The sequence below is a fragment of the Paenibacillus favisporus genome, assembly GCF_040545415.1.
Classification (GTDB): Bacteria; Bacillota; Bacilli; order Paenibacillales; family Paenibacillaceae; genus Paenibacillus_AQ; species Paenibacillus_AQ favisporus.
The window spans coordinates 572950-629386 of record NZ_JBEPLV010000001.1; the positions used below are offsets into that span (position 1 = coordinate 572950).

The 56437-nt window shown below is 53.0% G+C and carries 66 protein-coding genes, 1 riboswitch and 1 other annotated feature (2 of these 68 running past the window's edge); of the genes, 63 read left to right on the forward strand and 3 right to left on the reverse strand.

The window, feature by feature from the left end; genetic code table 11:
* The 26 genes from spoIIAA to ABID47_RS02865 form a co-directional block, all read left to right on the forward strand.
* Window positions 1-349, forward strand: the 3' portion of a protein-coding gene (spoIIAA, locus tag ABID47_RS02740; RefSeq protein WP_076170047.1) for an anti-sigma F factor antagonist. 5 nt of this gene lie to the left of the window's left edge; 349 of the gene's 354 nt are visible here — the last part of the coding sequence; its start codon lies off the left edge, out of view; it ends in the stop codon at window positions 347-349.
* On the forward strand, window positions 346-807 hold the full coding sequence (spoIIAB, locus tag ABID47_RS02745; RefSeq protein WP_354494854.1) for an anti-sigma F factor: 462 nt from the start codon (window positions 346-348) through the stop codon (window positions 805-807). The genes spoIIAA and spoIIAB overlap by 4 nt, the downstream gene beginning before the upstream one ends.
* Before the next feature lie 11 nt (window positions 808-818).
* Window positions 819-1574, forward strand: a complete 756-nt coding sequence (gene sigF, locus ABID47_RS02750) for an RNA polymerase sporulation sigma factor SigF (RefSeq protein WP_089548075.1) — start codon at window positions 819-821, stop codon at window positions 1572-1574.
* Window positions 1575-1695: 121 nt separating this feature from the next.
* Window positions 1696-2337, forward strand: a complete 642-nt coding sequence (locus tag ABID47_RS02755) for a stage V sporulation protein AA (protein ID WP_116229667.1) — start codon at window positions 1696-1698, stop codon at window positions 2335-2337.
* Complete coding sequence (locus ABID47_RS02760; protein ID WP_285855050.1) at window positions 2334-2756, forward strand: stage V sporulation protein AB; 423 nt, start codon at window positions 2334-2336, stop codon at window positions 2754-2756. The genes ABID47_RS02755 and ABID47_RS02760 overlap by 4 nt, the downstream gene beginning before the upstream one ends.
* A gap of 73 nt (window positions 2757-2829) precedes the next feature.
* Window positions 2830-4533, forward strand: a complete 1704-nt coding sequence (locus ABID47_RS02765; protein WP_435530596.1) for a spore germination protein — start codon at window positions 2830-2832, stop codon at window positions 4531-4533.
* A gap of 116 nt (window positions 4534-4649) precedes the next feature.
* Window positions 4650-5981, forward strand: coding sequence for a diaminopimelate decarboxylase (gene lysA, locus ABID47_RS02770; RefSeq protein WP_116231602.1), 1332 nt, complete (start codon window positions 4650-4652; stop codon window positions 5979-5981).
* 224 nt (window positions 5982-6205) lie between these two features.
* Window positions 6206-6637: a peptidylprolyl isomerase gene (locus tag ABID47_RS02775; protein WP_354494859.1), complete on the forward strand. Its 432-nt coding sequence runs from the start codon at window positions 6206-6208 to the stop codon at window positions 6635-6637.
* A gap of 184 nt (window positions 6638-6821) precedes the next feature.
* Window positions 6822-6993: riboswitch (FMN riboswitch) on the forward strand.
* Window positions 6994-7407: 414 nt separating this feature from the next.
* The gene (ribD, locus tag ABID47_RS02780; RefSeq protein ID WP_354494861.1) at window positions 7408-8517 is read left to right on the forward strand and encodes a bifunctional diaminohydroxyphosphoribosylaminopyrimidine deaminase/5-amino-6-(5-phosphoribosylamino)uracil reductase RibD; all 1110 of its coding nucleotides are present in this window, start codon (window positions 7408-7410) and stop codon (window positions 8515-8517) included.
* A gap of 102 nt (window positions 8518-8619) precedes the next feature.
* Entirely contained in the window at window positions 8620-9285 is a 666-nt protein-coding gene (locus ABID47_RS02785) for a riboflavin synthase (protein ID WP_354494862.1), read from the forward strand.
* A gap of 56 nt (window positions 9286-9341) precedes the next feature.
* Window positions 9342-10583 carry a bifunctional 3,4-dihydroxy-2-butanone-4-phosphate synthase/GTP cyclohydrolase II gene (locus ABID47_RS02790; protein ID WP_354494864.1) on the forward strand — a complete coding sequence of 414 codons (1242 nt, stop codon included), beginning with the start codon at window positions 9342-9344 and terminating at the stop codon, window positions 10581-10583.
* 20 nt (window positions 10584-10603) lie between these two features.
* Complete coding sequence (ribH, locus tag ABID47_RS02795; RefSeq protein ID WP_089548072.1) at window positions 10604-11071, forward strand: 6,7-dimethyl-8-ribityllumazine synthase; 468 nt, start codon at window positions 10604-10606, stop codon at window positions 11069-11071.
* Between the two features lie 124 nt (window positions 11072-11195).
* On the forward strand, window positions 11196-11990 hold the full coding sequence (locus ABID47_RS02800; protein WP_354494865.1) for a segregation and condensation protein A: 795 nt from the start codon (window positions 11196-11198) through the stop codon (window positions 11988-11990).
* Entirely contained in the window at window positions 11959-12558 is a 600-nt protein-coding gene (scpB, locus tag ABID47_RS02805; protein WP_105444744.1) for an SMC-Scp complex subunit ScpB, read from the forward strand. Before ABID47_RS02800 ends, scpB begins: the two co-directional genes overlap by 32 nt.
* A 141-nt stretch (window positions 12559-12699) precedes the next feature.
* Window positions 12700-13383: a DUF2953 domain-containing protein gene (locus ABID47_RS02810; protein ID WP_354494866.1), complete on the forward strand. Its 684-nt coding sequence runs from the start codon at window positions 12700-12702 to the stop codon at window positions 13381-13383.
* Window positions 13384-13504: 121 nt separating this feature from the next.
* Window positions 13505-13978 carry a GerW family sporulation protein gene (gene ytfJ / locus ABID47_RS02815; RefSeq protein WP_105444660.1) on the forward strand — a complete coding sequence of 158 codons (474 nt, stop codon included), beginning with the start codon at window positions 13505-13507 and terminating at the stop codon, window positions 13976-13978.
* Between the two features lie 158 nt (window positions 13979-14136).
* Window positions 14137-15327, forward strand: a complete 1191-nt coding sequence (locus ABID47_RS02820) for a D-alanyl-D-alanine carboxypeptidase family protein (protein WP_354494867.1) — start codon at window positions 14137-14139, stop codon at window positions 15325-15327.
* A gap of 35 nt (window positions 15328-15362) precedes the next feature.
* Window positions 15363-16010 (forward strand): nucleoside recognition domain-containing protein, encoded by a 648-nt coding sequence (locus tag ABID47_RS02825; protein ID WP_354494868.1) that lies wholly within the window; start codon window positions 15363-15365, stop codon window positions 16008-16010.
* A gap of 9 nt (window positions 16011-16019) precedes the next feature.
* Complete coding sequence (locus ABID47_RS02830) at window positions 16020-16553, forward strand: spore maturation protein (protein ID WP_105444663.1); 534 nt, start codon at window positions 16020-16022, stop codon at window positions 16551-16553.
* Window positions 16554-16633: 80 nt separating this feature from the next.
* The gene (locus ABID47_RS02835; RefSeq protein WP_076170062.1) at window positions 16634-16975 is read left to right on the forward strand and encodes a peptidoglycan recognition protein family protein; all 342 of its coding nucleotides are present in this window, start codon (window positions 16634-16636) and stop codon (window positions 16973-16975) included.
* A 21-nt stretch (window positions 16976-16996) separates the two neighbouring features.
* On the forward strand, window positions 16997-17737 hold the full coding sequence (locus ABID47_RS02840) for a pseudouridine synthase (RefSeq protein WP_354494869.1): 741 nt from the start codon (window positions 16997-16999) through the stop codon (window positions 17735-17737).
* Window positions 17738-17865: 128 nt separating this feature from the next.
* Window positions 17866-18390, forward strand: a complete 525-nt coding sequence (resA, locus tag ABID47_RS02845; RefSeq protein WP_076170064.1) for a thiol-disulfide oxidoreductase ResA — start codon at window positions 17866-17868, stop codon at window positions 18388-18390.
* Window positions 18390-20081, forward strand: a complete 1692-nt coding sequence (gene resB / locus ABID47_RS02850; RefSeq protein ID WP_354494870.1) for a cytochrome c biogenesis protein ResB — start codon at window positions 18390-18392, stop codon at window positions 20079-20081. Before resA ends, resB begins: the two co-directional genes overlap by 1 nt.
* Window positions 20078-21340: a cytochrome c biogenesis protein CcsA gene (gene ccsA, locus ABID47_RS02855; protein WP_354494871.1), complete on the forward strand. Its 1263-nt coding sequence runs from the start codon at window positions 20078-20080 to the stop codon at window positions 21338-21340. The genes resB and ccsA overlap by 4 nt, the downstream gene beginning before the upstream one ends.
* A 181-nt stretch (window positions 21341-21521) precedes the next feature.
* Entirely contained in the window at window positions 21522-22238 is a 717-nt protein-coding gene (locus ABID47_RS02860; protein ID WP_076170066.1) for a response regulator transcription factor, read from the forward strand.
* Between the two features lies 1 nt (window position 22239).
* On the forward strand, window positions 22240-23673 hold the full coding sequence (locus ABID47_RS02865) for an ATP-binding protein (RefSeq protein WP_105444665.1): 1434 nt from the start codon (window positions 22240-22242) through the stop codon (window positions 23671-23673).
* Window positions 23674-23838: 165 nt separating this feature from the next.
* On the opposite strand, the gene serA is transcribed toward ABID47_RS02865, so the two are convergent.
* Complete coding sequence (gene serA, locus ABID47_RS02870; protein ID WP_076170068.1) at window positions 23839-25434, reverse strand: phosphoglycerate dehydrogenase; 1596 nt, start codon at window positions 25432-25434, stop codon at window positions 23839-23841.
* 242 nt (window positions 25435-25676) lie between these two features.
* Window positions 25677-25911 (reverse strand) — a binding site (T-box leader).
* A 247-nt stretch (window positions 25912-26158) separates the two neighbouring features.
* On the opposite strand from serA, the gene ABID47_RS02875 reads away from it, so the two are divergent.
* The 3 genes from ABID47_RS02875 to ABID47_RS02885 are packed head-to-tail and all read left to right on the forward strand — an operon-like array spanning window position 26159 to window position 28040.
* On the forward strand, window positions 26159-26752 hold the full coding sequence (locus tag ABID47_RS02875) for a CPBP family intramembrane glutamic endopeptidase (protein WP_076170069.1): 594 nt from the start codon (window positions 26159-26161) through the stop codon (window positions 26750-26752).
* The gene (locus ABID47_RS02880) at window positions 26749-27189 is read left to right on the forward strand and encodes a hypothetical protein (RefSeq protein ID WP_354494872.1); all 441 of its coding nucleotides are present in this window, start codon (window positions 26749-26751) and stop codon (window positions 27187-27189) included. The genes ABID47_RS02875 and ABID47_RS02880 overlap by 4 nt, the downstream gene beginning before the upstream one ends.
* The gene (locus tag ABID47_RS02885) at window positions 27183-28040 is read left to right on the forward strand and encodes a metallophosphoesterase (protein WP_354494873.1); all 858 of its coding nucleotides are present in this window, start codon (window positions 27183-27185) and stop codon (window positions 28038-28040) included. The genes ABID47_RS02880 and ABID47_RS02885 overlap by 7 nt, the downstream gene beginning before the upstream one ends.
* 45 nt (window positions 28041-28085) lie before the next feature.
* Here ABID47_RS02885 and ABID47_RS02890 read toward each other — a convergent pair whose 3' ends face one another.
* Window positions 28086-29021 carry a polysaccharide deacetylase family protein gene (locus tag ABID47_RS02890; RefSeq protein ID WP_354494874.1) on the reverse strand — a complete coding sequence of 312 codons (936 nt, stop codon included), beginning with the start codon at window positions 29019-29021 and terminating at the stop codon, window positions 28086-28088.
* Window positions 29022-29116: 95 nt separating this feature from the next.
* On the opposite strand from ABID47_RS02890, the gene ABID47_RS02895 reads away from it, so the two are divergent.
* From ABID47_RS02895 to ABID47_RS03010, 24 genes are all read left to right on the forward strand, one after another.
* Complete coding sequence (locus ABID47_RS02895) at window positions 29117-29425, forward strand: hypothetical protein (protein ID WP_354494875.1); 309 nt, start codon at window positions 29117-29119, stop codon at window positions 29423-29425.
* A gap of 186 nt (window positions 29426-29611) precedes the next feature.
* Window positions 29612-30226, forward strand: a complete 615-nt coding sequence (locus ABID47_RS02900; protein WP_076170074.1) for a genetic competence negative regulator — start codon at window positions 29612-29614, stop codon at window positions 30224-30226.
* Window positions 30227-30352: 126 nt separating this feature from the next.
* Window positions 30353-31048 (forward strand): glutamic-type intramembrane protease PrsW, encoded by a 696-nt coding sequence (prsW, locus tag ABID47_RS02905; protein WP_076170075.1) that lies wholly within the window; start codon window positions 30353-30355, stop codon window positions 31046-31048.
* A gap of 78 nt (window positions 31049-31126) precedes the next feature.
* Window positions 31127-31276, forward strand: a complete 150-nt coding sequence (locus ABID47_RS02910) for a hypothetical protein (RefSeq protein WP_163879344.1) — start codon at window positions 31127-31129, stop codon at window positions 31274-31276.
* Window positions 31277-31360: 84 nt separating this feature from the next.
* Window positions 31361-32722: a germination protein YpeB gene (ypeB, locus tag ABID47_RS02915; RefSeq protein ID WP_354494876.1), complete on the forward strand. Its 1362-nt coding sequence runs from the start codon at window positions 31361-31363 to the stop codon at window positions 32720-32722.
* Window positions 32723-32870: 148 nt separating this feature from the next.
* Window positions 32871-33524, forward strand: a complete 654-nt coding sequence (locus ABID47_RS02920; RefSeq protein WP_186320208.1) for a flagellar brake protein — start codon at window positions 32871-32873, stop codon at window positions 33522-33524.
* A 69-nt stretch (window positions 33525-33593) separates the two neighbouring features.
* A complete protein-coding gene (locus ABID47_RS02925) occupies window positions 33594-33815 on the forward strand; it encodes a hypothetical protein (RefSeq protein ID WP_147306251.1) in 222 nt (73 codons plus the stop codon).
* A 106-nt stretch (window positions 33816-33921) separates the two neighbouring features.
* Window positions 33922-34626: a (d)CMP kinase gene (gene cmk / locus ABID47_RS02930; RefSeq protein ID WP_076170078.1), complete on the forward strand. Its 705-nt coding sequence runs from the start codon at window positions 33922-33924 to the stop codon at window positions 34624-34626.
* Window positions 34623-35219 carry a lysophospholipid acyltransferase family protein gene (locus ABID47_RS02935; RefSeq protein WP_397343897.1) on the forward strand — a complete coding sequence of 199 codons (597 nt, stop codon included), beginning with the start codon at window positions 34623-34625 and terminating at the stop codon, window positions 35217-35219. Before cmk ends, ABID47_RS02935 begins: the two co-directional genes overlap by 4 nt.
* Window positions 35220-35342: 123 nt before the next feature.
* Window positions 35343-36572: a 30S ribosomal protein S1 gene (rpsA, locus tag ABID47_RS02940; protein WP_076170079.1), complete on the forward strand. Its 1230-nt coding sequence runs from the start codon at window positions 35343-35345 to the stop codon at window positions 36570-36572.
* Window positions 36573-36825: 253 nt separating this feature from the next.
* Entirely contained in the window at window positions 36826-38148 is a 1323-nt protein-coding gene (gene der, locus ABID47_RS02945) for a ribosome biogenesis GTPase Der (protein WP_089548060.1), read from the forward strand.
* Between the two features lie 11 nt (window positions 38149-38159).
* Window positions 38160-38783 (forward strand): glycerol-3-phosphate 1-O-acyltransferase PlsY, encoded by a 624-nt coding sequence (gene plsY / locus ABID47_RS02950; RefSeq protein ID WP_076170081.1) that lies wholly within the window; start codon window positions 38160-38162, stop codon window positions 38781-38783.
* On the forward strand, window positions 38773-39813 hold the full coding sequence (locus ABID47_RS02955; RefSeq protein ID WP_076170082.1) for an NAD(P)H-dependent glycerol-3-phosphate dehydrogenase: 1041 nt from the start codon (window positions 38773-38775) through the stop codon (window positions 39811-39813). Before plsY ends, ABID47_RS02955 begins: the two co-directional genes overlap by 11 nt.
* A gap of 70 nt (window positions 39814-39883) precedes the next feature.
* Entirely contained in the window at window positions 39884-40159 is a 276-nt protein-coding gene (locus ABID47_RS02960) for a stage VI sporulation protein F (protein WP_076170083.1), read from the forward strand.
* Between the two features lie 224 nt (window positions 40160-40383).
* The gene (locus ABID47_RS02965; protein ID WP_076170084.1) at window positions 40384-40563 is read left to right on the forward strand and encodes a DUF2768 family protein; all 180 of its coding nucleotides are present in this window, start codon (window positions 40384-40386) and stop codon (window positions 40561-40563) included.
* Between the two features lie 23 nt (window positions 40564-40586).
* Window positions 40587-40889 carry a 2Fe-2S iron-sulfur cluster-binding protein gene (locus ABID47_RS02970; protein WP_145131972.1) on the forward strand — a complete coding sequence of 101 codons (303 nt, stop codon included), beginning with the start codon at window positions 40587-40589 and terminating at the stop codon, window positions 40887-40889.
* A gap of 27 nt (window positions 40890-40916) precedes the next feature.
* Window positions 40917-41558: a nucleotidyltransferase family protein gene (locus ABID47_RS02975; RefSeq protein ID WP_354494877.1), complete on the forward strand. Its 642-nt coding sequence runs from the start codon at window positions 40917-40919 to the stop codon at window positions 41556-41558.
* Window positions 41555-41914, forward strand: coding sequence for a 2Fe-2S iron-sulfur cluster-binding protein (locus ABID47_RS02980; protein WP_089548058.1), 360 nt, complete (start codon window positions 41555-41557; stop codon window positions 41912-41914). The genes ABID47_RS02975 and ABID47_RS02980 overlap by 4 nt, the downstream gene beginning before the upstream one ends.
* 78 nt (window positions 41915-41992) lie before the next feature.
* Window positions 41993-42754 (forward strand): DUF3939 domain-containing protein, encoded by a 762-nt coding sequence (locus ABID47_RS02985; protein WP_244867185.1) that lies wholly within the window; start codon window positions 41993-41995, stop codon window positions 42752-42754.
* Window positions 42755-43225: 471 nt separating this feature from the next.
* Window positions 43226-44704 (forward strand): stage IV sporulation protein A, encoded by a 1479-nt coding sequence (spoIVA, locus tag ABID47_RS02990; RefSeq protein WP_076170087.1) that lies wholly within the window; start codon window positions 43226-43228, stop codon window positions 44702-44704.
* 285 nt (window positions 44705-44989) lie between these two features.
* Entirely contained in the window at window positions 44990-46066 is a 1077-nt protein-coding gene (locus tag ABID47_RS02995; RefSeq protein WP_354494878.1) for a sugar ABC transporter substrate-binding protein, read from the forward strand.
* A 278-nt stretch (window positions 46067-46344) separates the two neighbouring features.
* Complete coding sequence (locus tag ABID47_RS03000; protein ID WP_354495695.1) at window positions 46345-47841, forward strand: sugar ABC transporter ATP-binding protein; 1497 nt, start codon at window positions 46345-46347, stop codon at window positions 47839-47841.
* Window positions 47831-48817, forward strand: coding sequence for an ABC transporter permease (locus ABID47_RS03005; RefSeq protein WP_105444680.1), 987 nt, complete (start codon window positions 47831-47833; stop codon window positions 48815-48817). The genes ABID47_RS03000 and ABID47_RS03005 overlap by 11 nt, the downstream gene beginning before the upstream one ends.
* Window positions 48818-48987: 170 nt before the next feature.
* Window positions 48988-49260 (forward strand): HU family DNA-binding protein, encoded by a 273-nt coding sequence (locus tag ABID47_RS03010; RefSeq protein ID WP_076170090.1) that lies wholly within the window; start codon window positions 48988-48990, stop codon window positions 49258-49260.
* A 45-nt stretch (window positions 49261-49305) separates the two neighbouring features.
* On the opposite strand, the gene ABID47_RS03015 is transcribed toward ABID47_RS03010, so the two are convergent.
* Window positions 49306-49482, reverse strand: coding sequence for a hypothetical protein (locus ABID47_RS03015; protein WP_163879334.1), 177 nt, complete (start codon window positions 49480-49482; stop codon window positions 49306-49308).
* Between the two features lie 104 nt (window positions 49483-49586).
* Here ABID47_RS03015 and mtrB point away from each other — a divergent pair, with 104 nt between their 5' ends.
* The 10 genes from mtrB to ABID47_RS03065 all read left to right on the forward strand — a co-directional run.
* Entirely contained in the window at window positions 49587-49820 is a 234-nt protein-coding gene (mtrB, locus tag ABID47_RS03020) for a trp RNA-binding attenuation protein MtrB (protein ID WP_076170091.1), read from the forward strand.
* Window positions 49821-50005: 185 nt separating this feature from the next.
* A complete protein-coding gene (locus ABID47_RS03025) occupies window positions 50006-50557 on the forward strand; it encodes a hypothetical protein (RefSeq protein ID WP_163879332.1) in 552 nt (183 codons plus the stop codon).
* A 124-nt stretch (window positions 50558-50681) separates the two neighbouring features.
* A complete protein-coding gene (locus ABID47_RS03030; RefSeq protein ID WP_105444682.1) occupies window positions 50682-51563 on the forward strand; it encodes a heptaprenyl diphosphate synthase component 1 in 882 nt (293 codons plus the stop codon).
* 8 nt (window positions 51564-51571) lie between these two features.
* Window positions 51572-52306 carry a demethylmenaquinone methyltransferase gene (locus tag ABID47_RS03035; RefSeq protein ID WP_076170190.1) on the forward strand — a complete coding sequence of 245 codons (735 nt, stop codon included), beginning with the start codon at window positions 51572-51574 and terminating at the stop codon, window positions 52304-52306.
* The gene (locus ABID47_RS03040) at window positions 52299-53171 is read left to right on the forward strand and encodes a UbiA-like polyprenyltransferase (RefSeq protein ID WP_076170094.1); all 873 of its coding nucleotides are present in this window, start codon (window positions 52299-52301) and stop codon (window positions 53169-53171) included. Before ABID47_RS03035 ends, ABID47_RS03040 begins: the two co-directional genes overlap by 8 nt.
* Entirely contained in the window at window positions 53168-53821 is a 654-nt protein-coding gene (locus tag ABID47_RS03045; protein WP_076170095.1) for a UbiX family flavin prenyltransferase, read from the forward strand. The genes ABID47_RS03040 and ABID47_RS03045 overlap by 4 nt, the downstream gene beginning before the upstream one ends.
* A 180-nt stretch (window positions 53822-54001) precedes the next feature.
* Window positions 54002-54976, forward strand: a complete 975-nt coding sequence (locus ABID47_RS03050) for a polyprenyl synthetase family protein (RefSeq protein WP_089548051.1) — start codon at window positions 54002-54004, stop codon at window positions 54974-54976.
* A gap of 89 nt (window positions 54977-55065) precedes the next feature.
* On the forward strand, window positions 55066-55509 hold the full coding sequence (gene ndk / locus ABID47_RS03055) for a nucleoside-diphosphate kinase (RefSeq protein ID WP_076170097.1): 444 nt from the start codon (window positions 55066-55068) through the stop codon (window positions 55507-55509).
* Complete coding sequence (locus ABID47_RS03060; protein WP_354494879.1) at window positions 55500-56339, forward strand: CheR family methyltransferase; 840 nt, start codon at window positions 55500-55502, stop codon at window positions 56337-56339. The genes ndk and ABID47_RS03060 overlap by 10 nt, the downstream gene beginning before the upstream one ends.
* Window positions 56340-56420: 81 nt before the next feature.
* Window positions 56421-56437: the start of a hypothetical protein gene (locus ABID47_RS03065; protein WP_167372870.1), read on the forward strand. It continues 148 nt past the right edge of the window; the window shows 17 of its 165 coding nt (coding positions 1-17); it begins with the start codon at window positions 56421-56423; its stop codon lies off the right edge, out of view.

Below are 56437 nucleotides of genomic sequence, written 5' to 3' on the forward strand. Positions count from 1 at the left end.
TCTGCAAGTGGAAATGGAGCATCACCGCAACATCTTGATTGTGCGCTTATCGGGAGAGCTCGATCACCATACGGCTGACCATGTCCGCATGAAAATGGATGAGACGATCCAGCGCGGACTGACAGACCATCTGGTGCTCAGCCTGAAAAATTTACAGTTCATGGACAGCTCAGGTCTGGGTGTGATCCTCGGAAGGTATAAGCTGATCAAGGCCAAGGGCGGCAAAATGGCGGTGTGCGACGTCAATCCTACCGTCTACCGGCTGCTCGATATGTCCGGCTTGTTCAAAATTATGCCCATTTACGATAACGAGGGTCATGCGCTCTCGGGTCTGGAGGTCGTGTCATGAGTAAAGAAAAGGCCAAGGAACGCAATTTCATGACGCTGCAGTTCGCAGCCAAGTCGGAAAACGAATCGTTCGCCCGTGTGACGGTGGCCGCCTTCATTTCACAGCTGGACCCGACCATGGATGAGCTGAGCGACCTGAAAACGGTCGTTTCCGAAGCGGTGACTAACAGCATCATTCACGGGTACGACAGCGATCCCGAGGGGATTGTCACGATCACTGCGGAAATTGTGGGAGATACCGTCACTCTGACCGTGGAGGATCGGGGAAGAGGCATCGAAGACTTGGAGCTTGCCAAGCAGCCCCTGTATACGTCGAAGCCGGAGCTGGAACGGTCGGGCATGGGCTTTACGATCATGGAGAACTTTATGGATGAATTCGAGGTATCCAGCGAGCCCGGTTCCGGAACATCAATCAAGATGAAGAAGAGGATCGAATCTAAGAAAGCTTTGTATAATTAGGGGTTGGGCGCATGGATGCTGATGTGAAGAAAGGTTCGCAGACTTATTTGGATGATGCCGAAGTCAAACGTCTGATCGCACTCAGCCAGACCGGGGACAGCTTGGCCCGCGATACGCTGGTAAACTGCAACATCCGCCTCGTCTGGTCTGTCGTGCAAAGGTTTATGAACCGGGGGTACGAACCCGAGGATCTGTTCCAGATCGGATGCATCGGCCTGCTGAAATCGGTCGACAAATTCGATTTAAGCTATGACGTCAAGTTTTCCACCTATGCCGTTCCGATGATTATCGGCGAGATCCAGCGCTTTCTCCGCGATGACGGAACGCTGAAGGTCAGCCGGTCACTGAAGGAAATGGCCAACAAGGTACGCAAGAAAAGGGACGAGCTGTCGAAGCACCTGGACCGGCTGCCGACCGTCAAGGAAGTGGCCGAGGAGCTTGGGGTAACGCCGGAGGAAGTCGTGTTCGCCCAAGAGGCCAACAAGCCGCCGACCTCGATCCACGAGACCGTGTTCGAAAATGACGGGGATCCCATTACGCTGATGGACCAGATCGCCGACGAATCCCAGGAACGCTGGTTTGATAAACTGGCGCTGAACGAAGCAATCGATGGCCTGTCGGAGCGGGAAAAGCTGATCGTCTATTTAAGGTACTACCGCGACCAGACCCAATCGGAGGTAGCCACCCGGCTCGGGATATCCCAGGTACAGGTTTCGCGCCTCGAGAAAAAAATACTGCAGCTGATCCGCGATCAGATTGCCCAGTGAACAAGGAACCGTCTTCCGTATAGGAAGGCGGTTCCTTTTTTTGGGCAGCGATGCAAATCGGACTAGAAAGTAGACCTTTTTCCTATACTAACGGTAATTCAGCAGCAAAAGGAGTGATTGGATGTCTGATCACGGATTGCCTACGGTCTACCTGCAGCTGCGCAGCCGCGTACCGATTTCCCATGGAAGGGTTGTGACCCTCGGCCACATCGCCCGGATTTTATGCGACCCCGAGTGGGAATCTTCGCTCCGCAGCCTGGAGCTGGTTCATCCCCATAAGTGGGATGGAAATTTGTTGTTAATTGACATGATGCACATCATACCGAAGATCCAGGAGCTCATTCCGGGCGTCCGCATTGAATCGATGGGGAACAAGCACTCCCTGGTGGAAGTGGTAAAAAAGGAGAAGAAACCGTCACTGATCCTATTCATCCTCGTCTGGCTCCTCCTTTTCTTCGGGTCAGCGCTGACGATCATGAATTTCCATGCGGACGTGAACATGCAGGAGGTGCAAATCCGTACGGTGGAAATGGTGACCGGCCGCCGGGACGAGCATCCCTACTTGTTCCAGACGGCTTATTCCTTCGGCATCGGGTTTGGCATGGTTGTTTTCTTCAACCATTTATTCAAAAAGAAATGGAACGAGGAGCCGACCCCGCTGGAAGTGGAAATGTTTCTGTACCAGGAAAATATCGACCAGTACGTCGTTGCCGAGGAATATAAACGGATGAAAACTGAGAGCCGTCAGGGGGATTCGTCTTGATTCTGGTCGGCTGGATCATCCAAATACTGCTCGGGATTGCCGGGGGAATTGCGGTTGGCGGCGGTGTTATTGCGCTGTTCATCGTTCTGGACATGATCCCAAGGCTGGCTCAGCTGACTTCATCCTATAATCGGGTTCACTGGTACGAAGGGGCGATGGTAACGGGGTCGCTGATCGGGACCGTGTTCGACTTTTGGAACTGGAAACTATCCTTGGGACCGCTGGCCAGCCTCTTGATCGGGCTGTTTAACGGGATATTCGTCGGTATGCTGGCCGCCGCGCTCACTGAAGTGCTCAACGTGCTGCCCATTTTGGCCAAAAGGCTGCAGATGACCCGCTACCTGTTCGGTTTTTTGATGGCAATGGTCACGGGAAAAGTGGCGGGTTCCCTGTTTGACTGGTTTGTTTACAGAAAGTAAGGAGGAACGCTTCGTGAGAGATGACAAGGATCAGGAAATCAACGTAGAGGACCCTGCGGGTATTGCAATGATCATGCAGTACGGGGACGAATCGAAAGAGAAGAAGGAAGACGCTTCTCATCCGTCGGAGGAGGGGAAGGAGCCCCGGAGGACGACGGGCCGGCGTGAAGGCGGCGAAGAACAGGCTGAGGGTGAGCATAAGGCAGCGGGTGACGGCGGAGAAGATAAGCGGATGCAGGATAAACGCGACCGGGAAAGGTCCGACACCGTCGAGGAATCCATCATCTATTGGCAGGATAAGGATGAAATTCCGGAAAGCCTGGAGACGACCAAAAACACGCTCAAGGAAGTGGTGGGCCTCGGTTCATCCTTTGACATCGTGTTTCGCGAAATGACCCTCGCCGGCCAGAACACGGGATTGTTCTTCATTAACGGCTTTGCCAAAGACAACATCATGCTGGAAATACTGAAGCGGCTTACCTATTTGTCCGCCGACCAGCTTACTTCGGATGCGCTTAAGTCCTTTTTTGAATTTTACATCCCGCATATTCAGGTCGAGATTGTCGACAAGCTCAGCGCAGCAGTCAATAAAGTACTGATGGGGATGTCCGCATTATTCATCGAGGGAGAACGGGCGTGCATCATTTTAGATACCCGGAATTATCCGGTCCGTAGTCCCGAAGAACCAAGTATTGAACGGGTGGTGCGGGGTGCACGCGACGGGTTCACCGAAACGCTGCTTACCAACATCGCCCTCGTGCGGCGGCGGATCCGCGACCCCGGATTCAAAAGCGAGCTTGTGCAGGTCGGGCGGCGGACGAGGACAGACGTCTGTATTGCCTACATCGACGATATTGTAGACAAGGTCCAGGTGGACTCCATCCGGAAGAAAATCAAAAGTATTGACATCGACGGCCTTCCCCAAGGCGACAAGCAGCTGGAGGAAGTCATTATCAATAAGGGATGGCATCCATATCCGCTGGTCAGATATTCGGAGAGACCGGACGTGGTCGCTTCGCATATCATGGAAGGCAGGGTAGTGGTGTTCGTGGACACCTCGCCGAGCGTGATGGTCATGCCGACTACGTTTTTCGACCTGTGCCAGCATGCCGAAGAGAACAGGCAGACAGCTTTTATGGGGACCTACCTCAGGTGGGTCCGGTTCCTTGGCATATTCGCCTCCATGTTTCTGCTTCCGCTCTGGATGCTGCTTGTGATCGATCCGCACCTGAAGCCACCGGAATTAAATTTCATCGGTCCGCACGATACGGGCAAAATTCCGCTTATCGCCCAGTTTTTGCTGGTCGAGTTCGGCGTCGATCTGCTCCGGTTGGCCGCTGTGCATACGCCGACCCCGCTGGCTTCGGCCATGGGTCTCATCGCGGCGATCCTCGTCGGGGATATCGCGGTGAAAACAGGCTTGTTCGTCAATGAGGTCGTCTTGTACATGGCCGTAGCGGCCATCGGCATGTTCGCCACGCCGAGCTATGAGCTGGGGCTGGCCAACCGGATGGTGAGGCTTGTGCTGCTGGTCGCGGTGGCTATTTTCAAAGTGCAGGGATTCGTCGTCGGGACGACGCTGCTGATCCTGCTGCTGACGCTGCACCGGTCTTACAACTCGTCTTATCTATGGCCGTTTATACCGTTTAATGCAAAGGCTCTGTCTGAAGTGCTGCTGCGCTTCCCGGTACTTGAGAGCAAGAAAAGGCCGTCTTTCAACAAAACGAGGGATAATACGCGGATGGCGAAGAACCCGGACAACCGCGAACAGTCGTAGGAAAACACAAATGTTGTGCAAAAAAATCCATTCATTCTCTTCCCTTGTCTGGTATACTGATGTAAAAGTTCACATGGAATATTTACATTTCCAAGGAAAGCGAAGGGATGCATAATATGTTTCTACATGGTACAAGTAAAATCAATGCGGACGGTCACCTGGAAATCGGTGGCTGTGACGTTACCGAGCTGAAGAAGCAGTATGGTACGCCGCTTTATATCGTCGACGAGGAGCTGGTCCGCACGCGGTGCCGCGAATACGTCGATGCGTTCCGTGCGTCCGGACTGAAATTCCAGGTGGCTTACGCCAGCAAGGCGTTCTGCGTCATGGCCATGTGCCGGATCGCAGAGGAAGAGGACATGTCCCTAGACGTCGTGTCCGACGGCGAATTGTTCACGGCGCTTCAGGCAGGCTTCCCGGCCAAGCGCATCCATTTCCACGGCAACAACAAGACGGTGGAAGAGATGGAAATGGCGATCGACGCCGGCATCGGCTGCTTCGTCGTAGACAATTTTGTTGAGCTGCATGTCCTGGAATCGGTGGCAGCTGAGAAAAACGTAAAGGTCAACATTTTGCTCCGCGTCACACCAGGGGTTGAAGCTCATACGCATGAATATATTTCAACCGGCCAAACCGACTCGAAATTCGGTTTCGACATCGGTAACGGCTCTGCGTTTGAAGCAGTCAAAGCAGCTGCCGCTCAAGAGCATCTGGAGCTTCTTGGCGTCCATTCCCATATCGGGTCGCAGATCTTCGAGGTCGACGGATTTCAGATGGCGGTTCAGCGTGTAGCCGAGTTTGCCAAGAGTGTCAAAGAACAGCTGGGCGTGCAGTTCAAAGTAGTGAACCTCGGCGGAGGCTTTGGCATCCGTTACGTTGAAGGCGATACGCCGCTTGAAGTCAGCCAGTACGTGAAGGCGATTACCGACGCGGTGAAAACGCATTTTGCCGAGTGGGGAAGCGAGCTGCCGGAAATTTGGGTGGAACCGGGCCGCAGCATCGTGGGCGATGCGGGGACAACCTTGTACACCGTCGGCACCAGCAAGGATATTCCGGGTGTGCGCAAGTACGTGGCCGTGGATGGCGGCATGACGGACAACCCGCGCCCGGCGCTGTACGAGTCGAAGTATGAGGCCATGCTGGCCAACCGTGCCAACGACAAGCCGGAAGAAACCGTGTCCATTGCCGGCAAATGCTGCGAGAGCGGCGACATGCTGATTTGGGATGCTGAGCTTCCGAAAGTCAATAACGGTGACCTGCTCGCTGTTTCATGCACAGGGGCCTACAACTATTCCATGGCGAGCAACTACAACCGGATCCGCAAACCGGCGGTCGTGTTCGTGAACCAAGGTCAAAGCGACCTTGTCGTTCGCCGCGAGAGCCTTCAGGATATCATCGGCCACGATGTCATTCCTGAGCGGATCGCAAAGCAGGCTGTGCTTAAGTAAGGAGATGCACTAAGGGGACAGGCGCTGTTCGCCAGCGCCTCTGGTAAATGAATTGGTGCGCAGTATTAAGGATCATCTCTGTATTGGGGAATGCAGAGGGGTCCTTTTGCGCGTTTATAGAACGAGGAGAAATGCGGAATTATTTTGCTTCGCCCGGGATTTCATAGTAAACTAGAAGATGTCTGTTAACACTCAGGAAAGACATGAAAGGAGTCATTGACATAATGGCCAAGCAAGCAAAAATCACTCTTGAAAACGGCGGCGAAGTGCTGCTCGATCTGTTTGAAAAAGACGCTCCGAACACGGTGGCGAACTTTGAAAAATTGGCAAACTCCGGTTTCTACAACGGTCTGGTGTTCCACCGCGTCATTCCGGGATTCGTTGCGCAGGGCGGATGCCCGAACGGCTCCGGTACCGGCGGCCCTGGCTACACGATCAACTGCGAAATCAACCCGAACAAACACGAGCGCGGATCGCTGGCGATGGCACATGCCGGCCGCAACACCGGCGGAAGCCAGTTCTATATCTGCTACCAGCCGCAGCCGCATCTCGACGGACAGCATACCGTATTCGGCAAAGTGACGAAGGGCATGGAATACGTCGACGCGTTCCAAGGCCGCGACGTGATGAAGACGGTCGAAGTATACGAAGCTTAATCTGCGAGTCGCGCACGATTTATCAGCCGCTTTCCCTGTTTCAAAGAGGGACAAGCGGTTTTTTGTTCTGGGCTGGGAAAAGGGGCGTATTGATTTTTTGCGGAGGCAGTGTTAACATTTCCTAGTATAGATGGGGCTTCCACTAGGCAGCCATTCCATCTGGCAATTGTATATTGATATTGGTTATATCCTTCGGGGCAGGGTGAAATTCCCTACCGGCGGTGATGACGCGGCAGCCGATCAGTTTTGGCGCCCGTCTCAGTCCGTGACCCGGACGCTTTGTTTGACGCTGAGCGTACGGTGGACCTGGTGCAAATCCGGGACCGACAGTATAGTCTGGATGGGAGAAGGAGAGAAAGTGTGCACTTCAGTTGGGAGTGCAGCTGTCCAATAAGATGTCACGTGTACGTGGTTGTTTTCACATAGTAGATGGTTGTCCCTGGAGGGACGGCTTCTGTTTACTGATGACTTTACGCTACCGATGACTTATTTGGCTGATCTTGATTTTTGGGATTCTGCAGCCTTATTGGAGTGTATCTGACTTGTCTCTCACAGCCCCGAGGATGGTTTAAGCCATCCCGGGGCTTTTTGCTTTTTTTACAAAGACCTGGGGGCCCCGCTAAATGCCGGTTTAAACAGCGCGGAGACAAAGCAGCGCATGGTAAGGTGATTTACCATGGAAATTCCAACATGCGAAGTATCCGTAAAGCGCCCGAAGCCGAGACTTAGTTTTGAGGGGATGTCCCGATTCCGAACAAGGGGGGAGATGAATGGACGGCATCATCAACGATGAATTTTATATGGCGCTTGCGCTCGATATGGCGGAGCGGGCACAGGGTCAGACCGGAATCAATCCGGTTGTCGGCTGCGTCGTCGTTAAAGACGGGGCTATGGTTGGGCTTGGCACGCATTTACAGCGGGGAACCGCCCATGCGGAAGTACATGCGCTGAACTTGGCGGGTGACCGTGCGGAAGGGAGTACGGTCTACGTAACGCTGGAGCCCTGCAGCCATTACGGAAAAACACCGCCCTGCAGCGAACGCCTCATGCGCGAGAAGGTGAAGCGGGTCATTGTGGCCTGCGAAGATCCCAACCCCCAGGTGGCGGGCAGAGGAATCGAGCTGCTCCGGCGCGGCGGGATTGAGGTAGAAGTTGGGCTGCTCGGTGACAGGTCCCGCCGCTTGAACGAAAAGTTTATCAAGTATATTACGACCGGGCTTCCCTATGTGACGGTCAAGACAGCAAGCACGCTGGACGGGCGCATCGCGGCCGAATCGGGAGACAGTAAATGGATCACGAACGAAGCGGCCCGGGAGCAGGTTCATACGCTCCGCCACCGCCATCAAGGGATTATGGTTGGCGTAAATACGGTGATCGCGGACAATCCGCAGCTGACCACCCGGCTGCAGGGCGCCATCGGTCTGAATCCTGTGCGGATCATCGTCGATTCCTTGCTGCGGATTCCGCTTGAGTCGAAGGTGGTTCGGGATGGAGCTGCGCCGACCGTCATTTTGACGACGGAACGCGCCGATCTGGATAAGGAGGAAGCCCTTAAGAAGATCGGTGTAGAAACGATCCGCTGCGGATCGGGCCCGCAGGTCGATCTTCGCCTGGCGATGCAGGAGCTAGGCAGACGTGAGATCGGCTCGATTCTGGTGGAAGGCGGCGGCCGGCTGAACGGTGCCTTGCTGGAGGCCCGGCTGATCGACCGGATCGTACTCTATTTCGCACCGAAAATCGTTGGAGGTCCGGCGGCCCCCGTCAACTTCTCGCTGCGAGGCGCCGACAAGATGGCGGACGCCGTCCGGCTAGAAGACGTAGAGACCGAAGTGCTCGGGGATAACGTCTGCATCAGCGGAAAGCCGGTTTGGCCGGCATGACATGATCCGGAAAAACGATACTTAACTTTTTTAAGGCTGCACACGGTTAACGATATGAATCGTATGAAATACTTCTTTACAGGACAGAAAGGAGCGGTTGCGATGTTTACCGGTTTGGTTGAAGAGGTCGGCGTCATGCGGGGCGTCTCCAGCAAAGGGGAAGCGATGATCCTCCATATCGAGGCCTCCCGGATTATGGGCGATCTCAAAATCGGGGACAGCGTCTCGGTGAATGGCGTCTGCCTCACGGCTGTCGAGATTGGAGCCCGTTCGTTCGCAGTGGACGTCATGCCGCAAACGTACCGCCACTCCAGCTTGAAATCGCTGGGGGCCGGAAGCCGGGTGAATTTGGAGCGCGCCATGCAGGTGGGTGCCCGCTTCGGTGGACATATCGTGCAGGGACATGCCGACGGGACAGGGACGATCCGGGCGATGGACCGGGATCAGAATGCGGTGCTGATCGAAGTGGAGCCGGAAGAAACTGCTCTGCTCCGCTACATCATCCCGCAAGGATCTATTACCCTGGACGGCATCAGCTTGACGGTGGTCAAGACGAGCGCCACAACATTCACCGTTTCCATTATCCCGCATACGCTTGCGGAGACAAGTCTGGCGGACAAAAAGCCTGGAAGTGTGCTGAATCTGGAATGCGACATTCTTGGAAAATATGTGGACCATTTGCTTCACTACCGAACAGGGGAAGGGAATGGGCGTCCTGAACCTTCGGGAATCAGCCTGGAGCTGCTAGCAGAACACGGATTTGCATGAGGCAGGCAAGAGGACAGACAGGCCAATAAGCCCATGCAGGAATAGGAGGGAAACCCATGAAGGAGGATTTTGTGTTTGACCGCATTGAAGATGCGGTGTCCGACTTGTCGGCAGGCAAGGTCGTTATCGTTGTGGACGACGAGGACCGCGAGAACGAAGGCGATTTTATCGCCCTGGCGGATCAGGCTACGCCTGAAGTTATCAACTTCATGATCACGGAAGGACGCGGACTGGTCTGCATGCCGATTACCGAGGAAAGAGCTGCAGAGCTCGGCTTGAAGCCGATGGTATCGAACAATACGGACCATCACGGCACGGCTTTTACCGTCTCCATCGACCACAAAGAGACGACAACGGGCATCTCCGCCTATGAGCGGTCCCTGACCGCCAAAGCGCTGGCCGACCCGGAAGCGACCGCAGCCGATTTCCGGCGCCCCGGCCACATGTTTCCGCTGATTGCCAAAACCGGCGGCGTGCTCCGGCGTGCTGGCCATACCGAAGCGGCGGTGGATCTCGCCCGTCTCAGCGGAGCGTTCCCGGCCGGAGTGATCTGCGAGATCATCAAAGAGGACGGGACGATGGCACGGCTGCCGGACCTAGTGCAAATCGCCAAGAAACATGGCCTCAAGCTGATCAGCATCAAGGATTTGATCCAGTACCGCAACAATAAGGAAAAGCTCGTTACCCGCGAGGTTTCAGTGCGGATGCCGACGGACTTCGGCGAGTTCCAGGTCGTCGCCTATACGAATGCGGTGGACAATAAAGAACATTTGGCGCTCGTCAAAGGGGACATCGCATCCGGGGAGCCGGTGCTCACCCGCGTCCATTCCGAATGCCTGACAGGGGACGTGTTCCATTCCCATCGCTGCGATTGCGGGCCGCAGTTTGAAGCCGCACTCCGGCAAATCAACGAAGAAGGCCGCGGCGTGCTGCTGTACATGCGCCAGGAAGGACGCGGCATCGGGCTCCTGAACAAGCTGAGAGCCTATAAGCTCCAGGAAGAGGGCCTTGATACGGTCGATGCCAACCTGAAGCTTGGATTCCCCGCGGATCTTCGCGATTACGGCATCGGAGCTCAAATATTGAAGGATCTCGGCATTCGCCAAATTCGGCTGCTGACGAACAATCCGCGTAAAATCAAAGGCCTTGAAGGCTACGGGCTGGAAATCGTCGAGCGCGTGCCGATCCAAATGCAGGCCAATAAGGACAACGAGAACTACTTGCATACGAAGCAAATGAAGCTGGGGCACATGCTGAAATTTGAGCAGCCCGATTCATTGACGACGACTACCGAATAATTACAGGAGGCTGATGAAGCATGGCACATATTTATGAAGGAAATTTGGTATCCGAAGGATTAAAATACGGCATCGTGGTAGGAAGATTCAATGAGTTTATCACCAGCAAGCTGCTGGGCGGCGCACTCGACGGCCTGAAGCGGCACGGCGCCAAGGAAGAAGAAGTGGACGTGGCGTGGGTTCCGGGCGCTTTCGAAATCCCGCTGATTGCTCAGAAGATGGCGGAAAGCGGCAAGTACGACGCCGTCATTACGCTCGGCACGGTTATCCGGGGGTCAACCTCCCATTACGACTACGTGTGCAACGAGGTGGCCAAAGGCGTGGCGGCGATCAACCTGAAAACCGGCGTTCCCACCATTTTCGGCGTCTTGACGACGGAGAACATTGAGCAGGCGGTGGAACGGGCCGGAACGAAGGCCGGAAACAAAGGATATGACGCTGCGGTGGCGGCAATTGAAATGGCCAACTTGACGAAACAGTTAAAATAGTGCTTATTTAATGTAGTACCCTTTTTTCGGGTACTGCATTTTTTATGTCCGCAAAGTGCCTTACGGGCGCATTGGGACACAGCCCCGCTTGGCGGGCGTACTTTAAGTGACGGGAGGATAAGCCGTGAACACCGTATTATACAAGCTGGAGGCGTTTGAAGGACCGCTTGATTTGCTGCTGCACCTGATTGACAAAGCGGAAATCGACATCCAGGATATCCCCGTCAGTGAGATTACCGATCAATATATGGAATATTTGCAAAGCATGCAGGAGCTCGAATTGGATATCACCAGCGAGTTTCTGGTTATGGCGGCCACGCTGCTGTCGATCAAGAGCAAGCTCCTGCTGCCGAAGCCTCCGGTATTTGAAATGGACGAGTTTGACTTTTATGAAGAAGAAGAAATCGATCCGCGGGCGGAGCTCGTGCAGAAGCTGATCGAATACCGCAAATATAAAGGGATTGCCAAGCATTTGCAGGAAAAGGAATTTGAACGGAGCCTGATCTACTCCAAGGAACCTGAGGATTTGACGCCGTGGGTGCCGCGCGTGTCGGACAATCCGGTCAAAGGCCTGCACGCCTCCGATTTGGTCGCGGCTTTTCAGAAGGCGCTGCGCAAGGCGTCGAAGCGGACCAGCTACGCCAAAATCCAGCGGGACGAAATCTCGGTGAAGGATCGCATCCGCGAAGTGGTGAATGCCCTGGAATCCAGCGGGCCCGGCGGTAAGCTATTGTTTTCCAAGCTGCTGCATGATGAGATGGTACGGCATGAAATCGTCGTGACGTTTCTGGCCATTTTGGAGCTGATGAAGATGAAACAAATTATTTGTTATCAGGAAAAGCTGTTCGACGACATTGTGATGGAATGGAAAGGGGGAGGTCTCTCGAATGGACTTTCCGACGTTGAAATCGATTATTGAGGGTCTGCTCTTTTTGGCGGGGGATGAAGGGCTGACGGCCAAGCAGATTGCCGAGGTCGTCGAGCACCGTCCCGAGCTGGTGACAGACGCCCTGGAAGAAATGAAGGAGGATTTTGTCAGGGAGAAAAGGGGGATCCAGGTCGTCCAGATTGCCGGCAGCTATCAGCTGGCTACGCTGCCCGATCACGCCCCGTATTTTGAGCGGCTCGCTTATTCCCCATCCCGATCCTCGCTGTCGCAGGCGGCACTCGAGACGCTGGCCATCGTGGCCTACCGGCAGCCGATTACCCGGGTGGAAATCGAAGAGATCCGCGGCGTCAAATCCGAGCGGGCGATCCAGACGCTGGTCAACAAGGACCTGATCGAGGAGACGGGACGGGCGGAGGCGATCGGACGTCCGATTTTGTACGGTACGACCAAGTCGTTCCTCGATTACTTTGGCCTGCCGAATCTTCAGGCGCTCCCGGAGCCGGCCATTTTTGAAGATACGGATAATCTGGAGGAAGAAACCCAGCTCTTGTTCGAAAAGCTGGACGGAAGACAGCTGACGTTTGACGATGTGCCGTAAAACTGCATAAACAACAAGACCCATCCGGATTCCCCGGGTGGGTCTTTGGCGTTCAAAAAAAGGCTTGTGGCCGAATCTTTTCCATCAGGGAATGCCATACTATGCACAGGAAGATTTATGGACAGACTTGGGGGTTTATACGTGTGGATTGTAGTCGCCATTATTGTTCTCCTGATCATTCTGCTGGTTGCCGTCATAATGTCAAACATTACCATTACATTATGGTACAGCAAGCACAATAAGGATGACAAGGCCGTATTGGACGTCAAGATGCTGTATGGAATCGTAAAGATGCATTATGAGATGCCTTCCCTGGTGTTTGCCAATATGAAAAAGGGCTTCATGCTCCGGCTTGAGAGCAAAAATAGTTTCCGTAACGGCCAAACCGTCGGAAAAGCGCATATTAACAAAAGACGGCTGGACCATTGGGCAGATGAAGTGAGGATTATGCTCCAGTCGACGGCTTCTTTAAAAGAATGGTTTTACCGTACCATGCAGCATGTGAACATCATGAAGCTGGATTGGTCCACCAATTTATCAACCGGCGATGCAGCATGGACTGCGATTGCAACGGGAACCGTGTGGGGGCTCAAAACGACCCTGGTGGGCTGGCTTTCCTTTAAAGTACGCATGCGAAACAATCCAAGGCTCTTTGTCGTTCCGGTGTTTAAGGATGAGCCGCAGTTTGCTACTGAGCTGTCCTGCGTCGCCCGCATATCCTGCGGTTATGCCTTGTATGCCGGCATCATGTTGATGGCCCGAATTCTCAAAGTACCGGGAGGTCCGATCCATTGGTTCCGATTGGCCAAACAGGTTCTTCGGTAGCCATGGCTTACTTTATTTAACGGTACCGGCTGAGCAGACGTGACTACATACTTCAAAGGGATATGGGCAAGCTAACATCTGTGGCTCAGAGCTTAATATCAACACACTAGGAGGAATCAACATGGCAGAGCATCCGATTCAAGGCTTAATGCAGACTGCGATGGAAAACATCAAAGGCATGGTTGATGTCAACACAATCGTCGGCGACCCTGTAGAAACTCCTGACGGCAGCGTCATCCTTCCGATCAGTAAGGTGGGCTTTGGCTTTGCTGCAGGGGGAAGTGATTTTAACGCGGATGATATCAGTAAAAGCGTGAGCGCGGCACCCGGACATGAATCCAAGTCCTTGCCGTTTGGCGGAGGCAGCGGCGGCGGAGTTTCGATTCGTCCGATCGCATTTCTCGTTGTCGGCAAAGCAGGCGTGAATATCGTTCCGCTCGATAATCAAACGCATTTATTCGAGAAATTAATTGATTCCGCACCGTCCATGGTGGATAAAATCACGTCGATGTTCCAAACGAATACGCAAACGGGTGCTGGTGCTGTCAATCCAGCCCAAACGACGACTTCGGAGATCAATCCTTCATTGTTTTAAGCCTGTGCCAATCCCTTCCGTCAGCCGGGAGGGATTTTTTGTGAAGAAAAGATTTCTGAAATAGGGCATCGTTTTTTTCTCGTTTGCACGTTTGGCATACCCGAGTTAGGCCAAGCATATACTTGTACAAGATTTTCCGAACCGAAAGGAAAGATAACATGTGGATCAAGCATAAACGTATATGGAGCTGGATTGCGGTCATCACACTCATCGCCAGCGGCTTTGCCGGTACAAGCCGGGCATCGGCCGCGAAAAATTTACCCGCTCTCGGCACCCACGCTCAGGCCGCAGCCTTGATCGATGTCACTTCAGGCAGGCTGCTGTATTCCAGCCACGGGGACGATGAGCTCCGGATCGCCAGCCTGACGAAAATCATGACCGCCATCGTAGCGATTGAGCATGGCAAGCTGGACAGCGAAGTGAAGGTCAGCAAAAACGCCTTTGGCAAAGAAGGGTCTTCCATCTATCTCAAGCTGGGGGAAGAAATGACCCTGGAAAATATGCTGTACGGGCTGATGCTGCGTTCAGGCAATGACGCGGCCACGGCGATTGCCGAGCACGTCGGCGGTTCTGTGGAAGGGTTTGTATATTTGATGAACGAGAAAGCCCGTATGCTGGGCCTTTCCCATTCGCATTTTATGAATCCGCACGGACTGGACGAGGAAGGCCATTATTCATCGGCCAACGATTTGGCCAAGCTGACGGCATATGCCCTGCATAATCCGGTTTTTAAGGAAATCGTGAAGACGCCGACGAAGAAGGTTCCGAATCCGAATGAATCATGGGACTACAAATGGGATAACAAAAATAAAATGCTCCGCCTTTATGAAGGAGCGGACGGGGTCAAGACCGGCTATACCAAAAAGGCGTTCCGCTGCCTGGTCAGCTCGGCAACCCGCAACGGCCAGCAGCTGGTCGCCGTGACACTGAACGACGGGGACGACTGGAACGACCATGGCAGAATGCTGGATTACGGGTTTGAATACTACCCGCTGAAACAGCTGACCGAAAAAGGGGAGCCGGTACAGGGTCAGGACCTGGTCGTCAGCCAAACGTTCCAGTACCCTTTTGCCGATGGCGAGGAAGCTCAGGTCAACAAGAAGCTGGTGCTCTATCCTGAAGCGGAGGAAGGAGCGCCGGATTTGAGATTCGGGCTAAGAGGGAAAATCGAGGTGTCGCTGAAAGGGGAAAAGATCGGAGAAATTCCGGTCTACAGAAAAGGAAGCGTGCTGCCGGAACGAACGGCGTCCGGAACAGCTGCTGAGCAGACGATGGCACCCGTTCACCAAAGTAATTGGGGACAATGGTTCAGCGTGGTGCTGAAGCGTCTGCTTCAGCCTGGTGCCTGATGTTAACGTAACAACCTGGGGAGAGGGGATACGAGATGATCAATGCGATTTGGCTGGGGCTTATTCTGATTGGATTCGGTTTTGCAGCAGCCCAGGGGAAGATTGAACTGGTCACTTCTGCGGCCTTCGACGGGGCTAAGACCGGGGTGACCGTATGTTTCGGGTTAATCAGCGTGCTGGTCTTCTGGCTCGGGATGATGCGCCTTGCGGAAGATTCGGGCCTGCTGAAAAAAATAGCCCGGCTGCTGAGCCCGATCGTTACCTTTTTATTTCCGGATGTGCCGAAAAACCATCCTGCGATGGGTTACATATTGTCCAATATGAGCGCGAATCTGCTCGGTCTAGGCAACGCAGCTACGCCAATGGGCATCAAGGCGATGCAGGAGCTGCAGACGCTGAATCCCGATAAGACGGCCGCCAGTCCGGCGATGTGCACGCTGCTGGCGCTTAATACGGCCAGCATCACCTTGATTCCGACTACGCTGATCGCGATCCGAATGAACTATCAGTCCGCCAATCCGACCGATATCGTCGGTACCACGCTGATGGCGACCGCCGTGGCCACGTTTGCCGCCATCGTGTTGGACCGCTGGTACCGGCGCAAATTTATGCGCAGCAGGCCGAAGAAGCCGCCGGTGCATGCGGGTCCCGTTTCTTCCTCCCAATCCGAGCTGAAAGGGTGAGCAGGGCGTATGGTGGCGTTCATCAATATGATATCGGCCTGGGCGATCCCGGTACTGATCGCGTTTATTCCCCTTTATGCTTTTACCAAAAAGGTGCCGGTGTACGAATCCTTCGTCGACGGAGCCAAAGAGGGATTTCAAACGGCCATTCAAATCATTCCTAACCTGGTCGGGATGATGGTAGGGATCAGCATTTTCCGGGCCTCAGGGGCCCTTGATTTTTTTGTGGGCTGGACAGGTCCCTTTCTTCAGCATTTGGGCGTTCCGAGTGAAATATTGCCCCTGGGTCTGCTGCGGCCGCTGACAGGAACAGGGTCCCTCGCATTCGCCACCGATCTGATCTCGGTGTACGGCCCGGATTCCATGATCGGACGGATGGCTTCAACGATTCAAGGGAGTACGGATACGACGCTGTACGTGCTCACTGTTTATTTGGGAGCGGTCGGGATCCGCAACGGGCGGTATGCGCTTAAGGTCGGGCTTTTATCGGATGCGGTAGGATTTGCAGCAGCTATTGCCGTCTGCCTGCTGTTCTTCGGATAACCGGCCAGCCGTGTGGAACGGTTTCATGGACACCTCATATACTGTAACAAGCTCAGGCTAGTTTAAATGAGGTGATCCGCATGACATTCGAAGGCTTTATCATTCATCATTCCGTATGCCCTTCCATCAACGGGAAAGGGTATGATTTTTGGATCGGGGAGGATGCCTCGGTCGTTTCTTCCCCTTACGTCACCGATCCATCCCATATCCATATTTGCCTCCAGGGTGATTTCAACCGCGAATACACCCTGTTTCGCGCTGCCGAAAAACAGCAGCTGTTCGTGGCCAGCAAGCTTATTATGGAGCTGGCACGACGCTATAATATTTCCCCCCTCTATTTGTATCCTCACTCCGACACCTGCCCGGGTGCGGATTTTCCATGGAACGAACTTGTGATTTATCCTGTTGATGGTTATCATTAGGGTTGAGGTGACCTATTGAACATGGAGAGATTACAGAAAGTGTTAGCGCAGGCCGGTATCGCTTCGCGCCGTAAGTGCGAAGAATTGATTCTGGCCGGCAAAGTGGAAGTTAACGGGGAAACCGTAACCACGCTGGGGACCAAGGCGGACCCGAATCAAGATATCATCAAGGTGAACGGCAAACCGATCAAGCACGAGCAAAAGATTTACATCGTTTTCAACAAGCCAAAAGGGGTAATTACCAGCGCGTCCGACCCGGAAGGACGAAAAATCGTAACCGATTATTTGAAAGGCATCAAAGAGCGGGTTTATCCGGTCGGCCGTCTGGACTACGATACCGAAGGTCTGCTGCTGCTGACCAATGACGGCGAATTTGCCAATCTGCTGACTCACCCGCGGCATCATGTACCCAAAACGTATCTGGCGACGGTCGAGGGGATCCCGCATGGCAGCGACCTGGACAAGCTCAAAGCCGGTATTCAGCTGGAGGATGGTATGACGGCCCCTGCCGAAGTCGAATATAAAGATATCGACACGGAGAAGAACGAAGCCGTAATCAGCATCACGATCCATGAAGGGCGCAACCGGCAGGTCAGACGCATGTTTGATGCGATCAAGCACCCGGTGATCCGGCTGAAACGCGTAGCGTTCGGCGACCTGCTGCTGCAAAATTTGAAGCGCGGTTTGTACCGCCACCTGACAAAGGATGAAGTACAAAGTTTATTAAATATGGCTAAATCGGGAAATTTAAACAAAAGATAGAACGGAAGGACACATAATTTTCAAATACTCCCGGAGCACCTATGACATTATTTCGCTATAATTGTTCATAGGTTGTTCAAACTCTGCGCTTAAAATATGTGATTTGTCATGGAAAGGGAGCTTTTGGCATGGGTAAATCTAGAAAAAAGGTTCAAATCATTATCCTGCTGTTGATTGTCATTTTGGGCGGTTATGCCATTACGACACAGGTTTCGGGCTCTAATGGCAAACCGACGGAAGGCAGTAAGGCGCCGAACTTTGACTTGCTCGGGCTGGACGGCAAGGTTCATACGCTCGATGAATATAAAGGCAAGGCGCTTGTTGTCAATTTCTGGGGAACCTGGTGCGAACCATGCGTGAAGGAAATGCCCGCTCTGCAGGCCCAGTATGATAAGTGGAAGGATAAGGATGTCGTCATCGTTGGCATCAACGCCGGCGAGGACAAGATGGCCGTGGAAAATTTTGTGAAGCAGGTCCATGTCAGCTTCCCTGTAATGCTGGATCCCGAGAAGGACGCCATTCAATCCTACGGAATATCCCCGCTGCCTACGACGTTTTTTGTCTCGCCTAACGGGAAGATCAATAAGATTCATCTGGGACAGCTGGATTTGCAAACTCTCGATCAGCAAATTGAAGAGTTGGTGAATTCCTGATGATGAAGGAAGTTATTGCATTCAAGAACACCAAGTGCGAGTGCGGGCACCAAAACCCCGTGGGAACGGTGCTCTGCGAGGCTTGCGGAAGGCCATTGGAAGAACAAGACCGCGAGTCCAACGAAGTTCTGGAGATGCGCTATGACGGGATGGCACGACGCTCTCAGCGTGCCAACCCGAATTTCATAGACCGGATCTGGAACTTCTTTTCGTCTGTAAAGATCGCCGTATACATGATTATCCTGACCCTGCTCGGATCGATGCTCGGGACGATTTTCCCCCAGGAAAACACATTTCTGAACATCGATCCCTCCACGTACTACAAGGAAACTTACGGCACGCCCGGATGGATTTATTACAAGCTGGGCCTGTCGCATACGTACGAATCCTGGTGGTTTGTCCTCCTGCTCGTCATGATCGGCGCGTCGCTGGTCATCTGCAGCCTGGACCGGGTGCTGCCATTGTACAAAGCGCTTACCAAACAAAGAATTTTGAAGCATAAGCAGTTCCTGACCCGTCAGCGCGTGGTGTATCAGGGACCGGTAGAGCTGGAGTCCAAGGAATGGGTGGAGCAGGCATCCGTCCACATCAAGAAAAGAGGCTACCGTGTACATACCTTGGATAACGCTTTACTCGCAGAAAAGTACCGCTTCAGCCGCTGGGGACCTTATGTCATCCATATCGGACTGATCATTTTCCTGCTGGCCGTGCTGGCCCGCGGCTTGCCCGGTCTGCACATGGATCAGCATGTCGCTTTTCCAGAAGGCGAAATCAAGCACATTCCGAATACGTCGTATTATTTGAAGAACGAGAAGTTTACGGTTGAATATTACTCGGAACAAGATTTGCCAAAGGAGTTTCAGGGCAAAAACAAGGTGCTTCCAAAACTGTTCAAGACGGAGGCGACCCTGTACGAATGTACGGCCAACTGCAATGATCCGTCCAAACAGCCTACGCTGAAGGCCGTTGACCATCACAATATCGAGGTTAACGACCCGATGGATTACAAAGGCCTGAAGGCCTATCAGTTTGACTACGATTTGACACCGGTCCTCCGTTCGGTCAAGCCTTCCCTGGTGGACAAGAAGACCGGCAAAGATTACGGTACTTTCCAGCTGAAGATCAAGGATCCAGAGCGGAACTACAAGGTAGGGCCATATTCGCTTGAGTTGAAGGAGAAGTACAACGATTTTGGGCTGGACGAGAACGGTCAGCCCGTCACGAAAACTCCGAATCCAAACGCGCCGGCTTTTCTCTTCCTGATTAAAGGGCCGAATTTGCCAGCCGAAGGCGTACATTATTTCTACTTCCCGAAGCAAATCGACAAGGAGCGCTTCCAGCAGGATGCCATAAACACCAAAATGAACGGCGGCAGCGTTCCGCTTGAGCTGGATGTCAAAGGAATGGGAAATGTGGACTTATCGATGTCGACCACCTATTTGAACATCCGGGTGGACAAAGCGATGCCTTTTGTGTGGGTAGGCGCAGCCATCGTCATGCTTGGACTTATACTCGGCTTCTATTGGCAGCACCGCCGGATCTGGCTGCGGATTGACGACGGGAACCTGACCCTCGGTGCGCATACCAACAAGAACTGGTTCGGCATCCGCCGGGAGATTGCGGCAATACTTCGCAAAATGAATCTGGAAGTGGACGAGAAGTCCTTGGATAACGGAGGGAATCACTCATGAGTGGATTGTTAAATTTCAGCAGCAACATGTTCGTCGTCGCATTCTTCCTGTACTGCGCGGCGTTCATCCTGTTCGCGGTCGCCATTATGGGCCGCCGGTGGAGCAACAGGGATCCGGAGTCGCACCGCAGGAAGTGGGGGAATATCGCGTTCGGGGTATCCTCCCTCGGCCTGGTGCTGGAGCTGACGTACTTCTTTACCCGGTGGGCGGGCGGCGGACATATTCCCGTCAGCAACATGTACGAATTCATGTCCTTCCTTTCGATGATGGTCATGGTGGCGTTTACGGTGGTATATCTCATTTACCGCAAAACGATACTCGGCTTGTTCGCCGTTCCGATCACGATCATCATCATGGCATACGCCGCGGTATTTCCGCAGGAGGTGCAGCCGCTGATTCCGTCGCTGCAGTCCTATTGGCTGAAAATCCACGTCACGATGGCGGCGGCCGGAGAGTCGTTCTTCGCGATCGCATTTGCGGCAGGCTTTATGTACCTGCTGCGCACGGTGAATTTCAGCAGCACGGATAAAAAGGACAGACGCCAGCAGCGCTGGGTCGAAATCGTATTTTTCTCGATCATTCTGGTTATCTCGTTTATCATTACGGTCTTTGCATTCCGTGCAGCCGGTTATGAATCCGTGTTCACCCAGACGAAGGCTTCCGGATCGGCCGGGCAAACGACGAGCGTTACGCAGACCGTCGAATACAAGCTGCCGCCGATCGTTGCGCCGTATCACAGCAAGGTCGAAAGCTATCAGCCGTTCCTCGGCATGACGAAGCCGCTGTTCAGCGCTCCGTCCTGGATGAACGGGATCAACGCGGGACGCAAGTTCAACACGATTATTTGGACGGTGATCTCCGGCATTATCCTGTACGGAATCCTCCGGTTGATCGCGCGCAAGCCGCTTGGACGTGCGGCCTCTCCGTTCCTGGACGGGATCGACCCCGATGATTTGGATGAGATCAGCTACCGTGCGATCGCCATCGGGTTTCCGATCTTTACGCTCGGCGCCTTGATCTTTGCGATGATTTGGGCTCAGGTGGCCTGGGGACGCTTCTGGGGATGGGATCCGAAAGAAGTGTGGGCGCTCATCTGCTGGCTGTTTTACAGTGCCTATCTGCATCTCAGATTGTCCCGCGGCTGGCAGGGGCGCCAGTCGTCATGGCTGTCGGTTCTCGGCTTCCTGGTGGTTATGTTTACCCTCGTCGGCGTGAACCTGGTCATTGCCGGACTTCACTCCTATGCGGGCACAAACTGATTCGAATATGACAATTTATATGGATTGAACTAGAGCACATTCTTACTTTAGTTCAATCCATTAAGCACTGAATAATCCGTTTCACATTGCTCGCTTGGATGTTGAAACGGATTTTTGTTAAGATTAGCATGGAGTTATGACAAGTTCTTCACAGAAACATAGAAGGGGTTGAGGTTGTCTTATGTCAGAACATACAAACCGGATCCTGGTCGTGGACGACGAGGAACGGATCCGCCGCTTGCTGAAAATGTATTTGGAGAAGGAAGGCTATGAAGTCGAGGAGGCCGAGGACGGCGAGACCGCGCTCCGTAAAGCTTCCAATCAGGATTATGGCCTGATCATGCTGGACTTGATGCTGCCCGGCATGGACGGCATCGAGGTGTGCAACCGGCTGCGCCAGCTCAAATCGACGCCGGTACTGATGCTGACCGCCAAGGGCGAGGAGATCAACCGGGTTCAAGGCTTTGAAGTCGGCGCGGACGATTATGTCGTTAAGCCCTTCAGCCCGAGGGAAGTCATTTACCGGGTAAAAGCGATTTTGCGGCGCTCTTCGGCAACGGCGTACCTGTCGAAGGAAACGAATTCGAGCAACAACATCGTGTTTCCGCATCTTGTGATTGAGCACGATGCCCATCGGGTGACAGCTAACGGACAAGAGGTCAGCTTGACGCCTAAGGAATACGAGCTGCTGCATTACCTTGCGGTCTCGCCGGACAAGGTTTTTTCCCGGGAAGAATTGCTGAAGGATGTATGGAACTATGAATTTTTCGGTGACCTGCGGACGGTCGACACGCACGTGAAGCGCCTGCGGGAGAAGCTGAACAAGGTATCACCGGAGTCGGCGGCGATGATCACCACCGTCTGGGGCGTAGGCTACAAGCTCGAGGTACCGAAATAACATGAATTTCTGGACCTCTCTTGTCGGGAAGCTCTGGGCGACCATCATCTGCCTGGTCGCATGCATCTTGATTATTCTCGGGTTATTTCTGCTTCCATACATCGATATGAATTATTCGAACTCCGGAGACATCAAGCGGCTGTTTACGTACACGGCGATCATCGGGTTTTCGATGACGACCTTCTTTGCGCTGTTTCTGCTGACGAAGATTACGCAGCCGATGCAGCAGATGATTCAGGCTACCGAAGCGATCCGTAAAGGCGAGTACAACACGCGCCTGTCGATCAATACGAGCGACGAGATCGGGAAGCTGGCGAACACGTTCAATCATATGGCGGCAGAGCTGGAAGACAATATCCGCAACTTGAACCAGGAAAAGGAGCATTTGGCGAGCGTCCTCCGAAGTATGAGCGACGGCGTCATTACGTTCGATACTTCAGGCAAGGTGATCTTGACGAATCCACCGGGACAGAAGCTGATTACCCAATGGAAGGATATCCACTGGAACTTGGACCAGGAGGACGCCGAAGGGGAGGAAGAACAGCAGGTACCCGAGCCTTTGCTGGACCTGTTCGACAATATGCTGGAGGGCAGCGGCGACACGAGCACGAATCTTCACGTCAAGCAGGGCGTCTGGTCGGTTCATATGGCGCCTCTGTATTCGGATAACGACATCCGCGGGGCGGTTGCGGTGCTCCGCAACGTAACCGAGGAAGTGCAGCTGGAGAAAATGCGCCAGGACTTCGTTGCCAACGTGTCGCATGAGATCCGCACGCCGCTGTCCATGATGCAGGGATACAGCGAAGCGCTGCTGGATGGCATGGCGGCGTCGCCGGAGGAGAGCCAGGAACTGATTCAGGTCATTCATGATGAATCCCTTCGAATGGGGCGATTGGTTAAGGATCTGCTTGACATGGCGCGGATGGAAGCGGGGCATGTCGACATGGCCAAAAAGCAGCTGGACCTCAACGAGCTGCTGGAGCGCGTATACCGCAAGTTTACGGTACGGGCCAAGGAGCGGAATATCGAGCTCCTTTATGACCGCAAGACGGAGGATATGGTGCTTGAGGAGGCCGACGAAGACCGTTTGGAGCAGGTGATGACCAACCTGCTGGACAATGCGTTCAGGCACACGCCTGAAGAGAAGAAGATCAGCATCCTTGCCGACCGTGTCCTGTCGGACAACAAGCCGATGATCCGAATCGTGGTGAAGGATGAGGGCGTAGGCATTCCGCCGGAGGATCTGCCGTTTGTGTTTGAACGGTTTTACAAGGCGGACAAGGCACGGGTACGCGGGGAATCGGTCGGAACGGGTCTTGGGCTAGCCATTGTTAAGAACATCGTAGAATCGCACCAGGGCAGCATTCAGGTGGACAGCATCCTGGGCGAAGGAACGGCCTTTACGATGCTGCTGCCTGTCGAAAGCCGTAAATAATGGAAAAAGAACAGGAAACACCTCTGACGGGGTGTTTTTTTGTTGAAGAAAAAAGATTAATCTTGTTCAACGTGGAACATCAGCTTGTTTCCCACCAACAAAAAAACAGCGTAATCTAGGCTCACTTGAACCTGCTTACGCTGTTCTTAATAAAGTATGGACCGATTAGGAAAGGACGATTTCGACGGCACTGTTGAGTTCCGGAATCGTCGTCAGCTCATTCAGCACTTCTTTCTGCACGCCTTTGTCGACGGTCAGAATCATGATGGCTTCGCCGCCGATAATTTTCCGGCCGACCTGCATCGAAGCGATGTTAACGTCGTTCTTGCCGAGCAGCGTTCCGACTTGACCGATAATACCCGGTTTGTCGTTATGGGAAATCAGGATTTGATGACCCTCCGGAGCGATATCGACAGGGAACTTGTTCAGCTGCACGATCCGCTCGCCATAGCCGTTAAGCAGGGTGCCCGCTACCAGACGCTCTTCGTTTTCGGAGGTTTTGAGGGTCACGGTAAGCAGGTTCGTAAAGCCTTTGGATTTAGGAGCCGTGGATACAGCCACGTTGACTTCACGGTTTTTGGCAAGATGCATGCAGTTGACGATATTGACTTCGCTGCCAAGGTGATGGGCAAGCACGCCTTTGACGATATAGCGAGTCAGCGGAAGGGTGTCGATGTCGGACAAATCTCCCGCATAGTCCACATGAATTTCATGGATCGCCTGGTTTTTCGTAATTTGGGCGGCAAAGCTGCCCAGTTTCTCCCCGAGCGAGAAGTAAGGCTGCAGACGGCTCATGATGCTCGGTGCCACCGGCGGCATGTTGACGGCGTTCTTGAACGGCTCATCGCGCAGAATATGCAGCACTTCTTCAGAAACGTCAATGGCTACGTTCTCCTGGGCTTCGATGGTGGAAGCGCCGAGGTGAGGCGTAACGATAATTTTCGGATGGTTCAGGAACGGATGGTCCTGCTGCGGCGGCTCCGATTCAAACACGTCGAATGCGGCGCCGGCAACGATGCCTTCGTCGATCGCTTCAACCAGGGCCATCTCGTCAATGACGCCACCGCGGGCGCAGTTGATGATGCGCATACCCTTTTTCATCACTTCAAATTGCGGACGGGAAATCATATGACGGGTCTCCGGCGTAAGCGGCGTATGCACTGTCATAAAATCGGCATTCCGGATAATATCGTCCACGGTTGCCAGCTTCACTTCGAGCTTCTCGGCGCGTTCCTGGGTCAGGAACGGGTCGAATGCCAGAATGTTCATGCCGAACGCTTTGGCACGTTTGGCCACCTCGCTGCCGATTCGTCCCATACCCAGTACGCCGAGCGTTTTGTTGCGAAGCTCGACGCCAAGGAACGATTTGCGATCCCAGGTTCCGCCGATCGTTTTGGCATAAGCTTGTGGGATGTGACGGGCGAGTGCCATCATCATCGCAAAGGTATGCTCGCAGGTGGTTATCGTATTGCCGTCAGGGGCATTAATAACGATGATGCCTCGTTGGGTTGCCGCTTCGAGGTCGATGTTGTCCACGCCGACGCCGGCGCGGCCGACGACTTTCAGGCGGGTTCCCGCGGCCATAATTTTTTCGGTAACACGCGTTTGGCTGCGAACGAGAAGGGCGTCATAATCCCCGATGATCGCCGCAAGCTCGTCTTCGGAGAGCCCTGTATTTTTCTCTACCGTGACATCAGGTGCATCGACTAACTGCTGGATTCCGAGATCGCTGATCGGATCCGACACTAACACTTTAAACATTGGTTTCCATCCTCCTTAAATATCTAGAACGCTTATATATAAGGACATGTCCGATAGGAACATATCCGTGAAGCCGAAAGTGGAGCCGCTGAGCCTATGGGAGGCAATCAGGCGGACGCCTAAGCTCATTCCGTAAAGCAACGCGGTACTGTGCCAAAGGATGAACGTGCAGCTGGCCGGATTTTTCTCATTATTCTTAGTTGGACAACAAAAAAACTCCCGATCCGCATACTACTTCCGTAGTAAGGGACGAGAGTTATCGTGGTGCCACCCTAATTCACCGCCGTCTTCGCGAACGGCAGCCTCAAGGTCTTCCGATTGGAGACCTGATTGATAACGGAATCATCCGACTGCACCTACTGGATAGTTCAATGCAGTTGCTCTGGAACGCTAAAGATGACTTCTCTGTCACCGGTTTGCACCAACCACCGGCTCTCTGGAGACGATAAAGCCTCTTCTTTCCTTCATCGTGTTTCGCTCAATTAATTTTTCCATAATGTATCACGCCCCTATCAGGCGTGTCAATAGGTAAAAGTGCTTCCCTTGAATGTTCTGCTCTTAATCTGCTATGATTCTAATGCTGGGAGGACTTTTTTAACAAAGTTAAATCGTATATTTCGGGGGTCCCGCAGAACACAAACAGATGTTGGAGTAAAACCTCCACGTTGTGGGATGTTTGCAACCACTCTAGTAACAGAAACTTAATAGACAGGCAGGCCTCATCATGAAAAAAAGGAAATGGAAATTACCCAAAATTCAGCAGGCTAAGCCTGAACAGCTGAATGACCGTCTACTTCTGATCAATCTGTATATCACCCAGGGCCTAACCTTATTGATCGGTCTCGTATGGATTCTGCTGCAGCGAAGAAATCCGCTTGCCTTGTTTCAGCTTCAGCATCCCGGACAAGTTGCGGCATGGGGGCTTGGGCTGGCCGCCGTTATGTTTGCCGTCGATTTCCTCGTCTCCCGGATTACGCCGGAGGAAGTGATGGATGACGGCGGAATCAACAACATGCTGTTCCAGCGCCGTCCCGTATGGCATATTATAGTCATCTCCGCGGTCGTGGCGGTATGCGAGGAGCTGCTGTTCCGTGGAGCCGTACAGCATGCGTTCGGTCCGTATTGGACCAGTATATTATTTGCGGTCATTCACGTCCGGTATTTGAAGCACTGGATTCCAACCGGCTGGGTTTTTTTGAGCAGTTACGGCCTCGGATATATCTACATACATTCCGGAACACTGCTTGCCCCGGTCTTATGCCATTTTATGATTGATTGTGTATCCGGGCTAGTGATTCGATTTCGGAGGGAAGCATGAACAGCGAATTGAGCAGAGTTGAAACGTACAGAAAAAATCGGAAGAAGACCCCGGTAAAAAAGGCGCCTTCAGCCGGTGCCGCTAAACGGACTCCGCCCAAGTCCAAGGCAGCAGAGACGTCTTCAACACGGGCGGCCGGAACGCTGAGACGCGGAAAAACGGCAGGAAAAGCAGGAAAGCGGCCGGCGGCCGCCAGAACTGCTGCAGCCGCTTCCGTCTCGGCAGCCCCGCAGTCCCGTCGGAGTAACCGGACTGCCGGAAACAGGGAGACGGCCGACGAATCCACTGTTCCGGCAAGAGCGGACACTTACGGTTCCCGACGCATCAAGATCAGTAAATATTTTACGAACTCTTTAATCTTTTTATTTATCGGTTTAACGGCATTTCTTGTTTATTGGGGAATTAAGGGCGCCCCCCCGCTGGAGGACCTATGGTAACCCCCTGGCTCGTTTGGGCGGGGGCAGGCGTCGTGGCTGCGGCTGCAGCGCTTTACGCCAGGATGTCGTATGAGGCGAGGCTGGAGCTGGTTCAGCAGGCCGACGTGAAGCTGGAGAGGCTGCCAAAGCCCTTTGACGGCTGCAAGCTCATGTTCATATCGGATCTGCATAGCAGAAGGCTGACGGGGAAGACGATTCGGCAGCTGGCTGGAACGGTCGATTGGGTGATCCTTGGCGGGGATATTATGGAACGGAATGTACCGCTGAGCCAGGTGGAGCACAACTTAAGGCTGCTCGCCGAAATCGCCCCGGTGTATGCCGTATACGGCAACCATGATTATAAGGCGGATCCCGAAGGTTTGGAACAGCTGATGAACGCATGCGGAGTCACTTTGCTGCGGGATGAGAACGTTCCTCTGCAGCGAAACGGCGCGCGCATCTGGTTAACCGGTGTTGATTATCCGCGGTACAAACGAAACGCTTATCCCCCGGTTCCACATCTGCCTGTCCGTGATGCCGGTGCGGAATGCCGCATCCTTGCCGTTCATGACCCGGCTTGGCTGCAGAAGCAGAAGACCATCCAGGCGGACCTTGTGCTTGCCGGCCATACCCATGGCGGACAAATTACGCTGCCTTGGCTCGGACCGGTCCGGCTGAATCAATTTTACCGCAAGTATGCTTCGGGATGGTTTGAATTTGAACAGCCGGAAGCGGAGGTCCGCCGGCCGCGCATGCTGATCAGCCGCGGTTTCGGCACAAGACGCGTTCCGCTCCGCCTGTGCTGCCCTGCAGAAATGCATGTCCTTACGCTAAGGACAGAACCCATAGAAAAACACAATATAAACGAGTAAAAGCAGCCGATATGCCGGCTGCTTTTTTGTGCATTGCAGGATTCCTTACTTGATTTGAGTATCGATGCTTTCGGGATCTACAAAGGTGTAGCCTTTGCTTTCCAGTTTGGTAAGGAGCGTATCCAGCGCTTCAACGGTCCACGGAAGCTCATGCATTAAAATGTTGCTGCCGCTGTGCAGCTGGTCCAGCACGTTCGAGACAACCTTGTCGGCATTGCCGCTGCTTTTGGAGCTCATCGTCCAATCGAGCGAGCCGTTGGACCAGGTCATGTACAGGAGACCGTTCTCCTTGGCGATTTTCTTGCCGGTATCACCGCCAGCCCCATTAGGGGGACGGAAAAATACCGGCGCTTTGTCGACGGTAGCCTTGACGATCTGCTGCGTATCCTCGATTTGCCTGCGTACTTCGGCTTCGGGCTTATTTTTGAGGATGATGTGATCCCAGCTGTGGTTGCCGATGGTCTGCCCGCGGTCCGCTATTAATTTCAACAGCTCGGGATGCTGCTTGACGCGGTATCCATTGACAAAAAATATCGCCTTGGCGTGATGCTTGTCCAGCGTATCGATCAACCCGTTGATCATTTCGGCCTTTTTAGGGCCGTCGTCGAAGGTTAGCAGTACGACTTTTTTCGAAACCCCTTCAGCACTCGGAACGATGTCGTAAGCTTTATTCATGCGATACTGCACCTTTACCGCTTTTGTACCCGACTGCTGATCCTTAGAATCCGGCTTGGATGCGCTGCCTTGATTCGTTTGATCCTGTTTCGATCGATCTTGGGTTGTTTCCGGAGAATTTTCCGATCCCGATCCGCCGGGTTGAACGCCGGACGTCTCGTTTGTTGTGGTGCTGCCTGAATTGTTGGTATGTACTTCGCTTGTTTGAGCCGGAGGGACCGCCTTTTGGTCATTTTGTCCCTCGTTTCCGCAGGCGCTCAGGATGAGCAGTGAGCATAGAGCCAGCGCCGCCGTAATTTTAACCATGATTTCATCTCGCTTTCCTTAATTTATGCCGCATGAGCAGGACCATATTCGCTCAAAATATATTCGACTTCATCCCATAAGGAGGTTGTACCTAAATGAACACTTCTGCTTTTATTGGCGGTATTTTGATTGGTGCTGCTGCAACGACGCTGTTGTCCAGAAACCGGGGACGCAACATGATTACGTCCGTCATGGGAGGCAATGCCAAGGACAAAATGATGGACATGGCGAACATCGGCATGGGCTCGTCCCATCGTCACGACACTCATGGTTCTCACAACGATTCGTATTCCAAGGGATCGAGCGTCACCCAAATTAAAGATTTTATCCGCACCAATCCGGATGTCAAGCGGGAAGTGGACATGATTCTGAAAGAGACAAATACGGTGATACCTGGATTGTAAACGCGTCAAACCCATTAGAATCATTTAAAGGGCGGTTATCCGCTCCAAATGATTCTTTTTTTGTCCATTTTACAGCGTGCATTTATGGTTATATAATGATAACATACTTACATAGAACTATTTTCAGCACATATTATGGGAGACATCATAATTTGTTATAACAATGCTTACAAGGAGGATCCTGTCATGAAAATAGAACGCTTAAGCTCAGATAAGATACGGATTTTCCTTACGTTTGACGACCTGAGTGAACGGGGCATCCAGAAGGAGGACATGTGGCAAGAAATCCCGAAGGTGCACGAGCTGTTTACCGAAATGATGGATCAGGCCTATAACGAACTGGGCTTTGATGCAACGGGACCGCTCGCCGTGGAAGTGTTTGCCCTTCCTGCTCAAGGAATGGTCGTCATCGTGACCCGGGGGAAATACGATCATCATCAGTACAGTCAACTGGGTGAAGATGAACTCCCTGAAGAAGTTTACGAAATGGAAGTCACGCTTGAACAAAGCGACTCCATCGTGTATGCTTTTAACGACTTCGAAGTGCTGATCGAAGCTGCACACGTACTTCAACGACATATCACCGAAGCCGGGCGGCTTTATCATTATAGAGATAAATGGGTACTGTACATGGACCCAGAAGAAATCGACGCTAATCAGCTTCCTTCGCTGATCGCGGTTCTTGCCGAGTTCGGAGAAGCTGCATCCTATACGGAAGCCGTACTTGAGGAATACGGCAAAGTCGTCATTGCCGAGAATGCGGTTGACGTCATTTGCACACATTTCAAGCGCCAGGATTAACACCGTTATCCTGATCGAGACATCCCATGAGGATTCATCTTCATGGGATGAACTTTGCTTTGAAGCTGGAGTTACATTCGACAGGGCCGCTAAGGTCACTGCCAGGAAGTGGAGGGATTAAGAACGGTGCTTTTGTTTTCGGTTATTGCGTCGGCATTGGCGCCGGGACTTGCCCTACTGACCTATTTTTATTTAAAGGACAGATACGATCAGGAACCGCTGCTTATGGTGATCAAGGTGTTTCTGCTTGGTTTTATGATCGTGGTTCCGGTCATGATCATCCAGCGGGGCCTTACAACGGGGCTCGGCGGCAATCCGTATCTGGATTCTTTTGTCATATCGGCGTTTGTTGAGGAATTTTTGAAATGGTTCGTGCTGTTTCACATGATATACAACCATACGGAGTTTGACGAGCCGTACGACGGAATCGTGTATGCCGTAGCGATTTCGCTGGGCTTCGCGACTGTGGAGAATGTGATGTATGCCTGGTACAGCCACGCATCCTTCGGGGCGATGTTCCTGCGGGCGCTGCTTCCGGTATCGGGGCATGCCATGTTCGGGGTAATGATGGGTTATTACCTCGGCAGAGCGAGGTTTTCGACCGGAGCCAAGGCCAAGCGTTTTCTGGTCTATTCGATGATCATTCCGTGGTTCTGGCACGGGGTCTACGACTTTATTCTAAGCACGATGACGCATTATTGGATCTGGTTTATCGTCCCGCTGATGGCTTTTTTATGGTACGGAGGCATGGGCAAGGTATACCGGGCCAACAACCGCTCCCCTTTCCGTTTCCTGAAGCGGGAGGAAGAGGTTAATACGTAATTTAATTGGGCACACTTTATCCTAAGAAGTTACAATCCGCATTCGGATACAATCTTTTTAGGATGGAGGTGTCCTTTTTTGCGTGTCAAAGTAAAAATCGTCTGCAGGCAATGCGGGGAACGCTACGTGCTGCGCGGCAAAAAAGAACGCGGAAAGATCGAAACCGGCTTCAAGCAGTGCCTGTGCAACAACCAAAGCCAGTTCGATATCGAAGAAGACCCGTTTTAAACCGATACCTGGGAAACGATGCATAAGACTCCTTTCTTCTAGTCAAACTAACACCAGCTTTAAGTTGATGAAAGGAGACTTCACATGTACAAGCGATTAAGCGCTGTTTTATTTCCCATAGTCACCCTGTTTATGATCGGAGCGTTTGTGTGGGGGTACCAAGAGAACCAGGAGAAGAACGCCGTGCTGATCAAGGCGGAAAACCAGTATCAGCGGGCTTTTCATGACCTGTCCTATCATATGGACCGCCTGCACAGCGAGCTTGGCAATACACTGGCCGTAAGCTCGGCTTCCAATGCGATGCACCGGAAAGGGCTGGTCAACGTGTGGCGGCTGACAAGCGAAGCGCAGAACGAAATCAACCAGCTGCCGCTCACCATGCTGCCGTTTAACAAAACCGAAGAGTTTCTGTCCAAAATATCGAAGTTTTCCTACCAGACCTCCATGCGGAATTTGGATAAAGAGCCGCTGTCAAATGAGGAGATCAAAAACCTGAAGGCGCTCTACGCCAACTCCGGACAGATCACCAAGGATCTCCAGGACGTGCAGTCCAAGGTGATCAGCAACCGGCTGCGCTGGATGGACGTGGAAAGCGCGATGGCCACGGAAGACAAGAAGCTGGACAACACCATTATCGACGGCTTCAAAACGGTAGACAAAAGGGTCGGCGAATACCCGGAATTGAACTGGGGTCCGTCGGTATCCAGCATCTATGATAAGCGGTCGGTGAAAAAGCTGTCCGCACAGCCGGTATCTCCCGAGGATATCAAGCGCAAAGCAGCCGAGTTTGCCGGCGCGGGAGGAGGCCAATCCAACGTTCAAGTTACCGAAAACGGTAAAGGAACCGAATGGGCGTCCTACACCGCCACCGTCAGCTCCAACAACCGGCCAGCTCCACTGTCGCTGAACTTCACTCGTCAAGGCGGCCACTTGATTTCCTTTTCCGATAACCGGGAGGTCGGGCCGAAGGCGGTTACGATGGAGGAAGCCCGCAAGAAGGCAGATCAGTTTCTGCAAAGCAAAGGTTATAAGGATATGACGGCCGTTACAGCAGACCAGTATGATAATATGGGCAACTTCACATATGTGCGCAAGCAGGACGGTGTACTGGTGTACCCGGAAAAAATGACGGTTCGGGTCGGGCTCGATAACGGCGAGGTGACCGGGTTCCAGGCCAGCGATCTCGTTTACGAGCAATCCCAGGCGCGGAAAATTCCAAAACCGAAGCTGACCTTGAGCCAGGCGCGGAAGAAGCTGAATCCCGAGTTTAAGGAAAACTACAACCGGCTGGCACTGATCAAGGACGATTCGGGCCAAGAAGCTCTCTGCTACGAATTCGGAGGCAACATTAACGGCTCCAGATACCGGATATACATGGATGCCAATGACGGCTCTGAACGGGTCGTAGAGGAGCTCAAGGATTCGGATAAAAAAGCGGTGAAATAGGCAAAAAGTTGCAAGGATCAAGTGATGAGCAAAGCCTCTCGGATCAGCCGAGGGGCTTTTTATATTGCGCAAAAACACTGCTTACCTATGAACAAAGACATGGTATAATCAGGATAGAATGCTATTTTACAGGCTGGCGGTGAATTTGTTGTTTCCTAAAATCAGCGATCAATTGTTTATCTCCGTGGATTCCGGAGACCAGAAAGAAGCGGGGTTGGAGTACAAGTCCCGCATCACGGATTTGGAGGACGAGTCCATTCTGATGGAGGTGCCCATCCAGGAAAAAACCGGACAGCTGAAGCGGCTGCACATGGGTGACGAGCTTTCGGTGTATTTTTTGACCGACGGCGGCGTTAAAAATTATTTCAATACTTACGTGCTCGGCTTCAAGGAAGACGTCGTCCGCATGGTTAGAATCCGCAGGCCTGAGCCCGAGTCGATCGGTAAAGTCCAGCGCCGAAGCTTTTTACGCGTCAATGCCGGATTGGAGGTGGCGGTCCAGACCGAACACAATATCCGCTTCGTCACGCGTACAGAAGATGTCGGCGGGGGCGGCATTTCCTTTTATAGCGACGCCGACAAGGCGATCCGTGAAGGGGACATGCTGTCCTGCTGGGTGCTCGTACCGTATAAGAACGGGAACCTGGAGCATGTTCCGTTTAAAGGCAGCGTCGTCCGGATCCAGCAGCTCGACAACGGCCGGAAAATCGTGATGCTGAAGTTTGAAGCCATTACGGATATGGAGCGGCAGAAGCTGATCCGGTACTGCTTCGAGCGCCAGTTTGATTTCCGGAACCGTTGAGAGATCGGGTGAGGGAATATTTTGCTCCGCCAAGGATACACTAGTAGGAAAATTCAGGGAGTGTATCTAATGGATGAACAGGATCGCGTTCGGCAGTATCTCCGGCTGTTCGGGGAATGCTTTGACGTTTTGTCCAAATGGGTCAAAAGGGCATTGATTGTGCTTGTCATTATGCTGATCCTCATACAGGGGGCGCTTCATATCAAGCCGGTCAGACCTTACTTGTCCCCGGTGTACAAGCTTGACGGCATCCCTGTCAAAGAGCGGGATGTCAGGGATTGGAAAGAGTAAAATGGAGGGACGTTTTTGCATCGGAATAGGTTGTGTGGTATAATTTTCTCGACGCAGGCAATGCCTGCTTTTTTCTTGAGGCTTATGTTTGAGGAGGAATGCCCCTTTGGTTAGGCAGGGGACAGAGGATAACTTGAAAATCAACATTGCGATCGATGGACCTGCCGGGGCCGGCAAAAGCACGATTGCCCGCCTGGTGGCGAGAGCCCTCTCGTACATATACGTGGACACCGGAGCCATGTATCGGGCCGTAACGTGGTTTATGATGGAACAAGGAATTGGACCGGAATTTCCTGAAAAAGTGCTTCAACTCACCCAAAAGATGGTGATTGAATTAATACCCGGGGAAGACGGGCAGAAAGTTCTGGTCAACGGCGAAGATGTGACCCCTTACATCCGTTCTTTGCAGGTAAACGGGATGGTATCCCAATACTCGCAGATTGAAGGAGTAAGACGCCACCTCGTTGCGCTGCAGCAGCAGATGGCTCTGCACAAGGGCATAGTGATGGATGGACGAGATATCGGAACGACCGTGCTTCCCGATGCCGAAGTGAAGATTTTCATGACGGCAAGCGTCAAAGAGCGTGCTCTCCGCCGGTACAAGGAAATGAACGATGCGGAAGGATTGACACTTGAACAGCTTGAGAAGGATATCGAAAGACGTGACCGTCTGGACGCAGAGCGCGAAATTTCGCCGCTTCGCTGCGCGGATGACGCCATAGTCCTGGATACGACGCATATGGATATACCTCAGGTTGTCGACACCATCGTTGATTACTGCAAAACGTACAGGGGTGGGGAGAAGAATTGAAGATTTACGTTTTTTGCCGGGATATCCTTAGGGCAATATTCACCTTGTTGTACCGCTTTGAAGCGGTCGGCACGGAGAATATCCCCAAAGAAGGCGGGGTGCTGCTCTGCTCCAATCACAAAAGTCTGCTCGATCCGATATCCGTAGGGATCAAAGTGAAGCGGCAGGTCAAGTTCATGGCCAAGGAAGAATTGTTCAAAGTTCCCGTACTGGGATGGCTGATCACCCAGTTCGGAGCGTTTCCCGTCAAGCGGGGGGGAGTCAGCAAAGAGTCCTTCAAGACCTCCATCTCCATTTTGCGCGGCGGTGAAATCATGGGCATCTTTCCGGTAGGCACGCGCTTCTCCGATACTGGCGCCGCCAAGAAAGGGGCCGCCATGTTTGCGCTCCGCGGCAATGCCGCCGTCGTGCCGGCCGCGATTATCGGCGATTACAAGATTTTCAGAAAAATGAAAATCGTGTACGGACAACCTATCATCCTGGATGACCTGAAAAGCGGTGAGGTGGATGGCGATCCGCTCGAGCTGGTGACAGAACGCATCATGGATCGGATCCATGAAATGGAGAAGACCGGAAGACCTTCGGGGAATTAGCCGGGCGTGCATGAACACAAGCACTTATTGGAAACATATGATTCGTACTGCTTTATGATGTTTTGAACTCTGCGTCAGCAGGTTTGAATAAATGGGTTTTTTTGAATTGAGGAGGGTATTGACATGTCGGAAGAAACGAAAAATCAAGAAACTGCAGAAGCGGTAAACCAAGAGGAATTGGATCAATTCGTATCCTTGAAAAAAGGGGACACCGTGAAAGGCACGATCGTCAAACTGGAGGACAACCAAGCTTATGTAAGCATTGGATATAAATATGACGGCGTCATTCCGGTCCGCGAACTGTCTTCCGTACACCTTGACAACGCATCCGAAGCGGTGCAGGTTGGTCAGGAAGTGGAATGCAAGGTTGTCAGCATCGACGACGAGAAGGAAAGACTCGTTCTTTCCAAGCGCGCGATCGACAGCGAGAATGCTTGGGATGAGCTCGAGAAGCATTTCGAAGCTCAGGACGCTTTCGAAGTTACCGTAGCTGACGTGGTAAAAGGCGGTCTCGTCGCAGACGTGGGCGCACGCGGATTTATCCCGGCTTCCATGGTAGAGCGCCATTTCGTTGAAGACTTCAGCGACTACAAAGGCCGCACGCTGCGCGTGAAGGTGAAAGAGCTTGACCGTGAGAACAACAAAGTGATCCTGTCGCAAAAAGACGTTCTCGAAGAAGAGTTCGAAGCCAACAAGCAAAAAGTGATGGGTGAGCTCCAAGAAGGACAAGAAATCGAAGGTACGGTACAGCGTCTGACTCAATTCGGCGCCTTTGTTGATGTGGGCGGCGTTGACGGACTGGTTCACGTGTCCGAAATGGCTTGGCATCATGTGGACAAACCTTCCGATGTCGTGTCCGAAGGCGATCAAGTGAAGGTAAAAGTGCTCAAAGTTGATCCGGAAAAAGGCAAAATCAGCCTGAGCATCAAGGCTGCCCAGCCAGGACCATGGGAATCCGCAGCCGACAAGTTCCATACCGGCGATGTAGTAACAGGCGAAGTGAAGCGTCTTGTCACTTTCGGTGCTTTCGTTGAGCTGGCGCCAGGTGTTGAAGGACTTGTTCATATTTCGCAAATTTCCCATAAGCACATCGGCACACCGCATGAAGTGCTCAAAGAAGGCCAAGAAGTTCAAGTCAAAATCTTGGACATCAACACGGCTGAAAAGCGCGTAAGCCTGAGCATCAAGGAAACCGAGGAAGCTCCTGCGGCAGCTCCAAGACCGGAAAGAGCGCCGAAGAGCAGCGCGCACAAGGATGATCTGAAAGACAACCCGAACGTATCGCTCAGCAACCAAGGCCTCAGCATTACACTCGGTGAACGTTTTGGAGACAAACTCAGCAAATTCAAATGATTTGGGCCTCCAAAATTGAAATCGGTGAACCCTTACACGGGTTTACCGATTTTTTTTTAGATTAGCAAGTATGCTGACTCGGGGAAAATTGGTTCGAGATGTTGGATCATGAAAGCCAAAGAATCGGTCATGCATGGTTCTGTGTATGCTTTGGAAAAATACAATTAACATTCGGCTATTCCTATGAAAGGTTAGCCAAAAGAAACGTTTTTTGCTATGATGATTATCGTAAGAATTGACAGGAGGAGTGACTATGGCAAGACCCGTAGTGGCAATCGTGGGCAGGCCTAATGTGGGGAAATCCACCATTTTTAACCGTTTGGTCGGGGACAGGCTGGCCATTGTAGAAGATAAGCCGGGCGTGACGCGTGACCGGATTTACAGCGTTGCCGAATGGAACGGCAAACCTTTCAGTGTCATTGACACGGGAGGTATTGAAATTGACGGTGACGATGTCATATTGAAATCGATCCGTATGCAGGCTGAGCTTGCTATCGAAGAAGCCGACGTCATCGTCTTTATGTGCGATGCCAAGAGCGGCGTAACCCAATCTGATGAAGAAGTAGCCCAGATGCTTTTCCGGTCCGGAAAACCGATCGTGCTGGCCGTAAACAAAGTGGACAATTTGCAGCGCAATGACGACATTTACGAGTTTTACAGCCTCGGTTTTGGGGACCCGATCGCGATATCCGGCAGTCACGGAACCGGGATCGGCGATCTTCTGGACGCTATTGTAGATATTTTGCCAGACCTGACGGATGACGAGTACGATGAGGACGTGATTCGGGTTGCACTGATCGGACGGCCGAATGTCGGCAAATCGTCGCTCGTGAATGCGATCCTTGGCGAAGAACGCGTCATTGTCAGCGATATTGCGGGAACGACCCGGGATGCCATTGACACTCCGTTTGAGCGGGACGGGCAGCGTTACGTGCTGATCGATACCGCCGGTATGCGCAAACGCGGAAAAGTATACGAAACGACCGAGAAGTACAGCGTAATGCGGGCGATGCGTGCCATCGAAAGAGCGGATGTGGTGCTTGTCGTCATTAACGGCGAAGAAGGGATCATCGACCAGGATAAGCATATTGCTGGTTACGCTTACGAGGCCGGCAAAGCTTCTCTTTTTGTCGTCAATAAATGGGACGCCGTCGAGAAGGATGACAAGACGATGCACCAGTTTGAGAAAAAGATCCGCGATCACTTCCTGTTTATGACCTATGCGCCGATTCTGTTTCTGTCCGCCAAAACAAAGCAGCGGCTCCACAAGCTTCTGCCGGTCGTTCAGCACGTCGCCGAGCAGCATTCGCTGCGGGTGCAGACGCATCTCTTGAATGACGTCGTATCCGACGCCGTGGCGATTAATCCGCCTCCGACGGACAAGGGGCGCCGTCTGCGTATCAACTATGCGACGCAGGTTGCGGTCAAGCCGCCGACGATGGTCATTTTCGTGAACGATCCGGAACTGATGCACTTCTCTTACGAGCGTTATTTGGAGAACAAGATCCGGTCTGCTTTTGATTTTGAAGGAACGCCTATACGCATCTTTACTCGGCGCAAATCGGATGAAAGTTAGGGGAGAATAGCTTGGTTCTACAGATCATCGCCATTATACTGAGTTACTTGCTCGGTTCCATCAGCTTCAGCGTCGTCCTTGCCAAGCTGCTGAAAGGGATCGACATCCGCCAGCACGGTAGCGGTAATGCGGGAGCGACGAATACGCTGCGCATACTGGGGAAGGGACCGGCCGTTCTGGTCCTGGCGCTGGACGTCCTCAAAGGAATCGCGGCGGTCTGGATCGGCGTGTGGATGGGCGGAGGCGAGGCATGGGTTCCCGCATTATGCGGCATCGGTGCGATCGTCGGGCATAACTGGCCGGTGTATTTTCACTTCCGCGGGGGCAAAGGCATCGCGACGACCATTGGCGTCATGGCGACACTGAGCTTTCTGCCAGCACTGTATGCCGGCATTATCGCCATTCTGCTGATCGTGGTTACACGGTACGTGTCGCTGGGATCGCTGGTGTTCGTGGCGCTTACGCCTGTGTTTTTGCTCATTTTGGGTTATGCCTGGCCGATTTTTTGGACCAGTCTCATTATTTGTTTATTTGCCTTCTGGAGACATCGGAGCAATATTGTGAAAATTCTTCAGGGCCGGGAAAACAAAATCGGATCCGGAGGGCCCAAAGGGGGTAAAGGGATTGTCAAATAAAGTGGCTGTATTGGTCGCGGGCAGCTGGGGAACGGCTTTGGCCAGCGTGCTGGCTGCAAACCATCCGGAGGTGGTGCTGTGGAGCCGAAATCCGGATCAGGTCAAGGAAATCAATGAGCAGCATACCAACAACCGCTATCTGCCTGACGCTCAGCTGCCGGTCAATCTGAAAGCGACAAGCGACATGGGGGAAGCGGTGTCAGGGGCGAAGGCCGTAGTTATCGTAGCCCCATCCAAAGCGATGCGGCAGGTGGCGCGGGACTTAAGCGCTCATTGGCAGAAGGATATGCTCGTGATCCATGCGACGAAAGGTTTTGAGACCGAAACGTTGAAGCGGATGTCTACGGTCATCGCTGAAGAGCTGGGCTGCGAAGAGGGAAGAATCGTAGTCATGTCCGGTCCAAGCCATGCGGAGGAGGTTGTCAAGCGATGCCCGACCACCGTTGTGGTCGCATCACTGACCGAGAGTGAGGCGGTCGCCGCGCAGGACTTGTTTATGAATTCCGACTTCCGCGTATACACCAACCGGGATATGGTCGGGGTGGAACTCGCGGGAGCGCTGAAGAACATCATTGCCCTCGGTGCGGGCATGTCGGATGGACTTGGCTTCGGGGACAACGCAAAAGCGGCGCTGCTGACGCGAGGCTTGGCTGAAATCACCCGGATCGGCGTGGAAATGGGAGCGAACCCGCTTACGTTCTCCGGCCTCGCGGGCGTCGGAGACCTGGTGGCCACGGCAACGAGCAGGCACAGCCGGAATTGGCGGGCAGGCTCCATGCTTGGTCAAGGCAAAAACCTCGATGAGGTGCTGGATTCGATGGGCATGGTGGTGGAAGGTGTCCGGACGACCCAAGCGGCGCATGACATCTCGAAAAAATACGGCGTACAGATGCCGATAGCTGATCAGCTGTACCACGTGCTCTTTTTGAACCGGAATCCGCGCATTGCCGTCGAGGCGCTCATGGGCCGGGACCCGAAGACCGAAATGGAGACGATGAAGCTGGAAACGTGGGAGCAGTGGCACCGTTAATGCTTATTCACCTTTTTCCGCACTTCCTCATATATTAGGGTTGAGGAATGCCGGAGGAGGGGAGAAGACATTGAGCAAAAACATTTCTAGGGATGCGCTGAAGGCGATCAATAAGAAAACGGGCAAAAACATCTCTGAAAGTGCCGTCAAAAAACTGGCCAGCACGGTTAAGCCGTCGACCATGCAAAACGAGGCCCAGCTCCGTCAGCTGATTAAACAAGTATCCGCGATGGCCAACGTTCCCGTCAGCGAGGAGACCATCAAGGATATCATCAGCGCTGTGAAGAAAAGCGGGATGAATCCTGAAAACATGGAAGCGTTGATGAAAATGATGATGAAGAAATAATCATATAGGTCAGACGAAAAAAGAGCATGAAGTCTTTGGAGCCGGAGGCTGCAGGGCTTTTCGCTCTTTTTTCATATGTGTCTAATCGTCTCTGCTGTTCCGATGAGAGGAAGAAGTACGGGGACTGCTGACCGAGCTTTACTTTGTGGGGGCATTTTGCGAAATTGGACAAGTTTCGTGTTATAATACGGTTAATGATGGAACAGATTGGAGAGTTTTAGCGTATGGATCCAATGACAAAAATGTGGGTATCCCTGATCGCCATCTTGATTATGGGGCTATCCGTCTTTCTCATTACCTTCGCCCGAACCAAAACAAAGGGGGTTCTTCGGGGAGCCCTCTCTTTGGTCGCATTTGTCATTATGGTGGTCGGATTTTTGGGCGGCATGGCAGCATTAATGTAGCAAAGGAACGGTGGATAACGAACATGGAAGCAGCATTACAGCTAATTGGAAGAACAATCGAGAAAACCGTCGTGCCTGAACCGGGCAAAAGCATCCTTCAGCATGCGAAGGACAATAAAGTGGACTGGCAGCACCTCTGCACCCGCGGTACCTGTGCCCGCTGCCGCTGTCTGATTACCGAGGGGGCGGAGCACCTGGAGGAACCGACGAAAGCGGAACATCTTCGCCTCGACCCGGAAGAGTTTGACGAGGGCTATCGTCTAGGGTGCCAAGCAGTGGTCAAGACGGCGGGAAAAATCGTAGCCAGAAACAAAACGTATTTTTAAATGGACCGGAAGATTGGAGTGTGTGCCGTGCAGATCCCAGCCGAATTACAGCAAGCGCTGCATGACGCCTCTCATGCGCTGTCGCAAACCTCATCCTGCTGGTTAATTGGCGGAAGCTGCGGGCTTTTGCTGCAGGACGTGCATTTGGATAAACCGCCACGCGATATCGACATCTACGCCGATTCGGCCTCCGTATCGGAGCTTCATTATGCCCTCTCAGGGCGGGCGGTGGATCAGCCGGTCCTGAGCGTTACGGATCAATACCGGTCCGTGTTAAGCCATTATAAGTTGAGCCGGTACACGCTGGAACTGGTGGGAGGGTTCGAAGTTCAGGCGGAGGGTTCGCATTATAAGGTTGAAATTAACCGGAGGCTGGCCCCTGCGGGCGTCCATGCGAAACTACACTCAATACGGATTCCGCTGATGCCGCTCAGCCATGAGCTGCTGTTTAATGTGCTTCGGAACCGGGAGGACCGGTACACGGCGATTGCCGCTGCCATGCGGGCAGATTTGCAGGCCCATTTACCGCTCCTGGAGGATCTGCTTACGGATAACGCGTTCCAATCCGAGCACATCCAAATCATTTCCCAACTGCTCCATACCGAGTCGTTAGTACGATTTGCGGTAAACGGGCGGGATTCAGGCTATGCCGGGCGGGAACGCCAATGAACCATAAAGTTACGTTCCAGCCGTCAGGCAAAAGCGTTCTCGTCCGCGAAGGCATATCGCTGCTCCATGCGGCCAGGGATGCAGGTGTATACATACCCACGCGATGCGGGGGCAAAATGGGCTGTTTGATGTGCAAAGTTCAGGTTGACGCCGCCAGCGCCGGTCAGCTCACCCCTCCCGCCGAGGCGGAGAAGCGCAAGCTCGGCTCCTTGATCCGCAGCGGCACCAGGCTCTCTTGTCAAGCCAGAGTGCGCGGGGCGGTGACGGTGACAGTCCCGGAAGACAAACTGAAGGCGGCGGTTCGCAAGCAGCTGGAAGCAGCAAGGAACCGTGACAGGGAAGACGACCTGTGGTAGCGGCGGGCAGGACAAACACGTTACAGGCTGCTTGATGTATCAATCGGCTTTACTATATGCAAAGGGTGATATTTGTTGATGACATCGGCTTTGACCAACAAGATGATGAAGGGAGCCCGGAAGGCGGCAACGGCTGTCATGGTGCTGCTGTTGATCATGACCGCCACAGCCTGCATGTATCCGGATCAGAAGAGCGGTGAGACGAGGGTATCCTACCGTGAAAGCGTGAAGCGCATCCAGTCCGCGCTGGACGATTTTCAAAAGGATCAGGGGATCCTGCCGATCATCAATGCGGATGAGACGACGCCGCGCTTTGAGAAGTTCCGTATCGACCTGGACCAGCTCCAAAAGCGGGGCTACTTGGACGATATCCCGACGACGGCCTTTGAGAAAGGCGGAAGCGCATACTTTCTAGTACAGAACGAAGAGACCGACCCGACCGTTAAGGTCATGGATCTCGTCACGGTGCAAAAGGTCAACGACGTGCAGCGGGCGGTCGATTTGTATAAGTCCAAGCATGATGGGCAGCTGCCGGCCGGGGAAGAAATTTATCCCGGGATCCATACCGTTGACCCGGATCTGGCCGGCACAAACAATGTTGAGCTGAAGAGCGTATATTCGGGTCAGGACATGAGCTTTATTATGGATGCCAAGGGCGTGGTGTACGCGGATTATGCGTTTGATATTATGCAGCTGATTGACAAGGAAGGCGTGAAGCCTTCCAAAGACGAGGATTTACGAGATTACCTGATCAAGTCTTCCGATTATGTACCGGTGAAGTCGCTGCCGTACGAGTGGTCAGGGGATGCGCCAGTCGCCAAATCGGTGCCAGGGGCGTGAAGCTGAACATACAGATTGGAAGAGAAAGGCCTGCTGAATACAGCAGGTCTTTTTTTATGCCTATTGCTATGTTTTTCGGGATTCCCGCTAGCAAAACAGCATCAACAAGCGGATGAGCGGCTGTGCGCAGGTTGTTATGTTGTGCTGCATGCTTCATATACATATTTATTTCTGCCCCGGCATATATCTGAGAGGGATGACGAGGGGCATGCGAACGACGCAGGGATTATATGAATTTTATTCCGAATACCCGTCATATTGTTTTTAATAGGTACATACTATGATACTAGTCCAAATGCCTACGGAGTAACGCCGCTTTGCCGTTTCCCATCCTACCTGACTACCGGCGGCGGACTACTGACGACATTGTAAGGCTCAAATCCGTTGCAATGGCTCGAGGCTCCAGATGGAACACGAAGCGGATGCTCTTAAAGCATTTTTCCTTCGGAGTAAATGAGGAGGGGATCTCTTTTGGAAAAAGTGGACATTTTTAAAGACATTGCCGAACGAACTGGCGGGGACATTTACCTGGGTGTCGTCGGCGCCGTCCGCACAGGAAAGTCAACATTTATTAAACGGTTTATGGAAACAATCGTACTGCCGAACATTGCAAGCGAAGCAGACCGCGCCAGAGCGGTCGATGAGCTCCCGCAGAGCGCTGCCGGGAAGACAATTATGACCACCGAGCCGAAGTTTGTACCGAACAATGCGGTGCAGCTGAAGGTCACCGAAGGTCTGGAAGTGAACGTCCGCCTCGTGGACTGCGTAGGCTACGCGGTGGAAGGCGCCAAAGGCTATGAGGATGAAAACGGTCCGCGCATGATATCGACGCCATGGTTCGAGGAACCGATCCCGTTCCAGGAGGCCGCCGAAATCGGGACACGGAAAGTGATTCAGGAGCACTCTACGCTGGGCGTTGTGGTGACCACGGACGGCACGATTGCCGAAATTCCGCGCCACTCCTATGTGGAAGCCGAAGAACGCGTCGTCGCCGAGCTGAAGGAAGTCGGCAAGCCGTTTGTGCTGGTCATCAACTCTACGAAGCCGCGGAGTGAAGAAACGCTGCAGCTGCGCAATGAGCTCGCCGAGAAATACGACATTCCGGTCATGGCGCTCAGTGCGGCCACAATGACGGAGGATGACGTCACCGGCGTCCTGCGCGAAGTGCTCTACGAATTCCCGGTGCACGAAGTCAACGTCAACCTGCCTAGCTGGGTTATGGTGCTGAACGAGAAGCACTGGCTGCGCAGCAACTATGAAAATTCCGTACGCGATACGGTCAAGGATATCCGCCGTTTGCGCGACGTGGACCGGGTGGTCACCCAGTTCATGGACTACGACTTCATCAACCGCGCGGCGCTCAGCGGCATGAATATGGGCCAAGGGGTAGCCGAGATCGACCTGTTCGCTCCGGATGAACTGTACGATCAAATCCTGATGGAAGTGGTCGGCGTGGAAATCCGCGGCAAGGACCACCTGCTGCAGCTCATGCAGGAATTCTCGCATGCCAAGCGGGAGTACGACCGGTTCGCCGAGGCGCTGGAGATGGTCAAGACGACCGGTTACGGCATCGCCGCTCCGTCGCTGGCTGAAATGTCGCTCGATGAGCCGGAGCTGATCCGCCAAGGATCCCGTTTCGGGGTTCGCTTGAAGGCGACAGCGCCTTCGATCCATATGATCCGCGTCGACGTCGAGTCGGAATTCTCGCCGATCATCGGTACGGAGAAACAGTCCGAGGAACTCGTGCGCTACCTCATCCAGGACTTCGAAAACGATCCGATCAAGATCTGGGATTCAGACATTTTCGGCAGATCGCTGCACTCTATCGTACGGGAAGGCATTCAAGGCAAGATCGCCATGATGCCGGATAATGCGAGATATAAACTGCAGGAGACGCTCGGACGCATTATCAATGAAGGCTCTGGCGGATTGATCGCGATTATTTTGTAACCCATCAGCGTGAAGTAAAAAACCGTAGGCAGGCGCCCGCTTGCTTGCGGTTTTTTGTGCTTGAATGCAGAAATGGATACCTCTTGATAGTAATTCCTGTTTTATACATAAAAATAAGCAAATGGCTGCTCGGAGCAGAGTTAAGGGACCGTTATTCCAGGTTTTTTATGAAAAAAAGGAAGTATTTATACAAACTCTTAAAAACCTATTTACATACTTGGATATAGGCTTTATATTAGTGTATAACATTTTAACATAGTGAAGCTTTTAAGGGGGAAGAGAGAAATGCGTTTAAGAGGTAAAAAAAGGGGTTTCGTGTTGGCATCCATCCTGCTGGTGCTGTCGATGGTGATGAGCGCCTGCGGTCATAACGCACCGCCGGCAACGGACTCGGGGAGTGCATCCGGTGCAAATTCGGACAAGCCTCTGGCGGGCAAACGAGTTGCGCTTATCATGGAGTTTAACACAGGTACGTTTTCCCAGCAATACGTTCAAGGGGTAACCGAGGAAGTGGAGAAATTCGGCGGAAAGCTGACGAAGTTCGTGGCCGCCAACGATAAAGCAAAAATGGCGTCTCTGCTGGATTCGGCCATCACTCAGCATTTTGACTTGATTCTGACCGACCACGGTGATTCGCTCCTCGAACCTGGCCTGCGCAAGGCGGTGGAGCAGAAGATCCCTGTCGTTGTCTTCGACGCTGACGTGAACGTTCCCGGCGCGACCGTGCTCTCTCAGGACGACCAGAAGATGGCCGACCTGACGTTGCAGCAGATGAAGGAGGACATCGGGGGCAAGGGCAACATCGTCAAAGTATGGGTGGCCGGATTCGCACCGATGGAACGGCGCCAAATCTCTTACGCGAAATTTATGAAAGAGAATCCAGATATCAAGGAAATCGCCACGTTCGGCACCGCGAATAACCCGGCACTGGACACGCAGACCCAGATGGAGGCGATTCTGAAGCAGTATCCGAAGGGGCAGATTTCGGCCGTATGGGCTGCTTGGGACGAGTTCGCCAAAGGGGCGGCACGCGCCATCCAACAGGCCGGACGCGATGAAATCAAGGTGTACGGTATCGATATGAGTGACGAGGACCTGCAAATGATTCAGGATCCTAGCAACCCGTGGGTCGCTTCCGCCGCTGTCGATCCAAAGGATATCGGACGCATCCAGGTCCGTTATGGCTACCAGAAGCTGCATGGGGATCAAACCGAGGACAAGGTCGTTCTGAATCCGGTGTACGTTTCCCGCGACGCGCTTCCTAAGGAGCAAATTTCCACCACCGAGCTGTCTCAATACGTAGACGGCTGGGGTGCCAGCAAGCAAGGGCTTCAGGACTGGATGAACGAGTACAGCAAGTAAAAAGATCCGGTCAAACCGGCAAATGCAAGTCTTGGGGTGGTGCTGAGGCGCTGCCCTTTTTCAGGAATAGGGGCAAGCTGCACTCCACTTTGTGGGGCTCATTATTTCGGGGCTCCCCGCAAAGTACCTGAATAATATTCGAAGCTTCACTCCACTTTGTGGGGTTATTATTTTGGGGCTCCCCGCAAAGTACTTGAACAACATCGCAGCAGATCATCACTTTGTGGGGCTCATTATTGAAGGAGGAATGCCGTGTGACATCATCATTTCAGCTGGAAATGAGCGGAATCGGCAAACAATTTGGCGGCGTTCCTGCGCTGCATGCGGTGGATTTTACGGTTCGCGGCGGCCAGATTCATGCGCTGCTCGGTGCCAACGGAGCCGGAAAGAGCACGTTGATGAAGATTCTGTCGGGCGCTTATCAGCCGGACAGCGGACGCATTGCGGCAAACGGCACGGAGCTGCACATCACCTCTCCGGCCGCGGCCAAGCAGCACGGCATTCACTGCGTGTATCAGGAGGTCGATTCGGCCCTCGTCCCGCAGCTGAGCGTCGCCGAAAACGTCATGCTGGACGCCTTATCTTCAGGCCGGGGAAGCATGTGGGTCAATTACCGGTCTATGGACAAACAGGTCAAGGCGATTTTATCCAGGCTGGATGACAGTATAGACATTCATAAAAAGGTGTACGAGCTGTCGCTTGCGCAAAAACAGATCGTTCTGCTGGCCCGCATTTTGTCCCAGGACGCCAAGGTGATTATATTCGACGAACCAACCGCTCCGCTGAGCGACAGCGAATGCGAGGCTTTTTTCCGGATGATGCACTCGCTGAAGGACGCCGGTGTGGCGTGCATTTTTATTACACACCGTCTGCCGGAAGTGCTGCAGCACAGCGATATGGTGACCGTAATGCGTGACGGAAGGAAGGTTTACACCGGCCGGACACAGGAAATCACCGGGGAAGGCATAATCGGGCACATGCTCGGCAAAACGTTTGAAGAAGAGTTTCCGAAAAAGGATACCGTGATCGGGGACGTGCTTCTTCAGGCTGAAGGTGTCAAGCGCGGACACAAGGTGCGGGGCGCGGATCTTGAGGTCCGCCGCGGTGAAATTGTAGCTGTAGTCGGCCTGGTGGGCGCCGGTAAAACCGAACTGGCCCGCATCCTGAGCGGTGCGGATCAGCCGGACGAAGGCAGCATCCATCTGAAAGGAAAGAAGCTGTCGCTTAAGCAACCAGCGGACGCGGTATCCGCGGGAATCGTCTCCATCCCGGAGGAGCGCCGGAAAGAGGGGATCTTTATCCACGAATCGGTGGATTTAAACCTGTCCATACCGGTGCTGAACCAAGTCAGCAGGCTGGGGTTCATCTCGCGGAAGAAGGAGAAGGCTTTATCCGCCAAAATGGTCGGCGCCCTTGGGGTCAAGGCCGCCTCCGGCAGCCAACTGGTCAAGTTCCTGAGCGGCGGCAACCAGCAGAAGCTGGCGATCGGCAAATGGCTGGACAGCGGGGCGGAAGTTTTTATTTTTGACGAACCGACCAAAGGGGTCGATATCGGCGCGAAAAGCGATATATTCCGCATTATCGGAGATTTGGCGGATGCCGGCAAGGGCATTTTGTATTTTACCTGCGAATTGGCAGAAGGACTGGGAATCGGCGACCGGATCGCCGTCATGAGCGGCGGAACCATCAGCAAAGTATTTGCTCGGGGAGAAGCGACGCAAGCCCAGCTCCTATATTATGCGAGCGGAGGCTTGGAGGAAGACCATGAAGGATAAACTGTTAAACTTGGCGTTCCGGTACGGGGCGGTTGTCGTTATCATCGGGGTTATAGCATTTTTTTCGTTCAGACTGCCTTATTTCTTCACGTACGGGAACCTGACCGACATTCTGGGCTCGATCACGATCGTGACCTTTGTGGCGATTGGGGTGACCTTGTCGCTGGTCGTGGACGGCTTTGACCTGTCGGTAGGCTCAACCGTGTCGCTGACCACCGTAGGCGCAGCGTCGCTGATGATATGGTATGAGCAGCCGCTGTGGGTCGTCATCATCGTGCCGCTCATCCTGGGTGCCGTCATCGGGCTCGTTAACGCATTCCTGATCGTCAAGCTGCGGATTCCGGATCTTCTGGCGACCCTTGCTGTGATGTACATCGTCGGCGGGATTCACAAAACGTATGCCGCGGGTTATACGATTTACAACCATATGGAATTCCCGGACGGCACCAAAGCCCCCGGCGAGATGAGCGCCGCCTTTCTGCAGCTTGGACAGGGCAAATGGTTCGGCATTCCGATTTCGGCCGTCCTCCTCATTATCGCTGTGGCGCTTGTGCATATTTTCCTGACGCGGACCAAATACGGCCGTCAAATGTACGTCACGGGCGGTAATGAGGAAGCAGCGCGCCTGTCAGGGATCAAGGTGAAAAGGGTGCGTACGCTGGCGTACGTCGCTTCCGGCGTGTTCGCCGCGATTGGCGGGATTATTTACGCCTCCCGGGTCGGATCCGGTCAAATCGACGCGGGATCGCCGCTCTTAATGGAATCCGTGGCGGCCGTGTTCGTCGGTTTTTCGGTCTTCGGCGCCGGCAAGCCCAACGTGATCGGCACGTTTATCGGGTCGGTATTGATCGGGGTACTGGTCAACGGATTGACCATGATGAATTTGCAGTATTTTACACATGATATCGTCAAAGGGATCGTTCTTGTCCTCGCTCTTGCCGTCACTTTTTACGTTTTAAACCGCTCGCGAACGTAAAACTCTTGAAATTCTGCGGTTGCTGTATTACTATAAGTTTGTTCCGCGCCTGCGGCTGAATACGGTCTATATGGCGATTCTATCTGTAAATCTCACAGATGAACGTATATTTTACGGCAAAACGGAAAGATTGATAACATCGATTTATTATTTTGGGAGGTGAAATGATAGTGAACAAGTCCGAACTGATTTCCCAAGTAGCTGAAACGACAGAACTGTCCAAGAAGGATGCGACGAAAGCGGTTGACGCTGTATTCGAATCCATCGCACAGGCTCTGCAAAACGGGGACAAAGTCCAACTCGTTGGATTTGGTAACTTTGAAGTGCGCGAGCGTTCCGCACGTAAAGGCCGCAACCCGCAAACCGGTGAAGAAATCGAAATCCCTTCGAGCAAAATTCCGGCTTTCAAGCCTGGTAAAGCGCTCAAAGACGGAATTAAATAAGATTTCTACATATTCCATACGCAAGAAGAGGACCGTGACGCTCGTTCACGGCCTTTTCTTTTCTGTAGGACTGACATCTCCTTCAAGAGGATTGCCGTTGACATCCTTTTCCGAATAGGCGATCAGGATGACGGGAGAACCCGTCAGCTGGCTCAGCTGCTGCTCGTATTCGCGAAGCTTGGAAACTTGCCCTTCCCGCAGGGGCGCCGGTTCATATTGCATGTTCTCAACTCCTTGGACTTTATTACATTGGGTAGTATAGCCAGAGGATTTTAAAATAATTATACGCTGTGTGTAAGGCTCGCTGAAAAAAGGAGGATACACTCATGGAAAATAAAGGGAATACGGGGAACAGCGATTTTATCGTGATCAAGGCGAAGGATCAAGGGGTGCAGGTCATTGGACTGACCCGAGGCCAGGATACCCGGTTTCATCACACGGAGAAGCTGGACAAAGGCGAAGTGCTGATCGCCCAGTTTACGGACCATACCTCCGCCATTAAAATCCGCGGCAAAGCCGAAGTGTGGACGAAACACGGAAGTCTCGAAAGCGACAGCTAATAGCAGGGAGCTCAAAAAAACAGCTCTTGAATGCAAATTAGCTGCTGGTCAGGGGATGGCAAATTACCTTAAGCGCAATCTGTACAAACGCAGGCATAGCCTGCTTTTTTTCGTTGTAGAATGAGGTATGGACAGCACGTGTCCGGACGAAACTAAGGGATACTATGACGATGGGAGGGCTGTACTTGAAACGATTTTTCATTCCTGGCCTGGTGCTTGCCGTTACGCTGGGCTCGGTCCTCATCCTGCCTGCGCTGTATCATGCGGAGCACACATTTGCCCGGGAAAGCCGGGCTTTGGCCGCGTTTCATCCCCAATCGGGCTGGACGCTCGACAATGCGAATATCGTGGATGCGCTGGACAGCCTTCCCCTGACGCTGCCGATCCGCAAGGTGGAGTGGGAGTCCCGCGTGCTGACGGTTGACCTGAAGGTGGCCACACCGGAGGTGTCCGTGTCTGAAATCTATTCGAATATCGCCGAGATCCTCACATTTAGCTTTGACGGCACTTCCAATGTCGACCAGATTCTCCTTCGGCTCGTCGCAGAAGATAAATGGCTCGGCACACGGCATCTGCTGCTTGCTGCCGATGTCCGGCGGACGGAGTGGAGTCCGGAGCTGAAACAGGCGCTTGGTGAAGCGGGAGAAGGCCCGCTTGCGGACGACATCAAAGCCCGATTCCACCTCACCGAAACGAAACTGTGGAGAGACCGGTTCGATCCGCAGGAAAACGGGTAAAAAGAAGTAAGCATACTGTGCGTGGTCTGACAAGTTGTGCTATAATAAAAAAGATTGTGAACAAAAGTTCTTGCTCGCAACAGACGACATAGAAGTGAGAAAGTTATAGGCTCGGAGGCTGACGATGAAACCGTACCGCATACCCCAACTAGCAAAGAAATATGTCGATTACGACATGATCCAAACCCATACGGAGCTGCCGCCCTATCCGGATGCCCGTGTTCATCTTCTATATATTTTTCTGAACCAGGGAAGCCGCAAGCCTTCCGTGCATACAGAGCTGCTGGCGCTTGTCACGTCGCTCGTTCAGATGGGTATTGACACGCATGAAACGATCGACACCATCCAGGGCAAACAGAACGAGGGAGAAATGCGTTCCCGTCAGCTTAAAGTGCTCGCGGGAGACTATTTCAGCAGCCGGTTCTATCAGCTTCTGTCCCAGAAGGGGCAAATCGAGGCCGTATCTATGCTGAGCGCGGCCATTTGCGATGTGAATATTTTGAAAATGAATCTGTACGGCAAAATGAAAAGCCTTCTCCTGTCAGCGGAGGAATACTTACGGCAACGGGTACAGCTGAATATGCAGCTGTTTCTTTCTTTTACCCCTTTTCTGGATGACTCGTTAAAGGAACTGTGGAAATCGCTTCTCCGCGGCTTCAGCGAATGCGAAACGGTCGTTCGGGAAATGCATCTGAGCTCCGGCTCGGAGCCGTTCTTGTACAGCTATTCGTTCTGGCACATCCTGGATGTGGCTTCGGATGAAGACAAGCTGGCCTTGAAGGAAAACCGGGTTGAGCCGAAAGACTGGAAGAAGATGCTGCTTAAGTACAAGGCCGGAGAACATTTGGCGGATAAGCTGCAGCAGGCGGTGAACAGCGTGCAGTCCATCCTGAAAATGGTTAAGGGAGACGGAATGTTCCGGGAGATCGGACAGGTGCTTGACCCGTTCCTTCGTCAGCTTAACACACCGGGATCCGCAGTAGGGGAGGGATTGGCGAGAGGATGAATACCAGCATGAGTGAACGGGACACGAAGACGGAAAACAAATACTCACATGTCCAATCCGTTTTTGAGAGCATTGCACCGAAGTACGATGTGATGAACGATATTATAAGCTTTCGCAGGCACAAGGCCTGGCGGAAATTCACGATGAAGAAAATGGCGATGAAACCCGGAGATACGGCGGTTGACCTGTGCTGCGGGACTTGCGACTGGACGTTGAGCATGGCGGAAGCCAGCGGAACGGGGCAGATGGTCGGCCTCGATTTCAGCCCGAACATGCTGAAGGTCGGCATGGACAAAATCAAGGCGAGACACCTCGAGGATCAGATTACGCTGGTTCAGGGGGATGCCATGAATTTGCCGTTTGAGGATAACCGTTTTGACTACGCCACCATCGGCTTTGGTCTGCGGAATGTGCCTGACCTGGTGCAGGTGCTGAAAGAAATGCAGAGGGTCGTCAAGCCTGGAGGCATGGTTGTATGCCTGGAGGTGTCCAAGCCGACGTGGCAGCCTTTCAAAGGAATTTATTATTCTTATTTCAAGTATATACTGCCTGGACTCGGAAAGGTGTTGGCCAAAAGATATGAGCAGTACAAATGGCTGCCGGAATCGTTGGCTCTTTTCCCGGGAAGAGAGGAACTGGCAAGCATATTCCGCAGCATCGGTCTTCAGAATGTCGAAGCCTATCCCCTAACTGGCGGCGTCGCAGCATTACATATTGGGATCAAGGAGAATCGGCATGTTTAAGAAAATCGGCATTTTTCTAGAAATGATCAAAATTGAGCACACATTATTTGCGTTACCTTTTGCGTTTATGGGCGCGATCCTCGGATCGGTCGTCGTAAACGGTCACCTTCCATCATGGGCCCAGATCGGCTGGGTCCTGTTAGCCATGTTCGGGGCCAGGAGCGCGGCCTTCGGCTTGAACCGGATGATCGATCAGGTGATCGACAAGAAAAATCCGCGGACGGCGAACCGGGCCATTCCGGCAGGGCTGCTGAAGAGCGCCGAAGTGATCCTGTTTACGGTCGTTTGCTTCCTGCTTCTGCTGTGGGCGGCCTATGAGCTGTCTCCGCTGGCGCTCAAACTGCTTCCGATCGCCGTGTTTTTTCTCGTCATTTATTCCTACACGAAACGGTTTACCTGGCTGTGCCATATCGTGCTCGGCTTAACGATCGCGCTTGCCCCGCTCGGCGGCTGGGTGGCCGTGACCAACGAAATCGACTGGCCGTCCATCGTTCTGTACGTATCGGTTGCCTTCTGGACTGCCGGCTTTGATATCATTTATGCGATCCAGGATATCGATTTTGACCGGAAGGAAGGCTTGTACTCCATTCCGGCACGCTTCGGCGTCCGCAAGTCGCTGCTCATCGCACGGTATTTTCATTTCATTACCGCGATCGGATTCGTTATCCTGTTCTTTACGACCGAGCTGAGCTGGTGGTATTTTGGTGGGATGCTGATCGCTTATATTATTCTCTTCTACGAGCATTTTATTTTGTCCCCGAATGACATGAGCAAGCTGCAGGTCGCCTTCTTTACGATGAACAGCGTCCTCAGCATTCTCGTATTCGTATTCACCCTGATTGATTTGGTGGTGCAGTACTTGTGACGCAAACGGAGAACAAGAGAAGAAGCTGGGTCGTCGGGATTACCGGCGCCAGCGGTTCGGTGTATGGGGTTCGGTTAACGGAGGTTCTGCTGAAGCAGGGCTATGACGTACACATCGTCGTCTCGAATGCAGGCTGGCGGGTGCTTGGCGAGGAGCTCGGCTGGAAAACAGCTCAAAGGGAGCTTGTGCTAAGCGAGAAATTCGGCGGCCATCCGGGCAGCCTCTATTACCATCCGGTGGCGGATATCGGAGCAACGATTGCCAGCGGCTCCTATCAGGTGGAGGGTATGGTGATTGCGCCATGCTCAATGGGGACACTGTCCGCTGTAGCTAACGGATCGTCCGACAATTTGATGACCCGCGCTGCAGACGTCATGCTGAAAGAAGGAAGGCCGCTGATTTTAGTACCCCGTGAGACGCCGCTGCATGCCATTCACCTGGAAAATATGCTGAAGCTCGCCAGGCTCGGAGTGAAGATGATTCCGGCGATGCCGGCTTTTTACTTTCATCCCCGGACGATCGAGGATTTGATCGACTTCCAGGTGGGAAAGGTGCTTGATATGATGCGGATCGAGCATGAGCTGTTCAGGCGTTGGGACGGCGGGCTGGCCGGACAGGCCAAAGCTGCAGAGTCCGGTACCAAAGAATAGACAGTCCTCCAAACCCATTCGTGCAGCACGAATTGTATGCTATGATTTAAATAAGATGAAAATGAATGGAAGAACGCCAGTGCTCTTTGTTTCTGCTATGCGGGCCATGCTCAAGCCGATGATTTGAACATGAACGGACAGGGAAATGCGGAGTAACATTACGCTGATACGGGTGAAGGAATGAAGAGATTAGACATATTCGGCTTACTGAAAAAAGATATGAATCAAATCGAACAAGAGCTCTTTCGCAGCATTGAGGGCGATCACGAGCTGCTGAACGAGACGTCCATGCACCTGCTGAAGGCAGGCGGCAAGCGGCTGCGCCCGGTGTTTGTGCTGATGGGCGGCAAGTTCGGCAGCTATGACCTGGACAAGCTGAAGCATGTGGCCGTTCCCCTGGAGCTGATCCACATGGCTTCCTTGGTGCACGACGACGTCATTGACGACGCCGAGACGCGCCGCGGTCAATTGACCGTCAAGTCCAAGTGGGATAATAAAATCGCGATGTATACGGGGGACTATATATACGCCCGGGCGCTGCTGCTTGCCACCAAGCTGGAGAACCCGAAGATTCATCAAATCCTCTCCAAAGCGATGGTCGAGATGTCCATCGGGGAAATGGAGCAAATTCGGGACTTCTTCAATACGGAACAGAGCATCCGTCGTTACCTTCTCCGTATCCGGCGAAAAACCGCCCTTCTGATCGCGATCAGCTGCCAGCTGGGAGCGGTAGCGGCTGACGCGGAGCCGAAGGTAGGCAACCTGCTCTACCGCTACGGCTACAACGTAGGGATGGCATTCCAGATTCAGGACGATCTCCTGGATCTGTGCGGAACGGAGAAACAAATCGGCAAACCGCCTGGAAGCGATATCCGGCAGGGCAACATTACGCTGCCTGTGCTGTATGCCCTGGAGGACGAGGCGGTTCGGGAACCGCTGCTGAAGGAGATCGCCGTCATCCGGGAACAGAACGGGGAATGCGACGTTTCCGCAGCGGTTTCGCTCATCAAATCCAGCACGGGAATCGCCCGGGCGGAGGAGTTGGCTACCCGCTATATCAACAAGGCGCTGGAGGCGCTCGACCGGCTTCCGAACCAGCGGACGAAGAAAAATTTGCGCGATATCGCCCATTTTGTGACCAAACGTTCGTATTGATACTTCCGCTGATCCGACTTTCTGTTTACAATACAAATCATAACTATGTACAACATTCGCAATGACTTGAGGAAATGGAGAGTGAGTTTATGCAGCGAACTTTTTTAATGATCAAGCCTGATGGAGTGCAGCGTGGTTTAATCGGTAAAATTATCGGCAGATTGGAAGACAAAGGTTTCAAAATGGTGGCCGGCAAGCTGGTTCAGGTGTCGGACGAGCAGGCCAAGCGTCATTACGCGGAGCATGAGGGCAAGGACTTTTATGACAATCTGGTAAAGTTCATCACGTCCGGCCCTGTGTTCGCCATGGTATGGGAAGGGGATAACATTATTCAATTGTCCCGCATTCTGATGGGCAAAACAGAAGTCACGGAGGCTCTGCCGGGCACCATCCGCGGGGACTACGCTTCCCATACGCCCCATAATCTGATTCACGGCTCGGATTCACCGGAGAGCAGCGCACGCGAAATCGCGAATTTCTTCGAAGCGCATGAACTGGTGGATTACGACCGCAGCATTACGCCGTGGATGTAAAGCCTGTTTTATATAATAGCGGCGCGTCGGAAGAGCCAGGGACGCCCGATCCGGATTACATAGGGTTTATCCAGAATATTAAGCGAAGCACGGGAATCGACCTTTCGGACTATAAGGAAGCCCAAATGAAGCGGCGTCTGACAACGCTCAGGGTAAAGAACGGATACAGCAGTTTTACGGAATTTTTCGAGGCGCTGCAAAAGGATAAGCGCTTGTTTCATGAGTTTCTGGACCGGATGACGATCAACGTCTCGGAATTTTGGCGCAACCCGAACCGCTGGGAAGTGCTGCGCGATGTGATCCTTCCCGAATTGACCGCAGGTGCGCGGTCCAGGCTTAAGGTATGGAGCGCCGCATGTTCCACGGGAGAGGAGCCCTATACGCTGGCCATGATTTTGGACGGCAAAGGGCTGCTGCAGACGAGCACGCTGGTTGCCACCGATATCGATGAGGGCGCGCTGGCCAAGGCGAAACAGGGCTTGTACCTCGAGCGTTCGCTGAAGGACGTGCCGAAGGAAGTCGCGGCCCGGTATTTTTCCCAGGAAGGTCCGATGTACAAGTTTAGCGAAGGGCTCAAGGCAAACGTCCAATTTCGTAAGCAGAATCTGCTGACCGACACGTTTGAGCAGAATCACGATCTCATCGTCTGCCGGAATGTAATGATTTATTTTACTGAAGAAGCCAAAGCCAAGCTTTACCATAAATTTGCCGCTGCTCTGCGTCCCGGGGGATATCTTTTTGTGGGAAGCACCGAGCAAATTTTTACGCCGGGCCAATATGGGCTCGAGCCGACCGAAACCTTTTTTTACCGGAAAAAGGCTGACGCTTAAGGTGTCAAGGTATATTCAAACCTTCTCTTTGCGATACTACGATTATATTACGGCATCAGACAAAGCGGAGGTTTGCACATCATGGACAAACGAAAGGT

Bases quoted from the DNA above. Each gene is read 5' to 3' on its own strand.
- ABID47_RS02890 (WP_354494874.1), bottom strand. From the start codon at position 29,021: ATGGTTAAAATTACGGCGGCGCTGGCTCTATGCTCACTGCTCATCCTG.
- ABID47_RS02765 (WP_435530596.1), top strand. From the start codon at position 2,830: ATGCAGTACGGGGACGAATCGAAAGAGAAGAAGGAAGACGCTTCTCAT.
- ABID47_RS02840 (WP_354494869.1), top strand. From the start codon at position 16,997: ATGGAGAGATTACAGAAAGTGTTAGCGCAGGCCGGTATCGCTTCGCGC.
- ytfJ (WP_105444660.1), top strand. From the start codon at position 13,505: ATGGCAGAGCATCCGATTCAAGGCTTAATGCAGACTGCGATGGAAAAC.
- ABID47_RS02865 (WP_105444665.1), top strand. From the start codon at position 22,240: ATGAATTTCTGGACCTCTCTTGTCGGGAAGCTCTGGGCGACCATCATC.
- ABID47_RS02965 (WP_076170084.1), top strand. From the start codon at position 40,384: ATGGATCCAATGACAAAAATGTGGGTATCCCTGATCGCCATCTTGATT.
- rpsA (WP_076170079.1), top strand. From the start codon at position 35,343: ATGTCGGAAGAAACGAAAAATCAAGAAACTGCAGAAGCGGTAAACCAA.
- serA (WP_076170068.1), bottom strand. From the start codon at position 25,434: ATGTTTAAAGTGTTAGTGTCGGATCCGATCAGCGATCTCGGAATCCAG.
- ABID47_RS02825 (WP_354494868.1), top strand. From the start codon at position 15,363: ATGATCAATGCGATTTGGCTGGGGCTTATTCTGATTGGATTCGGTTTT.
- ABID47_RS02925 (WP_147306251.1), top strand. From the start codon at position 33,594: ATGGATGAACAGGATCGCGTTCGGCAGTATCTCCGGCTGTTCGGGGAA.
- mtrB (WP_076170091.1), top strand. From the start codon at position 49,587: ATGGAAAATAAAGGGAATACGGGGAACAGCGATTTTATCGTGATCAAG.
- ABID47_RS02885 (WP_354494873.1), top strand. From the start codon at position 27,183: ATGGTAACCCCCTGGCTCGTTTGGGCGGGGGCAGGCGTCGTGGCTGCG.
- ABID47_RS02785 (WP_354494862.1), top strand. From the start codon at position 8,620: ATGTTTACCGGTTTGGTTGAAGAGGTCGGCGTCATGCGGGGCGTCTCC.
- ribH (WP_089548072.1), top strand. From the start codon at position 10,604: ATGGCACATATTTATGAAGGAAATTTGGTATCCGAAGGATTAAAATAC.
- ABID47_RS02995 (WP_354494878.1), top strand. From the start codon at position 44,990: ATGCGTTTAAGAGGTAAAAAAAGGGGTTTCGTGTTGGCATCCATCCTG.
- ABID47_RS03030 (WP_105444682.1), top strand. From the start codon at position 50,682: ATGAAACCGTACCGCATACCCCAACTAGCAAAGAAATATGTCGATTAC.
- ABID47_RS03050 (WP_089548051.1), top strand. From the start codon at position 54,002: ATGAAGAGATTAGACATATTCGGCTTACTGAAAAAAGATATGAATCAA.
- ABID47_RS02880 (WP_354494872.1), top strand. From the start codon at position 26,749: ATGAACAGCGAATTGAGCAGAGTTGAAACGTACAGAAAAAATCGGAAG.
- ABID47_RS02835 (WP_076170062.1), top strand. From the start codon at position 16,634: ATGACATTCGAAGGCTTTATCATTCATCATTCCGTATGCCCTTCCATC.
- ABID47_RS02820 (WP_354494867.1), top strand. From the start codon at position 14,137: ATGTGGATCAAGCATAAACGTATATGGAGCTGGATTGCGGTCATCACA.
- spoIIAB (WP_354494854.1), top strand. From the start codon at position 346: ATGAGTAAAGAAAAGGCCAAGGAACGCAATTTCATGACGCTGCAGTTC.
- resB (WP_354494870.1), top strand. From the start codon at position 18,390: ATGATGAAGGAAGTTATTGCATTCAAGAACACCAAGTGCGAGTGCGGG.
- ABID47_RS02895 (WP_354494875.1), top strand. From the start codon at position 29,117: ATGAACACTTCTGCTTTTATTGGCGGTATTTTGATTGGTGCTGCTGCA.
- ndk (WP_076170097.1), top strand. From the start codon at position 55,066: ATGCAGCGAACTTTTTTAATGATCAAGCCTGATGGAGTGCAGCGTGGT.
- ABID47_RS02790 (WP_354494864.1), top strand. From the start codon at position 9,342: ATGAAGGAGGATTTTGTGTTTGACCGCATTGAAGATGCGGTGTCCGAC.
- ABID47_RS02830 (WP_105444663.1), top strand. From the start codon at position 16,020: ATGGTGGCGTTCATCAATATGATATCGGCCTGGGCGATCCCGGTACTG.
- scpB (WP_105444744.1), top strand. From the start codon at position 11,959: ATGGACTTTCCGACGTTGAAATCGATTATTGAGGGTCTGCTCTTTTTG.
- ABID47_RS02985 (WP_244867185.1), top strand. From the start codon at position 41,993: ATGACATCGGCTTTGACCAACAAGATGATGAAGGGAGCCCGGAAGGCG.
- der (WP_089548060.1), top strand. From the start codon at position 36,826: ATGGCAAGACCCGTAGTGGCAATCGTGGGCAGGCCTAATGTGGGGAAA.
- ABID47_RS03005 (WP_105444680.1), top strand. From the start codon at position 47,831: ATGAAGGATAAACTGTTAAACTTGGCGTTCCGGTACGGGGCGGTTGTC.
- ABID47_RS02860 (WP_076170066.1), top strand. From the start codon at position 21,522: ATGTCAGAACATACAAACCGGATCCTGGTCGTGGACGACGAGGAACGG.
- ccsA (WP_354494871.1), top strand. From the start codon at position 20,078: ATGAGTGGATTGTTAAATTTCAGCAGCAACATGTTCGTCGTCGCATTC.
- ABID47_RS02980 (WP_089548058.1), top strand. From the start codon at position 41,555: ATGAACCATAAAGTTACGTTCCAGCCGTCAGGCAAAAGCGTTCTCGTC.
- ABID47_RS02875 (WP_076170069.1), top strand. From the start codon at position 26,159: ATGAAAAAAAGGAAATGGAAATTACCCAAAATTCAGCAGGCTAAGCCT.
- ABID47_RS02755 (WP_116229667.1), top strand. From the start codon at position 1,696: ATGTCTGATCACGGATTGCCTACGGTCTACCTGCAGCTGCGCAGCCGC.
- ABID47_RS03000 (WP_354495695.1), top strand. From the start codon at position 46,345: ATGAGCGGAATCGGCAAACAATTTGGCGGCGTTCCTGCGCTGCATGCG.
- ABID47_RS03040 (WP_076170094.1), top strand. From the start codon at position 52,299: ATGTTTAAGAAAATCGGCATTTTTCTAGAAATGATCAAAATTGAGCAC.
- ypeB (WP_354494876.1), top strand. From the start codon at position 31,361: ATGTACAAGCGATTAAGCGCTGTTTTATTTCCCATAGTCACCCTGTTT.
- sigF (WP_089548075.1), top strand. From the start codon at position 819: ATGGATGCTGATGTGAAGAAAGGTTCGCAGACTTATTTGGATGATGCC.
- ABID47_RS03015 (WP_163879334.1), bottom strand. From the start codon at position 49,482: ATGCAATATGAACCGGCGCCCCTGCGGGAAGGGCAAGTTTCCAAGCTT.
- lysA (WP_116231602.1), top strand. From the start codon at position 4,650: ATGTTTCTACATGGTACAAGTAAAATCAATGCGGACGGTCACCTGGAA.
- ABID47_RS02970 (WP_145131972.1), top strand. From the start codon at position 40,587: ATGGAAGCAGCATTACAGCTAATTGGAAGAACAATCGAGAAAACCGTC.
- resA (WP_076170064.1), top strand. From the start codon at position 17,866: ATGGGTAAATCTAGAAAAAAGGTTCAAATCATTATCCTGCTGTTGATT.
- ribD (WP_354494861.1), top strand. From the start codon at position 7,408: ATGGACGGCATCATCAACGATGAATTTTATATGGCGCTTGCGCTCGAT.
- ABID47_RS02775 (WP_354494859.1), top strand. From the start codon at position 6,206: ATGGCCAAGCAAGCAAAAATCACTCTTGAAAACGGCGGCGAAGTGCTG.
- ABID47_RS03035 (WP_076170190.1), top strand. From the start codon at position 51,572: ATGAGTGAACGGGACACGAAGACGGAAAACAAATACTCACATGTCCAA.
- ABID47_RS02900 (WP_076170074.1), top strand. From the start codon at position 29,612: ATGAAAATAGAACGCTTAAGCTCAGATAAGATACGGATTTTCCTTACG.